Raw genomic sequence first — 56,095 nt, forward strand, 5'->3', positions numbered from 1 at the left:
AGCGCGAGACCTTCGGCCACTCGCTGATCATCGATCCATGGGGCGAGATTCTCGCCGAGGGCGGCGTCGAGCCCGGCGTGATCGTGGCGCGCATCGATCCGTCGCGGGTCGAGAGCGTGCGCCAGACCATTCCTTCGCTGCAGCACGGCCGCCGGTTCGGCATCGCCGATCCCAACGCGGGTCCGGACTATCTGCACCTGGTGCGGGGCTCGGCATGATCCGCTATGCGCTGCGCTGCGAGCGTGACCACACGTTCGAAAGCTGGTTCCAGAGCTCCTCGACCTACGATTCGCAGGTGAAGCGCAAGCTGGTGGAATGCCCGACCTGCGGCTCGACCAAGGTCGAGAAGGCGATCATGGCGCCGCGCATCGTCAGCAAGAAGGGCCGCGAGGCCGTTCCAGTGCCAGTGCCGGCCTCACCGACGCCAGCGCAGGAAGTAATTCCGCCGGGATCGACCGCGCTGATGATGGCGCAGGAGCGCGAGCTGCGCGCCAAGCTCAAGGAGCTGCGCGACCACATCGTCAAGAACGCCGACGATGTCGGCGAGCGTTTCCCGACGGAAGCGCGCAAGATGCATTACGGCGAGACCGAGCACCGGCCGATCTATGGCGAGGCCTCGCTCGACGAGGCCCGCGAACTGATCGAGGAAGGCATCGAGGTCGCCCCGATCCCGGTGCTGCCGGACGATAGGAATTGAGCAATCGAGAAGGCCTTTTCGTCATTGCGAGCGAAGCGAAGCAATCCAGGAGCCGAGGACAGATTCTGGATTGCTTCGCTTCGCTCGCAATGACGGGGGAGAGATCTCGGCCTGCACTCTCTCTTTCGCCGGTGTGACGACATGCCCCCCCTCTCCTCGTCCTGGCAGCTCTGGGCCCTCCTCTCCGCGCTGTTTGCGGCCCTCACCGCCATCTTCGCCAAGGTTGGCGTCGAAGGTCTCAACTCCGATCTTGCCACGCTGATCCGCACCGCGATCGTGCTGATGACGCTGGCGCTGATCCTGTTTGCGACGGGCCAGCTCACCAGCCCGGGACCGATCTCGACCAAGAGCTGGGTGTTCCTGACGCTGTCGGCGCTCGGCACCGGCGCCTCGTGGCTGTGCTACTTCCGCGCCCTGAAGCTCGGCCCCGCGACGCTGGTCGCGCCGATCGACAAGCTCAGCGTCGTGCTGGTCGCCTTGTTCGGCGTCGTGTTTCTCGGCGAACGACCGAGCCTGCAGGGCTGGATCGGCATCGTCCTGATCGCGGCCGGCGCCGTGCTGATCGCGATCAAGGGCTGACTATACTGCGATCAGCAGCGCTACCCCGGCAACGATCAGCACGATGCCACAGACCCCGCGCAGCGAAACCGGCTGCTTGAACGAGTAGTACGACACGCCCTGCGCGAACAGCACCTCGATCAGCGCGAGCGTGCGGACGTTGGCAGCCGCCGTCAGCGCGAAAGCCAGGAACCAGAATTGTGACGCGAAGGCGCCGACGAAGCCGGCCATCATCGACGGCCGCCACAGCGACAGGATTCCGCGCAGGATGTCCGGCGCGCGCGCCAGCAGGTAGACGGTCAGGATCGCGGTTTGCACGAACAGGCCCCAGACCAGCGTGTACGATGCGGCGGTCACGAAGGAGACGCCGTCGACGGTGATGATGGCGCCGCGGAAGCCGACCGCCGACAGGGCGAACGCCGCCGCCGCAACGAGGCCGGTCACGGTCGGCTTCAACTCCGCAAAGCTCTTGTCGCCACCGGGCCGAAGCGCCGTGACGACGACGCCGATGGTGGCGATCAGGATCGCGATTACCTTCGGCACCGAGAGCGGATCGCCGAGGAAGATGAAGCCGAAGATCGCAGTCTGGATCGCTTCGGTCTTCAGATAGGCCGTGGTGACGACGAAGGAGCGGTCGGTCATCGCCAGCAGCATCAGTCCGGTGGCGATGATCTGGCTGAGCGCGCCGAGCAGCAGCCACGGCCAGAACACAGAAGGCGGCCACGGCAGGTGGTCGCCGGTGGCCAGCAGCACCGCGGTCAGGAACACCAGCGAGAACGGGAAGCCGAACAGGAAGCGGATGTTGGTCGCGCCCCAGGTGCCGAGCTTCGCCGTCAGCGACCGCTGCATCGCATTGCGTGCGACCTGACCGGCGGCAGCCACCAGCGTGAAGGGAATCCAGAGCGAGGCGATGGAGAGCATGCGGGCACGGAGCGGCTGTGAAGGCCGGCACGGTGACGAGCGCGGGGCGCCGGGTCAACAGGACAGGCGGCAATTCAGTCGCATGTCAGGATTGCAGATCGCGGCGGGATGACAAACCACTATCTGCAGTTTGTGGTAAGCTCGCGTCACAACGACGGTGTCGTCCCTGCGAACGCAGGGACCCATAACCACCAGCTTCAGCTAGGTTGGACAATCCATCCAAGCGATGGTGCGGCAATGTACTACGTCTATATTCTGGCGAGTAGTCGCCACGGCACGCTGTATATCGGCGTCACCGACTCGATCCACAAAAGGCTTCAGCAGCACCGCGACGGCCAAGGCTCGGTCTTTGTGAAGAAATACGGAGTTTTTCGGCTGGTCTACATCGAGACCTACAATATCGCCGAAGAAGCAATCACCCGCGAAAAGCAACTCAAGCGCTGGAAACGCGACTGGAAGATCGAGCTGATCGAACGCGACAACCTCGAATGGCGCGATCTCAGCAACCTGATCTCCTAGCGTGCCTCAAACCACTCCCTGGGGTTATGGGTCCTTGCGTTCGCAGGGACGACACCTTTGGTGGAGCGGCATCTGGCTGGACCGACGACAACCGAGAATATAGCTGGCGAGGGGGAGCAAAGCTGTCGTCCCGGGCAAGCCCGATGACGCGACGCTTCAGCGGGCGTAGACCCGGGACCCATACCGCGTGATCTGTCTTGGGGCAGGCTGCACGTTGAACCTGTCGCGCCACGGAAAGCCCGCCAGCGACCTGATCTCCTAGCGTGCCCCGAACCACTCCCTGGGGTTATGGGTCCCTGCGTTCGCAGGGACGACACCGGTTGTGGAGCAGCATCCCGGCCGAACCGAAGCGCGACGCCGCGCTACACCATCTGCTCGGCAACCATCATGTAGTTCACGTCCATGTCGGTCGACAGACTCCAGCGGTCGGCGAAGGGGCTGTAGACGACGCCGCTCTGCTCGGTGATGACCAGGCGATTGTCGAGCAGGTATTTCGTCAGCTCGTCCGGCGTGACGAACTTGCTCCACTCATGCGTGCCGCGCGGCAGCCAGCGCAGCACATATTCGGCACCGACGATGGCGAGCGCAAAGCTCTTCCAGTTGCGGTTCAGCGTCGAGACCACCATCATGCCGCCCGGCTTCAGCACGGCGGCACAGCGGCCGAGGAAGGCACCGACATCGGTGACGTGCTCGACGACCTCCATCGCCAGCACGATGTCGAAGCGCTCGCGCGGATCCATCTCCTCGATCGTGGTGCAGCGGTAGTCGATCGACAGATGGCCCTTTTCCGCGTGCAGCCTGGCAGCGGCAATGTTGCTGGCCGAGGGATCGACGCCGACGACCTGCGCGCCCAGCCGCGTGAACGGCTCGCACAGCAATCCCGCGCCGCAGCCGATGTCGAGCATGCGCAGTCCCGAGAGGCAGTTCAGGCTCTTGGCGTTGCGCTCGAATTTCCGGCAGGCGGCATCGCGGATGTAGGTCAGGCGCAGCGGGTTGATCTTGTGCAGGGGCGCCATCTTGCCCTTGGGGTCCCACCAGGTCTCGGACAGTTTCGAGAACTTCGCGATCTCGGCCGGATCGACGGTCGAGCCGGAGGGAACAGAAGTGCTGCGGGAATCCTGAGGCATTGTCATCGCTGAATACTCAATGATCGAAGCTGCGGCGCCGTACCGGGCTAACGCGCCGTGATGGCGTTCCGGAACGCCAGCGGCTCCGCGATGGTCGAAATGGTTTCCTTGCCCTCGCCCACACCCAAGATGGTGACGTCGCCGTAATTGAGAACCCGTCCCATGATGGTCTGGTTGACGTCGACGCTCTCGACCTTGTCGAGGGCCATCTCGAAGGTACGGCGCTTGATGAAACCGGTTTTATGGACGACGCGACGATTGGTAACGTCCGTCTCCGTGGTGAGGCGATGGAACCAGGCCCGGACCGTCCAATACAGGGCGACAATGGCGATGACGGCGGCGGTGGCCAGGCACAGCATGACCAAACTGTCGTTCACGGTCATGCGGGAGAGGACGAGCAATCCAAACACGACGATCCAGGCCCCGATCGCGGGCAGGTAGAACATCCAATGCGCGTTGGTCGAATACAGCACCTTCTCGCCGGGTTGCAGGATTTCGTCGATGTAACGCGCCATTCCAAGCCTCTCACCTGACCCTGTCACCAACCTGACCCTGTCACCACAAGGAACCGTCTTGCCCCCAGCCGCGGCGCTATGTATACGCGCGTTTCGGCTGGCGCGCCTCCGGTTTCGCGCTCAGCCGGTCAACTTATCCTCCTGATGGGAATGAGCGCGTCGTCATGGGTCGCCTCGTGCTGAAATTCGGCGGCACATCCGTCGCCAACATCGACCGCATCCGCAACGTCGCGCGCCACGTCAAGCGCGAGGTCGATGCCGGTCATGAGGTTGCCGTGGTCGTCTCGGCGATGTCGGGCAAGACCAACGAGCTGGTCGCCTGGTGCACCGAGGCGTCGCCGATGCATGATGCGCGCGAATACGACGCCGTGGTGGCCTCGGGCGAGCAGGTCACGTCCGGCCTGCTGGCGATCGTGCTGCAGAGCATGGGCATCCAGGCCCGCTCGTGGCAGGGCTGGCAGATCCCGATCAAGACCAGCGACGCCCATGCCTCGGCGCGCATCGTCGATATCGACGGCACCGAGCTGATCCAGCGCTTCCGCGACCGCAAGGAAGTTGCGGTCATCGCCGGCTTCCAGGGCATCAACGCCGAAACCGGGCGAATCACCACGCTCGGCCGCGGCGGCTCGGACACTTCGGCGGTGGCGATCGCGGCCGCCATCAAGGCCGACCGCTGCGACATCTATACCGACGTCGACGGCGTCTATACCACCGATCCCCGGGTGGTGCCGAAGGCCAAGCGGCTCGACAAGATCGCCTTCGAGGACATGCTGGAGCTGGCGTCGCAGGGCGCCAAGGTGCTGCAGGTCCGTTCGGTGGAACTGGGCATGGTGCACAACATGCCGATCTTCGTCCGCTCCTCATTCGACAAGCCTGAGGATATCGACCCGCACGCCAACCAGCCGCCGGGGACGCTGATCTGCAGCGAGGAACAAATCATGGAAAATCACGTCGTGACCGGCATCGCCTTCTCCAAGGACGAGGCCCAGATCTCGGTGCGCCAGATCGAGGACAAGCCGGGCGTTGCCGCGTCGATCTTCGGACCGCTGGCGGATGCCAACATCAATGTCGACATGATCGTCCAGAACGTCTCCGAAGATGGCAAGACCACCGATCTGACCTTCACGGTGCCGGCGACCGACTACAACCGGGCGCGCGAGACCATCACCGCGGCCAAGGACAAGATCGGCTACCAGCGCTTGGATACCGCAACCGACGTCGCCAAGGTCTCGGTGATCGGCTCGGGCATGCGCAGCCATGCCGGCGTCGCCGCCAAGGGATTTGCCGCGCTCGCCGCCCGCAACATCAACATTCGCGCGATCACGACCTCCGAGATCAAGTTCTCGGTGCTGATCGACGCCGCCTATACCGAGCTCGCCGTCCGCACGCTGCACACGCTCTACGGACTGGACCAGGCCTAGAAAATCCTCCTCCGCGACCACACCTGTCCCGTTATGTGACAGCGGGACGGGCCGGAGATCGTTCGAAAGCCGTTGACGCCGCCCGCGGTGGCAGGCGTTTTGCTTGGCAAAACAAGCCCTAATTCGCTATACGCCATCGCAGGATGGCAGCCGCAAACTGTGCTCCAGTGATGGTTGTTCTGGTTCGGGCCGGCACTCTGAGCGTGCGATAGTGCCGAATCGAGAAAGCTGTTAGATGCCACGAGTTTAGCGCCAGATCCGGCCGCGTGCCGGGCTGGCCCCAGGAAGGGGGATTGTGCCACATGCGAAGCGCGTCGGGAGGCCCCCGCGTCCTGCTCAGACGGCTTCGCGAGACCATGGCGGAGCAGGTCTCGGCACAGGAGCGACTCGACAAGATCGTGGTGCTGATCGCGGCCAACATGGTCGCGGAGGTCTGCTCGGTCTATGTGCTTCGCGTCGACAACACGCTCGAGCTCTACGCCACCGAAGGTCTGAACCGCGACGCCGTTCACATGACCGTGCTGAGCGCGCATGAGGGCCTCGTCGGCCTCGTCGCGAGCGAGGCGACGCCGCTCAATCTGAACGACGCGCAGAGCCACCCCGCCTTCTCGTACCGGCCGGAAACCGGCGAAGAGATCTACCACTCCTTCCTTGGCGTGCCGATCCTGCGCGCCGGCAACACGCTCGGCGTGCTGGTGGTGCAGAACCGCGCCAAGCGCACCTATGTCGAGGAAGAGGTCGAGGCGCTGCAGACCACCGCGATGGTGCTCGCCGAGATGATCGCCTCCGGCGAGCTCGCAGCGCTCGCCCAGCCCGGCGCCGAGCCGGCGGCGCGGCACTCGATCCACAAGACCGGCACCGTGCTGTCCGATGGCATCGCGCTCGGCCACGTCGTGCTGCACGAGCCGCGCGTCGTCATCAACAACTACATCGCCGAGGACCTGCCCAAGGAGATCAAGCGGCTCGACGCCGCGCTGCTCAAGCTGCGGGCCGACCTCGACCGCATGCTGGAGCGCGGTGACGTCGCCGATGGCGGCGAGCACCGCGAGGTGCTCGAAGCCTATCGCATGTTCGCCAACGACCAGGGCTGGTCGCACAAGCTGCACGAGGCGGTCGCGACCGGCCTCACGGCGGAAGCCGCCGTCGAGCGCGTGCAGTCCGACACCCGCGCCCGCATGCTGCGCTCCACCGATCCGTATTTGCGCGAGCGGCTGCACGATCTCGAGGACCTCGGCTACCGGCTGCTGCGCCAACTGGTGGGCCAGGACCACGCGCCCCGGCGCGAGCACCTGCCCGACAATGCCATCCTGATCGCGCGCGCAATGGGCCCGGCGGCGCTGCTCGACTACGACCGCAAGCGGCTGCGCGGCCTCGTGCTCGAGGAAGGCACTGCCAACTCGCATGTCGCGATCGTGGCGCGTGCGCTCGGCATTCCCGCCGTCGGCGAGGTGCCGAACGCGCCGGGCATCGCCGATCCCGGCGACGCCATCATCGTCGATGGCACGTCGGGCTCGATCTACGTTCGGCCGTCGTCCGAGATCGAGTCCGCCTATGCCGAGCGGGTGCGCTTCCGCGCTCGCCGCCAGGCGCAATATGGCGAGCTGCGCAACAAGCCCTGCGTGACCAAGGACGGCCAGCCGATCGAGCTGATGATCAATGCGGGCCTGGTCATCGACCTGCCGCATATCGAGGACACCGGCAGCGCCGGCATCGGCCTGTTCCGCACCGAGCTGCAATTCATGGTGTCCGCCAGCCTGCCGCGCTCGAGCGACCAGCTGGCGCTGTATCGCACGGTTCTCGACGCCGCCGGCCACAAGCCCGTCACGTTCCGCACTTTGGACATCGGCGGCGACAAGGCGCTGCCCTACATGGAGACCGTGATCGAGGAGAATCCGGCGCTCGGCTGGCGCGCGATCCGCCTCGGCCTCGACCGTCCGGGCCTGCTGCGCGGCCAGATCCGGGCGCTGCTGCGCGCCGGCGGCGGCCGCTCGCTGCGCATCATGTTCCCGATGATCTCGGAAGTCGCCGAGTTCGACACGGCCAAGGCGATCGTCGAACGCGAGCTGACTTACTTGCGCCAGCACGGTCACACGCTGCCGGAGCGCGTCGACGTCGGCACCATGCTCGAGGTCCCGGCGCTGCTGTATCAGCTCGACGAGCTGCTTTCGAAGGTCGATTTCATCTCGGTCGGCTCGAACGACCTGTTCCAGTTCCTGTTCGCGGTCGATCGCGGCAATGCCAAGGTCTCCGAGCGCTTCGACACGCTGTCGACGCCGATCCTGCGGGCGTTGCAGCAGATCGTGCACAAGGCCAAGGCGGCCAAGCGGTCGGTGTCACTGTGCGGCGAGATGGCCTCCAAGCCGATCGGCGCGCTGGCGCTGATCTCGCTCGGCTACCGCTCGCTGTCGCTGTCGGCCACCGCGCACGGCCCCGTGAAGGCGATGATCCTCGAACTCGACGCCGGCAAGGCGGCGACGAAGATGGCCGAATGGCTGGCCGCACCGGCCGGCAGCTTCTCGATGCGGCAGAAGCTGACCGAGTTCGCCGAGAGCGAAGGCCTCGCGCTGTAGCGGGCCGTCGCGCCAAGCGTCTTCCGTTCGTATCGTTTGCTCCTAGATCAGATTGCATCATGTCGTCGCTTCCCCAAGCCAAACTGGATGTCCTGCTCGCGCATCACGCCTCGCTCGAGGCGGAGCTGCTCGGCCAGGTCAATTCCGACCGCTACGTGCAGATCACCCGTGAGCTCGCCGAGCTCAATCCGCTGATCGACGCGGTGAAGGCGTATCGCGCCGGCGTCAAGGAGCTCGCCGAGACGGAGGCGCTCATCGCCGATCCCACCACCGACGCCGAGGTGCGCGCGATGGCCGAGGCCGAGCGCGACGAGCTGATCGCGCGCCGCGGCGAGCTGGAGCAGCAGATCCGCGTCGCGCTGCTTCCGAAGGATGCGATGGACGACCGCAACGTCGTGCTTGAAATCCGCGCCGGCACCGGCGGCGACGAGGCCTCATTGTTCGCCGGCGACCTGTTCCGGATGTATGAGCGCTTCGCCGCCCTGCAGGGCTGGAAGGTCGAGGTGATCTCGGCCTCCGAAGGCACCGTCGGCGGCTACAAGGAAATCATCGCCGAGGTGCAGGGCCGCGGCGCCTTCGCCAAGCTGAAATTCGAATCCGGGGTGCACCGCGTGCAGCGCGTGCCCGATACCGAGACCCAGGGGCGCATCCACACCTCGGCCGCCACGGTTGCCGTGCTGCCGGAGGTCGAGGAGGTCGATGTCGACATCAAGCAGGACGACCTGCGCATCGAGACCATGCGCGCCCAAGGCGCCGGCGGCCAGCACGTCAACAAGACGGAATCGGCGATCCGCATCACCCACATCCCGACCGGAATCGTCGTGATGATGCAGGACAGCCGCTCGCAGCACAAGAACCGCGCCTCCGCGATGAACATCCTGCGCTCGCGCATCTACGACGCCGAGCGGCAGAAGGTCGACGCGGCGCGCTCGGCCGAGCGCAAGGAGAAGGTCGGCTCCGGCGACCGCTCCGAGCGCATCCGTACCTATAATTTCCCGCAAGGGCGCGTCACCGACCACCGCATCAACCTGACGCTCTACAAGCTGCCGCAGGTGATCGCGGGCGAAGCGCTGGGCGAACTGATCGACGCGCTGACGACCGAGCACCAGGCAGCCCAGCTCGCCGCGCAAGGTGCGGCGGCGTGATGCGCACCGGCGCATTGCAGGAGGCGATGCGACGCTGCCCCGACACAAACGGTGTCGTCCCGGCGAACGCCGGGACCCATAATCACCGGCCTTCGTGGCTGTCACAGAAGGCAACTCCGACCGCCCGTCCCGCAACGGCACGGCGTATGGATCCCCGCGTTCGCGGGGATGACGCGTGGAGGGAGCTTGCGCGATGACCGGCCTCATCGCCGGCGTGACGATCGATGCCGCCCGCCGTGCCCTGGCCGCGCGCTTTGCTGATGCAGGCCTCGACTCGCCCGAGCTGGATGCGCGGCTGCTGGTCGGCCATGCGCTGCAGCTCGACCTCACCGGGCTCGTGATGCACGGGAGACGACAGCTCTCCCATGACGACGCGCAGCGCCTGGAAACGCTGATGCAGCGCCGGCTGGCCGGGGAACCGGTCGCCCGCCTCCTCGGCACCAAAGAGTTCTGGGGCCTGGACCTGCGATTGTCGGCCGATACGCTGGTGCCGCGACCGGACACCGAGACCGTGGTCGAGCTGGCACTGGAACATCTCGCGGCCGGCGGCGGCCTGAAGCGTCGCTTGCGCATCGCCGATCTCGGCACGGGCTCCGGCGCGATCCTGCTGGCGCTGCTGTCCGAGCTGCCGCGGGCCTTTGGACTGGGCACCGACATCAGCTTGGCCGCGCTGACGACCGCGCGGGACAATGCGCGCGCGCTCGGATTGGCCGACCGCGCCGGCTTCGTCGCCTGCTCCTACGCCGCAGCGCTGGCTGTGGGTTTCGACCTGATCGTGTCGAACCCGCCCTACATCCCGTCGTCCGAGATCGGCGCGCTCGACGCCGAGGTGCGCGCTCATGATCCGCTACGCGCACTGGACGGGGGCAAGGACGGGCTCGACGCCTACCGCGCGCTGATCCCGCAGGCAGCGGCCCTGCTTCAGCCCGGCGGCGCTGTCATCGTGGAGGTCGGGCTTGGCCAGAGTGACGACGTCGCTGCATTGATGGTGAGGGCCGGCCTGACGGCCGATTCCTCGACGATCCGGGCCGATCTGGCCGGTATTCCCCGAACCGTCATGGGCTTAAAAAAGCTCCGGTAAAGGTCGGGGGATAGAGAAAAAGCTCTTGGAATATCCCCCGGGAGCGACTACGTTCCACCCATAGCACCGGCGCAGGCCACGACGAGCGGTATTCACACCGCAGCAGTCAGATGCCAGAGAGCCGCGCCGGGCGATAGGTTCCAGAACGCAGATCTGCTGAGCGCGAGAGCCGGATGGCTGCGCAGCCCGCGACTGCAAAGCGAACGAAAGCCTGACTTTGCACTTGAGGTCTTACGCTAAGCAAACTGGGTCGGTCGTGGCGCATCTCGTCGTGGCTGGCTGAATGACGTGGTTCGCTGGTCCCAGGGGGCTGGCGGGTGGGGAACGCGTTTTGAACGCGCTTTTGTCGAGAGAATCGGCTGTCGATCACATCGGCATGGGTCGAACCGGCATGTCGGAACCGGCATGGGTCGGATGGCCATTTGGACCGCGCACGAGGCGTCCGAGCCCGGCGAAGGTAATTCAATACGCTTTCGGTATTCCGATAACAATCAGTGCTCACTATCAGTGCTCAGCAATCGGTGCTCCTAACGCAGGGTTGGAATAAAGGCAGGACATGAGAAACGGTCAGAACAACAAGCGGATGCGCAACCGGAACAGCGGCGGTAACAACAACAATAACCGGCGCGGCCAGAATCCGCTGACCAGGGTGTTCGAGTCCAATGGACCGGACATCAAGATCCGCGGTACCGCCTCTCATGTCGCCGAGAAATATGTCCAGCTTGCCCGCGACGCCCGCTCCTCGGGTGACCCCGTTGCCGCCGAGAACTACTACCAGCACGCCGAGCACTATTTCCGCCTGATTGCCGCCGCGCAGGAGCAGTTCCGCCAGAACCAGCCGCAGCAGCAACCGCGCAACGCCGATGACCTGACCGTCGACGACCTCGATGATGAAGGCGAGAGCTTCTCGCATTTCGGCCAGGAGCCCGGCTTCGTTCCGGCCCAGCCGCAGCCTCAACCCCAACCCTTCATGCGCGATCGCGAAGGCGGCCAGCGCGAGCGCGGCGACAACCAGCCCTATCAGCGCGAGCAGCAGCCGCGCGAGCATCGCGAAGCGCGTGAGCATCGCGAGCCGCGCGAACACCGCGAGCCGCGGGAGCACCGTGAACCGCGTGAGCATCGTGAGCGGGAGCCGCGCGAGCACCGCGAGCGTCCGCAGCCCGTCCAGTACCAGCCCCAGCCGCAACCCCAGCCCGTCATCGCCGACAGCGGGGTCGATCGGTTGCCGTCCTTCATCACCGGCCCGCAGCCGCAGATCGCCAATGCCCCGGCCGCCTTCGAGGGCGCTGCCGAGCGCTATCCGCGCCGCCGCCGGCGTCCGCATGGTCCGCGCGGTGAAGCAGCCGCTGCTGCGCCGGCGCCGAGCGAGGACCTCAATCCGGGCGAATAGCGATTTCGCTCCGTCATGACGAAACGGGTGGGCCCTGAGCCCACCCGTTTTTCTTTGCGCTGAGAGGCACGCAGGGAGCGACCCGGTGTCATCCGTCGCGCGACGGCAGACCGACCTCGCGGCGGCCGGAGCCACCGGATCCTGGGGCCGACGGTGACGGCGCCAGCACGGGTTCGAGTCGTGGGATCAGCCGGATGCGCTCGCGGCGCGCCGGGATCACCCGGTAGACCTGCTTGGTCGCCTCGACGATGTGGACACCGGCGAACGGCAGCGACAGCGCCGCGCCGACGCGCTCCCAGGCCATCGCCGATTTCAGGAACCAGCCGCCGACCGGGGGCATGAACAGCGCCTCGCCCCAGCCGGTCGGCGTGAACCAGGTCTGCCGCAGCAACTGCGTGATCTGCGAGCGCGAATAGGGCCGGCCATGGCCGAATGGCGTGTTGTCGGTCCGCGTCCAGACGCCGCGCCGGTTCGGGATCACGATGATCATGCGTCCCGCCGGCGCCAGCACCCGCCACATCTCCCGCAGCAGCCCGGCCGGGTCGTCCGACATCTCCAGCGCATGCACGATCAGGATGCGGTCGACCGCCGCATCGGGCAGCGGCAGCGAGAACTCGTCCACCAGCGAGGCCAGGGTCGGCCGCGCCGTCGGCCATTTCAGCACCCCCTGCGCCGCCGGCATAAAGGCGATGCAGCGTTCGGAATCCTCGCGGAACAAGCCGAGATAGGGCGTGGGATAGCCGATGCCGAGCACCCGCTGCCCGGCCGCGTTCGGCCAGCGCGCGCGGATGCCGCGGTTGATCAAGAGCCGCGCGACGATCCCGAGGCGACCCGAATAGAAATTCCGCAGATCGATCACGTCCATGACGTCAATGTATCATGCGGGCGCGCGCTGCCGCGCGCCGAATATTGCGTTGCGCCTCCAGCGTTAACGCCATATCTCTGCCCGGGACATCGGAGGCCGCCCCGCAGCGCTGCGCCCGGGCTCCGCTTCCACGACCTTCTGGCATCGCGAGCGCTACCATCGTGCCTCGCCCGGTCCCGCCGACGGAGACATCATGGCCGCCGACATCCGCGTCTTCACCTGCCTGTCCGACAATTTCGGCTATCTGATCCATGACCCCGCGACCGGCGCGACTGCCTCGATCGACGCCCCCGAGGCCGGACCGATCGTCCGGCAATTGGACGCCGAAGGCTGGACGCTCACCGACATCCTGATCACGCATCATCATCACGACCATGTCGGCGGCGTCGCCGAGCTCAAGCAGAAATATGGCTGCCGGGTGGTCGCGCCGCACGACAAGACGACGGCGATCGCCAACGTCGACCTGCGCGTCGCCCATGGCGATGTCGTGAAGATCGGCGAGCTGCTCGCGCGCGTGCTGGAAACGCCCGGCCATACGCTCGACCACGTCTCCTACGTGTTCGACGCCGACAAGGCGTTGTTTGCGGCCGACACGCTGTTCTCGGTCGGCTGCGGCCGCGTGTTCGAAGGCACCTATCCGATGATGTGGGACTCGCTTCTCAAGCTGCGCGCGCTGCCGGACGACTTCCGGCTCTATTGCGGTCACGAATACACAGCCTCGAACGTCAAATTCGCGCTCACCGTCGACGGAGACAACGAGGCGCTGAAGGCTCGCGCCGAGGAAGTCACGCGGCTCCGTGCCGCCAACCGGCCGACCATTCCGTCGCTGCTCGGCGACGAGAAGACCGCCAACGTGTTCCTGCGCGCCGACGATCCGGCCGTCGCTTTGCGGCTGCGCATGAAGGGCGCCAGCGCCGAGCAGGTGTTCGGCGAGCTGCGCGAGCGCAAGAACAAGTCGTAAGGCTGAGGAAGACGATGACCACGCTCTCGGCTGCCGACATCATCGCGCGCCTTGGTCTGCAGCCGCATCCGGAGGGCGGACATTTTCGCGAGACGTTTCGCGATCCGGCCGTGGACGCCTCCGGCCGCGCCGCATCGACCTTGATCTATTTCCTGCTCGCCCGCGGCGAGCGTTCGCATTGGCACCGGGTCGACGCGGTCGAGACCTGGCACTTCTATGCCGGGGCAGCGCTGACCTTGCGGATCGCCGCCGAAGGCCAGGCGCCGCAAACGACGACGCTGGGGATCGACCTCGCAGCCGGCCAGCAACCGCAGGCGATCGTCCCTGCCCATGCCTGGCAAGCCGCCGAGAGCGCCGGCGATTGGACGCTCGTCGGCTGCACGGTGGCGCCGGGCTTCATGTTCGAAGGATTCGAACTCGCGCCGCCCGGCTGGGAGCCGGAGGTCTGAGTCAGGCGCTCGCGCCCGCGACCTTCGCGGCGGGCTCGGCGAAGCGCTGGCGCTCCTGGGCGAGGAAGCCGGAAATCGCGTCGGCCGGCATCGGCTTCGCGAAGTAGTAGCCTTGGATGTAGTCCGCGCCCAAACGCCGGAGGCTGTCGAGCTGCTCCTTGGTCTCGACACCTTCGACCACACACGAGATTTCCATGTCGGCGCAGAGGCCGGTCAGCGACTTGATGATCTTGTGGCTGATCGGGTTGGCATTGACGTCGCTCACGAAACTGCGGTCAACCTTGAGCTTGTCGAGCGGCAGCCGGTGAACGTGGCTGAGCGACGAGTAGCCGGTGCCGAAATCGTCCAGCGAGATGCCGCAACCGATCGCCTTCAGCGCCGCGATCGACTGCTCGGCGCGGGCGAAATCAAAGGTGACGGCGGTCTCCGTGATCTCGAACTCGATTCGGCGCGGCGGAACGCCGCTGGCATGAATGACCGCCAGCAGCGGAAGAACACCGTCCGGCGAACAGATGTCGTGCGCGGAGAGATTGAACGACACGCGAATGTCGTCCGGCCAGGTCCGCGCCGCCGCGAGCGCCTTGACCAGCAGACAGCGCGTCAGGCTGCGGATGACGCCGATCCGCTCGGCCGCCGGGATGAAGCTTGCGGGCGACACCGTCCCCAGCTTGGGGCTGTGCCAGCGCGCCAGCACCTCGAATCCGGTGGTGCGCGAATTCGTCGCGTCCATGATCGGCTGAAACGCCAGATCCATCTCGGCTTCGAAATCGGCCGTGCGCAACAGGTGCTCGATCACGCTGCGGCTGCGGATCTCCGCCTCGAGCTCGGTCGAGAAGATGATGGCCTGGCCGCGGGCGCGGCGCTTGGCGTGGTAGAGCGCATAGTCGGCGCATTCGTACAGCGCATCCGCGGCCATGGCCGAGCGCGGATATAGCGCAAAGCCGGTCGAGCACGACAGGCCGGTATGCGTCGTGTCGAACTGATAGGGCAGCTTGATCAGCTCGGTGATCTGCCGTCCGAGGTTGAGCAGATCGTCGTCCGTTGGGTTGCCGGCGACCACCAGTCCGAACTCGTCGCCGCCGAGCCGGGCGAGATGGACCTGGTCGCCATGGCCGGCACAGGCGTCGCGGACGCGGCGCGCGGCCTCCATCAGCACGCGGTCGCCGACCGTATGTCCATAGGTGTCATTGATCGGCTTGAAGCCGTCGAGATCGATGATGCCGACGGCGAGCCGCGTGCCGTCCCGCTCGGCCTCGGCGAATGCCTGCGTGAGCTCCGAGAAGAAGCGGCGGCGATTGGGCAGATCGGTCAGCGCGTCCAGATTGGCGAGGCGGAAGTTTTCATCCGACAGCGCTTGCGTCGCGGCCTGCTCCGCGAGCAGCGATTTGCGGCTGGCGACGAGCGCGGCGAAATCCCGATAGTAGATGAACAGCACCGTGACCATGGCGCCGGACACGAGCAACTGATTGACCGCGATCGCACGCAGCGCGTGAACGCCCGTGGACATGAAGAAGATGACGTAGGGGACGATGACCACAAGGGTCACGATCAGCGCCGCGGAGCGCAAATGCATCAGGCAGAAGATGATGCCGATGACCGTGACCGCCATGTAGAACGCGACCTGCCCCTTGGCGAACGGATCGCCATAGGGAAACAACGCGAATGACCAGACGACGAACAGCGCCCCGATCGGGCCGGCGATCCGGTTGGTGACGCGCAGGTTGCGCAGCACCTCGGCGTCGTTGCTGGCGGCCTCGCCCTGCCGCAGCCACCACAGCATGCGCGCGCCGGTAATCGTCGATAGCAGGGCCGGCACCGAAATCGTGAGCCACGTCGGCGCCAGCGGCAGGAACGTGTAGGCGAGCGCCAGGCTGTTGGTGATGAGAATGAAATAGAGCAGCGGCACCTGCTTCGAGAACGCCTGGAACTGCGCGCGCGTCAGCTCGGGATTGTCGGCGGGGACGCGAAACAACTCCCCCGCGCGGGCCATGTAACGTCTCACGTCCGGCATCGCCGCCCCGTTGTCAGCACCATTTCCCGCGAACTATCGCGCGGGACGGGTAAAGGGCGGGTTAGGTGCAGACCGCGCCAAACCGTAATCGGCGGTTGTGAGCTACCGGCCGGCGCGCTGGTTTTGCGCACGGTTAAGTGCGCATCAAGGATAACCGGCGGATTCGGGCCGCCGTACCGAAGTCCGCATGCGAGCGGGCACCGCCTGACTTTCGCTCAACCTGACGCGGTCAGCGCTTGCGCAGAAGGAACATGTCCTTGGCCGCGACCAGACCGCCGCCGGCGATCAGCAGCGCCGCCACGGCGATGGTCGCGCTCGGCCGCGCGTAGCCGGCAACGATCAGGAACGCCGTCGACAGCAGCGGCGTCGCATAGGACGCCGCACCGAGCACCCGAATGTCGCCCCGCTTCATGCCGATGTCCCAGGCGTAGAACGCAGCACCCACCGGGCCGATGCCGAGACCGGCAACAGCGAGCCACTGCGTCGGGCTGTCGGGCCAGACCGTTCGCTCGACCGCAACATGGACCAGGGCCGCCAGCGCGGACGTCGCCAGGCAGAAGCCGGCGACCGCATCGGTCGGCACCGCCTTCAGACGACGCGAGAGCACCGAATAGATCGCCCACACGAACGCCGCGACGAAGGCGGCCGCAAGCCCCGGCAACTGGCTCGCAGCGAAGCTCGCACCGTTGCCGAGCAACAGCAGCGCGGTTCCGACGAGACCGATCGCGGCGCCGACGACGTGATGGACCGCCAGGCGCTCGCCAGGCAGGAAGGCCGAGAACATCACGATCAGCAGCGGCCAGAGATAGTTCAGCAGCCCGGCTTCCGCCGGCGGCGCGAAGCGCAGCGCCAGGAAATACAGCGCGTGATAGCCGAACAGGCCGCCGACGCCCACGGCCCACGCCCTCGCCGGCTGCCGCAACACCTGCAGCCCATCCGGTCGACGCAACACACTGAGCAGGCCGACCGCGCCGCCGACAGCAAAGGTCATTGCCGCAAGCTGGAAGGCGGGGATCGTACCCGTCGCCACCGTCAACAAGGCGAGCAGCGACCACATCAGGATCGCGGTCAGACCGATCAGGGTCGCAGTGCGCTGGGACATCAGGCGGCAGGCTCCGTCACGGCCGGCTCATGCCGGCCACCACGCCTTCGTCCGTGCGGGAAGCGTCCAAGACGTGAATGCCCGCGGCGAGCGCGGGCGTTCGATTTCCTTAACCGCAGAAGGCGGCCGGAGGCAACGCCGCCGGCGCGGATCACACCATGTACTGGCCGCCATTGACCGACAGCGTCGAGCCGGTGATGGCTCCCGCCTCATCCGCCGCGAGGAACACCACGGCGCGCGCGATCTCCTCGGGCTCGCCGAGGCGCCCCACCGGAATCAGCGGCAGAATGGCTTTCTCGAGCACGTCCTTCGGCACCGCCTGCACCATCTCGGTGTTGATGTAGCCCGGGCAGATCACGTTGACGGTAATGCCGGCCTTGGCCGTCTCCAGCGCGAGCGCCTTGGTGAAGCCGATGTCGCCGGCCTTCGCCGCGGAGTAGTTGACTTGGCCAAACTGGCCCTTCTGGCCGTTGATCGAGGAGATGTTGATGATGCGGCCGAACTTGCGCGCGCGCATGCCCTCGATGACCGGGCGGGTCATGTTGAACAGCGAGCCGAGATTGGTGTTGATGACGGCGCTCCACTGCTCGAGCGTCATCTTGTGGAAGGCCGTGTCACGGGTGATGCCGGCATTGTTGATCAGCACGTCGATGGGACCGAGATCGGCTTCGACCTTCTTGATGCCTTCGCCGCAGGCCTCGAACGAGCTGACGTCCCATTTGTAGACGGGGATCTCGGTCTCGCTCTTGAACTTCTCCGCAGCGGCATCGTTGCCGCCGTAATTCGCCGCGACCTTGTATCCCGCCGCCTTCAGCGCCTTGCTGATCGCCGCTCCGATACCGCGCGTCCCCCCGGTCACCAACGCCACACGTGCCATGTCGAATCCTTCCCTCGATGACTGATCGCACAGGACAACCTCTGGCTGCCACCGTGCATACCGTTGTTATTGGATCATGAAACGTCGTGCGACGATCAACTTGCCGCATGACCATCGATGCTCGCTCAACTCCATTTTTTTAGTGGTCGATTATGCGACGTGTTTGACGGACATCAAGAACAAAACGCCCGGCGAGATCGCCGGGCGTTGATCTTTAGTTGAGCTGGACGCGATTGCGAAGATTGAACGGTTCGCAGTCAGTGCCGGCTTTTTAGTCGCGTGCGACGCACAGCGCGATGCCCATGCCACCGCCGATGCACAGCGTCGCGAGGCCCTTCTTGGCGTCGCGCTTCTGCATCTCATGCAGCAGGGTCACGAGCACGCGCGCGCCGGATGCACCGATTGGATGGCCGATCGCGATCGCACCGCCGTTGACGTTGACCTTGGCCGGATCCCAGCCGAGGTCCTTGTTCACGGCACAGGCCTGCGCGGCGAACGCCTCGTTGGCTTCGATCAGGTCGAGGTCGGCGATATTCCAGCCGGCCTTCTTCAGCGCCGTGCGCGACGCCGGGATCGGGCCGGTGCCCATGATCTTCGGGTCGACGCCGGCCTGTCCCCAGGACACGATCCGGGCGAGCGGGGTCTTGCCTTCCTTGGCGGCCTGCTTGGCGGTCATCAACACCACGGCCGCTGCGCCGTCATTGATGCCCGACGCGTTGCCGGCGGTGACCGTGCCGTCCTTCTCGAAGGCCGCACGCAGCTTGGCCATGGCCTCGACCGTCGCGCCATGACGCGGGTATTCGTCGGTGTCGACCACGGTGTCGCCCTTGCGGCTCTTGACCGTCACGGGCGCGATCTCGTCCTTGAACCTGCCGGATTTCTGAGCGGCCTCGGCCTTGTTCTGCGATGCAACGGCGAACTCGTCCTGCTGCGCGCGGGTGATCTGATATTGCTTCGCAACGTTCTCGGCGGTGTTGCCCATGTGATAGCCGTTGAAGGCATCCCACAGACCGTCCTTGATCATCGTGTCGACCAGATCGAGCGAGCCCATCTTCACGCCGGCGCGCAGGTATTGCGCATGCGCCGCCATGCTCATCGACTCCTGGCCGCCGGCAACCACGATGTCGGAGTCGCCATTGACGAGCGCCTGGTAGCCCAGCGCGACGGAGCGCAGCCCCGAGCCGCACAGCTGGTTGATGCCCCAGGCCGGGCTTTCCACCGGAATGCCGGCGGCGATCGAGGCCTGACGGGCCGGGTTCTGGCCCTGAGCTGCGGTCAGGATCTGCCCCAGAATGACTTCGGACACACGGCCCGGCTCGATGCCGGCGCGTTCCAGTGCGGCCTTGATGGCGACAGCGCCCAGCTCATGGGCCGGAACACTGGCAAAGGCACCGTTGAAGCTTCCAACCGGGGTACGGGCGGCACTGACGATGACGACATCGTCTGACATGGGCATCTCCTGGGGTTCTTGATCTTGGACGTGAAAGCGAGGGCTTGAGAACTTGAGGGTATTTGAAATGAAAATGATCTTTTCAGTTCACGGTCGTGCCGGCCGTCCGCAAGCCCCGGATTGGCGAGTGCGAAACCTTCGCGCTTCATCCTGTTAACGTCGTTGCGACATGTCAATTGGCGGCATCAGCAATTCCTGTTGCAGCGCATTCAAATTGGGATGCTTGGCCGTTTCGTGAGCAAGATTTCTGCTGCGGGATTAACCGTTCCGCACAAAACCGTAGCCGAACTCGCCCGAAAGTGATTACGTTATTGCATTGCGTAGCTCTTCGCCCTGCGGCGACGCCGCCGGGTTCCCTGTTCTCGGTTTGCATGTGTGAGCTCATGGCGAAATCTGACCAACCCACCACAATCAAGAAATACGCGAACCGGCGGCTCTACAATACCGGGACGAGTACCTACGTGACCCTCGAAGATCTTGCCTCGATGGTTAAGAACGGGGAGGATTTCCTGGTCTACGACGCCAAGACCGGCGACGACATCACACGCTCCGTACTCGCCCAGATCATCTTTGAACAGGAGAACAAGGCCGGCCAGAACCTGCTGCCGACCACGTTCCTGCGCCAGCTCATCCGCTTCTACGGCGACAGCATGCAGATGGTGGTACCGAAATACCTTGAGCAATCGATCGATACCCTGACCAGAGAGCAGGAAAAGTTCCGCAAACAGATCGCTGACACCTTCAGCGGGACGCCATTCGCGCCGCTCGAGGAGCAGGTGCGCCGCAACATGGAGCTGTTCCAGCAGACCTTCTCGATGTTCAAGCCGTTCGCGCCGCCGGCCCGCGGGGAGGAAAAGGCGGCCGAGCCGACCCCGGCCGCCGACGACAACATCGACGAGCTGCGTCGTCAGATGAAGGAAATGCAGGACCGGCTCGACCGCATGTCCGAGCCGAAGAAGGACGAGCAGCAAGGCTGACGCCGAAGGCCGGCGGCCGATCAGCTCGCCGCCGGCAACTCGACCGTGCCGTTACCGATCCACGGCCGATCGACCGAGGCGAGGCCAATCACCCGGCCCTGGATATAATCGCAGCCCCAGTCGCGCAGCAGCGCGACCGACGCCTCGTCCTGCACCCATTCCGCGACCGTCTTGATCTGCAGCCGTCGCGCCAGCTCGACCAGCGTCTGCACGAAGGCGCGGTCGTCAGCCGAGCGCACGAGATTCTGCACGAAGGCGCCGTCGATCTTGACGATGTCGACGCCGAGCTTGCGCAGATTGCGGAACGAGGTGTGTCCGGCGCCGAAATCATCGATGGCAATTCGGCTGCCGAGATCTTTCAGCCGCGTCACGAAGCCGCGGAGATCGTCGACGTCCTGGATCTCGACCGTCTCGGTGATCTCGACGATCAGCCGTTCGGCGACCCCCGGATGGGCGCGCATCATGGACTCGATCGAGGCCCACCAGTCCGGATCCATGGTGGTCTCAGGCGAGATGTTGAGGCTCAGGGTGACGTCGGGCGTGCTCGCAAGCTCCGCCACCACCAGCTCCAGAATGCGGTGATCGACCAGGCGGATCAGGCCGAGACGTTCGGCGACCGGCACGACGTCCGGCGCCAGGAGGGCCCGACCGTCATCCTGGCGCATCCGCACTAGGCATTCATAGAAGGCGGGCGCAAGCGTGTTGGCATTCACCACCGGCTCGAACGCCGTGACGATGCGCCGCTCATTGAGCGCGGTCACGATCTCATCGGTGACGCGGATGTTGACCTTGCGCTGCGCGTCGCGCTCCACGTTCGGCCGCCAGGTCGAGAACGATCCGATGCGGCGGCGCTTGGCGGCGTCGAGCGTCTCATGGGCGCGGTTGACCGCCTCCTCGACCGAGCGGGCGTGACGGGGAACGCTGACTGCGCCGATCGTCGCGGTGACGGCGACCGGACCAGACTTGGTCGGCACCACCTCGTCGCGCACCGTCGCGAGGAAGCGTTCGGCGGCGGTGTTCATGTCGTCCATCGTACAGTTCTTCAGGATCAACCCGAACTTGTTGCCCGAGAACCGCCCGAGCGTGTCACCGCCGCGGAGCCGGCCCCGGATGCGCTGGGCGATCTCCAGCACGACGCCGTCGGCGACGTCGAAGCCGAAGGCGTCGTTGATGCGCGCGAGATGATCGATGCCGACCAGCATGAAGGCGCAGGAGAAGCGGAAGCGCTGCGACTCCTCGATCACCTCGGCAAGCGTCGCCAACAGGTGCGTCCGGTTCAGCTCGCCGGTCAGCGGATCGTGGCGTGACAGCTTGAGCAGTTGCTCCTCGCGGGCGTGGCGCTCGTTGTTGATCCGCACGATGCCCTGGGCACGCGATGGCCGCCCATCGGGGCCGGCGAACCAGCAGCCGGTCTCCTCGACCCAGATCAGCGGCGCACCCGCGTGGGTGCGCACGCCATATTCGATCCGGTACGGCGTGCCGGCGGCGCCATGCAGCGGCGCCGCCTGGTGCATGATCTCGGAGCGGATGCTGCGGTCCGGCTCGATGAGCTTGCTGAATTCGGCGCCGTTGCAGAGTTGCGGCAGCGGAACGTCGGCAAACACCGCCCCGACGTGATCGCTCCAGACGATCACGTCGCTCGCCAGATCCCAGACGAAGGCAGCTTGGCCCAGGGACGCCAGGATCATCGCGGTCTGTGGCAATTCGGATGTCAAGATCGCCTCGTTTCGGCACAGGCCGGCAAGACCGGCGCTGATTTGGGAACGGCCGACGCGTATCAGCGCGAGCGGCGGCGGCCGACTTCGCGAATCAGACTACGCATCTCTGGTTAACGGAGAGCATGCCGAGGCGACGGGCGCGTGTCCGAGACGCGTCAACCATCTTTGGAACGTACAGCGCCCGACGCGCTTGGAACGGCATTGGCTTTGCGAGTTGGAATGGCGAAAGGCTCCGGCGTCCCATAACGTGACACGCGCGCCGGTAATGGTTGGGCAATGTTAACGATTGATCAGGACGAGGGCCGCCTGGACCGAACGGAGGAGACGTCGCGCTCGGTCGTGCTGCTGCCGGCCGGCACCAGCGACGAGCATCGCGCGGGCATGGTCCGCGCCTCCCGCCCCGACGCCAGCTTCGTCACCCATCTGATCGCGACCGCCGAGCACCTGCCACAGACCCGCACGCTGAGGCGTGCCGCGCCGGCAGACGTGCACAACGCCTATGCGGCGAGGCTTCAACCGGTGACGCGGGCCGTCGGCCGGACCCGGCAAGTGATCTGAGGGCGGCTCGCCTGCGCGTCAGGCCTTTGGCGTGTCGGTTTTTGGCGGCTCTTGGGCCCCCGGGCCGGTCACCTCGGCCTGCAACTCCGGGGCAGCGCCTTTCGGCTCCGCAGCAGCCGGCCGCGGCACCGAGCGATCGAGCAGCACCGATTCGGCGACCGAGGCCGCTGCCGGCACGGCATCGGTGGACTCCTCGTCGGGTGCAGGAGGGACAGCGGCATCCGCCGGCTGAAGCTCTGCCCTGGCCGGTTCTTTGGCCGATTCTTCGATCAGCTCGGGCTCGGGATCAGAGACGGACACGTCGGCAGGAACCGGCGCGGGAGCAGGCGCGGCTACGACGGCGCGGGCGGCGCGCTTGGTGCGCAGCGAGATGCCGCCGAAGAAATCGACCATCGCCAGCAGGGTCAGCAGCAGAAAGGTCGAATTCCCGAACTTCTGCCACATCACGAATTCCGCCGCGGCGCCGCCGAAGACCAGCAGCGACAGCAGATGATCGGTCAGATATTTCCCGTTCGGCTTCGCCGCCTTGATGATTTCGAGCAGCAGCAGCAGCACGCCCAGGGCCAGCAGCATGTCGCCGAGCGAGATCGTCCAGACCTCGCCGGACGGAAGCTGAAGGCGCAGCAGCGTCTCGCTGAAGGCGACCCCCGGCATCAGGAAGACGATCATGTTGTAGATCGCCAGCGGGATCAGCAGCAGCGGGAAACCGACCATGGACATCGGTTGAAGCCTTGGATGGCGCGGGCGGCGGCCCGGCGCAAAATCAATCGGTGCGAAGATGATGACAGCGAGACGGGATCACGCGACACAGATACGCAACGGTCCCGGCGAATCACGTCGCACGGGACCGCTTTCAACCCCATCGATGGCCGAATTCGGGCAGCTTGGAAAGCGGCCCGCGCGGACAATCAGGCGTCTTTCTTCTTCAGAACCTGGCGGCCCTTGTACATGCCGGTCTTCAGGTCCAGGTGGTGCGGACGACGCAGCTCGCCGGAATCCTTGTCCTCGACATAGGTCGGCTTCTTGATGGCGTCAGCCGAGCGGCGCATGCCGCGGCGCGACGGCGAAGTTTTTCTTCTGGGGACGGCCATATCGGTATCCTCTAGGGGTATTTCGGAAGGCATCGTCCGCAAAGGAAGGCTGCAGCCATGAAGCTGGCGAGCCCGGATGCCGATCAAGGCCGCGCTTATAGAGGAAGGGGTGCGGCATGGCTAGGGCTCTCCGAGGCATTTTTGGCCAAAATTGCGCCCGCTCGGGTCTCAACGCCGCTCCCCCCAGCAGGTCTGCAGGCTGGAGGCCTGGGCCCGCACCATGTAGGTCGCCGACAGCCGCCGCACGCCCGGCCCTGGAGCCCGGGCACTGCGCCGGACGGGGTTCGGCAGAATCGAGGCCATCAGGGCCGCCTCGCGCGGGCCGAGCCCCGCGGCGGAGCGGTTGAAGGCGTAATTTGCGCCCGCCTCGACGCCGAACTGGCCGGATGGGCCAAGCTCGGCGATGTTGAGATAGATCTCGAGAATGCGCCGCTTGCTGAGCACGAGGTCGATCCACAGCGCCAGCGGCAGTTCCAGCGCCTTGCGGACATAGCTGCGGCCCTGCCAGAGGAACAGGTTCTTGGCAACCTGCTGGGTGATGGTCGAGCCGCCGCGGCTGACCTCGCCGTCCTCGGCGTCGTCCATGACCTCCCGCAGCGCCCCCCAGTCGATGCCGTGATGGCCGCAGAATTTGGCATCCTCCGCGGCCACCACCGAGCGGGGCAAATACGGCGACATCGCCGAGAGGTCGATCCAGTGCCGCGTTACCGGCTGCCCCGTCACCGACCGCCACAGCATCAGGGTCGAGACGGGGTGACCCACGGCATAGAACGGCGTCAGCGCGTAGGGCACGAGCAGCACCAGCACGACGATCAGGAGGATGGTTCTGACGGTACGCAAGGGCAGGCGTCGCTCGGGTTGGACCGCCGCGGCGGCGGACAATTGGCCGGGATTATCCGACATCTCGATGTGGTTTCCTGCTTTTTTCCGCCGTTGCGGCCGAAAGCCGCCACCGCTCCGGCAATTGACGAAGTCGCCGCCATCAACGATTGTCCGGCGAATTTTGCCCCTGGAGCTCTTGTTAAATGACTGCGACGGCCCTCACCGACTTCACCCAACGCCTGGACAAGACCGCGGAAGAGACCGAAGCCCTGCTCGGCGAGCTCCTCGGCGATGCGCCGCTGGCGGACGAGATCATCAGGCCGAAGCGGCTGATCGAGTCGATGCGCTATTCGAGCCTCAACGGCGGCAAGCGGCTGCGCCCGTTCCTGGTGGTCGAGAGCGCCGCCGTGTTCGGCGTGCCCCGGCGCGGCGCGCTGATGGCGGGCGCGGCGCTCGAATGCATCCACTGCTATTCCCTGATCCATGACGACCTGCCGGCGATGGACAATTCCGACCTGCGCCGGGGACGTCCGACCCTGCACAAGGCCTATGACGACGCCACCGCGATCCTGGCCGGCGACGCGCTGCTGACCATCGCCTTCGACATCATCACCCGCGACGAGATCCATGCCGACGCCGGCGTCCGGCTGGCGCTGACCCGGGCGCTGGCCCGCTGCGCCGGTGTCGGCGGCATGGCCGGCGGCCAGATCCTCGATCTGGCCGGCGAAGGCCGGTTCGGCGACCGCGACCCGGTCGACGTCGCTCGCGTGCAGCAGATGAAGACCGGCGCCCTGCTCCGCTTCGGCTGCATCGCCGGCGCCCTGCTCGGCCAGGCGTCGGCAGCTGAGTACCAGGCGCTCGACGATTACGGCCGCGCGCTCGGCGAAGCCTTCCAGATTGCCGACGACCTGCTCGACGTCGAGGGCGATGCCGCGACGCTCGGCAAGCCGGCCGGCGCCGACGCCGAGCTCGGCAAGACCACTTTCGTCACCCAGCTCGGCGTCGAGGGCGCCAGGCAGCGCGTCCGCGACCTCCTCGCCCGCGGCGATGCCGCGCTGTCGATCTTCGGCGCCAAGGGCGACGTGCTGCGCGCCGCCGCCCACTTCGTCGCCGAGCGCAAGAGCTGAGGCGAGGCGTTGGCCGGAGTCCATCCCGACGATCCGGACCTCGCTCGCTTCGCAAGCATGCCGGCTGCGTTGCGCGTCATCTATGCGCGGCCGCGCACCTTCGTTTCGCTGGGCATCGCGATCATCGCGTTCTTCTTGCTGCCGCAGGCGCTCCGCCTGATCACGCGGCTGCTGCTCGCCTGGGACATCTTCACCGCGCTCTACCTCGTGCTGGTCGCGGCGATGATGCTTCGCAGCGAGCATCATCACATCCGCCGCAAGGCGATCATGCAGGACGACGGCCGTTTCGTGATCCTGCTGGTCACGGCACTCGGCGCCTTTGCCAGCATCGCGGCGATCGTGCTCGAGCTCGGTGCCTCCAAGCGCGACGCCCCGGCGCTGACGCTGGCGCTGCTCACCGTCTCGCTGTCCTGGGCCGCGGTGCATGCGACCTTCGCCCTGCACTACGCTCATGACTACTACCGCGGCGCCAAGCCCGGCGGCCTGCAATTCCCCAGCGGCGACACGGACGAGCACGCCGACTACTGGGACTTCGTCTACTTCTCCTTCGTCATCGGCATGACCGCCCAGGTCTCCGACGTCGGCATCACCGACAAGATCATCCGCCGCACTGCGACCGTGCACGGCATCATCTCGTTCATCTACAACACCGCGCTGGTCGCCCTGATGGTCAACATCGCCGCCAGCGCGATCTCGTCCTGATCAGTTGCACACTTCCACGCTGGCGTTGTTGGCCGGGCCGCCACCGCCGCGGTATTCGAGACGGCAGCCGGGCCGGACGGCGCGGCAGAGATAGGCATCACAATAGATCTGGCCCGACGACTTGGCCGGCCGAGCGGCCTGGGTCTGCGGCCTGGCGTAGCCCGGGGCCGCCCCGACGCCGACGCCGGCATTGGGAAGCGGCAGGCCGGGCTCGGGAGCAGCACGGGCGCGACGGCGCGACGGCATGTCCTCGTCGTCCTGCCCGCGCTTGGCGACCGGCTTCTTCTCGCGCCGCTTCTCACATTCATTGTCGTCGTTGACGAACGAACCCTCGGCGCAAACGATGCGGGTGCAGCGGTCGCCGTCCGGCTTGGTGCCATGCTGGCAGACCAGCGGGCAGACGCGGGCCTGCTTGAGCTTGATCACCTGCAGCGCATCGGCCGAGGCCGCCTGGGTGTCGAGCTTGGTGCCCGCATAGCGGTTGAACTGCGACAGCGAGCGGCGCGAGGCCGAGCCCCAGTCGCCATCGGCGTCCTCGCTGAGGCAGCCGACGCGGCGAAGCTCGAGTTGAACAGATTTGGCGAGATCAGCCGGCTGCGATGGGGGAGTCAGCGAGGCGACCTCCGGCCCCTGCTGCAGGGCTGCGGCCGCCGGCGCGCCCGGCGATGTCGCCGCGCGCGGATTGTCGGCCGCCGCGAGCTGCTGCTCCTGCCGCTTCTTCTCGGCGTCGGCCGCCTGCTGCTGTGCCAGCTGATTGGCCTTCTCGGCAGCAATGCGCGCCTGCTCGGCCGCCTTGGCCTCGGCCTCCGCCTTGGCGAGGGTATCCTTGCGGGCGCCCTCCGCGACGAGTCGCGCGCGCTCGGCCTCGGTGGCGCGGGCCTTCTCGGAAGCGGCGGCGCGATTCTCCTCGGCGGCGAGCTTTTCGAGCTGCAGCTTGGCAAGGCTGGCATAGAAGCCGTCGGGATATTGCGCCAGGAATGCGCTCAGCGCGCCCTTGTTGCCGACCTGCATCGCGAGCTCGTAGTCGCGCCGGATGTCGGCCTGCGGATTTGCGGGCGGCGCGACCGGCATCTGCGTGACGACGCGCGGCACGCCAGGCACCAGCGGCACGTCCTCACCGCCCAGCGAGCCATAGACGAACGGTTCCTGGCGGTTGCCGGTCGATTTCAGCACCTCGTCGCGCACGAAGCCGAACGCCTTGCGGACGTCGAGGCCGGGGGTCGCGATGTGCCGCGACAGCGCCAGTGTAAAGGGGCTGTTCTTGCCGTCGCCGTCCTGCGCCGTGGAGCCGGCCTTGGCGGAGTAGGCGATCAGCGTGTTGGGGCTGGTCGGCTCGACCTTGGCGAGGCCGCGGCCGAGGCTGCGGGTCGCCACCGTCCGCTGCATGTTGCGGGTGAACGGATTGTCGCGGCAGGCATCGAGAATGACCAGCCGCAGCTTCTTGGCCGGCTCGACGGCAACCAGGATGCGGTCGAGCGACAGCGTCTCGTCATAGACGTCGGTATCACGCTCGAGCCGGGCATCGATCGGGATCAGGTAGTTGGCCCCTTCGACTTCCATGCCGTGGCCCGCATAGTAGACCACGGCGATGTCGGCATCGCGCGCGGCGTCGGCAAAATCGCGCAGCGCCCGCCGGGTCTCACGGGCGGTGAGATCGCGCCTGTAATCGACGACGTCGAAGCCGGCGCTCTTGAAGGTCGCGGTCATCACCGCGCCGTCATTGGCGGGGTTCGTGAGCTGCGGCACGTTCTGATAGGCGGAGTTGCCTATGACGAGCGCCACCCGCTTCTCGGCGAGCGCGGGGTGGCCGATCAGCAGCAGCGCTGCCGTCAGGATGTAACCGCCCAATCGAAGTGACCAAGACATCGTACCCACCCCATACCGCTGGGAGACCTGCTGGGACCTGCCTATCAGAGTGCAGCCCATTCGGCTTGTGACCGGGATCACGCAGATTTATTCCCGATCGACCTGGCCCCGGCCATTATAGTCTGTCGCTGGCGCAATGACGCCAGTTCATGCCTTGCCAAGCGCCGCTTTGCATCGAAAATGCGATCCTTGTTTGTCCAGGTTCCCAGGGAGTTGGCCGTGAGCACAGACCGTTCCACCGTCGAGGCCGTCGTTCAGGGCTATTTCGATGCGCTCTACGAGGGCGACGCCGACAAGCTCGGTGCCGTGTTCCACCCCACCGCTGACCTGCGCTGGGTCGAGAATGGCGAGCTCAAGATCCTGACCGTGCCGGATTGGCTGGCCTGGGTGCGCAAGCGCCCGTCGGCGAAGGGCGAGGGCAAGCCGCGCGAGGACTTCATCGTCACCATCGATCGTTCGGACGACAAGACGGCCTTCATCAAGGTGCGCTGCCAGCTGCCGCCGCGCTATTTCACCGATTATCTCGTGGCGATGAAACTGAAGGACGGCTGGCAGATCGTGTCGAAGTCCTACCGCTACGACCTCCGGGATTGAGGCCGGCGCAACGACGCCAAGCCCCCAGCCATGGAAGCTCACTTTCAGATATTCCTGATCCTGCTGGCCGTGTTGGCGGGAACCGCCCTGATCGCGCGACGCGCCAATCTCGCGCCGGCGATCCTCTTGATGCTCGCCGGCATCGCGCTCGCATTCGTGCCGACCATGCCGGCCTTCGCGCTGCCGCCCGAGCTGGTGCTGCTGGTGGTGCTGCCGCCGCTGATCTATTCGTCGAGCGTCGCGATGAGCTGGCGCGAGTTCAAGCGCAATCTGCGGCCGATCGTGCTGCTCGCGGTCGGCTGCGTGATCTTTACGGCGTCCGCTGTGGCGACGGCGACCCACTATCTTCTCGGCCTGCCCTGGAGCATCGGCTTCCTGCTCGGCGCCATCGTCGCGCCGCCCGACGTCGTGGCGCCGCTCGCCATCGCCCGCCGGCTGCATTTGCCGCGCCGGGTCATGGTGATCCTCGAAGGCGAGGGCCTCGCCAATGACGCGACAGCGCTGATCCTCTATCGCTTCGCGGTCGCCGCCATCACCACCGGCGCCTTCTCCTTTCCGGTCGCGGCCGGCGAGTTCGGCCTGATCGTGGTCGGCGAGATCGCGTTCGGCATCGGCGTCGGCTGGCTGATGCTGCGCGCCCGTCACTACGCGCGCGACCCGCAGGTCGAGATCACGTTGTCGGTGCTGACGCCGTATCTGGCGTTCTGGATCCCCGAGCATGTCGGCGGCTCCGGCGTGATCGCGACGGTGGCCTGCGGCCTCTACATGAGCTGGAACGGACCGCTGTGGATCTCCTCGGCGACCCGCCTGCAGGGCATCTTCTTCTGGGACCTGATGATCTACCTCATCGAGGGCATGCTATTCCTGCTGACCGGCTTCCAGATGCGGCTGATCTACGAGAAGTCGAAGGTCTTTCCGCTCGACGACATCATGATCGCGACCGCGCTGGTGCTCGCCATCGTCGTGATCGCACGCTTCGCCTGGACCTTCCCGGCGACCATCCTGCCGCGCCTGCTGAGCTCTTCGCTCCGGGCCCGCGATCCGCTGCCGCCGTGGCGGCAGACCTTCATCATCGGCTTCACCGGCGTGCGCGGCACGGTCTCGCTCGCCACCGCGCTTGCGCTGCCGCTGACGCTCTCGACCGGCGATGCGTTTCCCTATCGCGACCAGATCCTGTTCATCGCCTTCGGCGTGATCTTCTTCACCCTGATCGGTCTCGGCCTGACCCTGCCGGCCGTCGTGCGCTGGCTCGGGGTCGGCAACCAGGGTCGCGCCGAGCATCAGCGCGAGCATGAGCAGGAGATCGCGGCCCGGCGCGAGGCGCTCGACAGCGCCCTGCGGTCGCTGGAGACGATGACCAGCGATCGCGAGCTGTCGGACGAGGTGGTGCGGCTGCTGCGAGCGCGCCACGAGGTACGGACCAACCAGCTCCCGGAAGGTCTGAAGCCCGAGGACAACGACGCCTCCGCGCTCGGCATCGAGCTGACCCGCGAGCTGATCACGGCAGAACGCAAATTCATCCACGTCATGCTGCGCGACGGCAAGATCACCGACGAAACCCGCCGCCGCATCGAGCGCGATCTCGATCTGGAAGAGGCGAGCCTCGCCAATCGCGAATATGGGCACGTGCCGCTGTAGGAGCTGAGGGCTGGTGGCGGGGTTGCAGGACGCGATGTTGCGGCAAACGCCGTCATTGCGAGCGCAGCGGCGCAGCGAAGCAATCCAGAAATCCCTGCGCGGCCCTGGATTGCTTCGCTTACACTCGCAATGACGTGGATAGAGCCGCGCACATCTCTCCCCGCTATCGAGGGGAGCCTCACCCTCACCGCTCGATCATCCAGCGCGTCACCGCCTGGTGGTAGTTCATCGGGCCGGGCACGGTCTTGTAGGTCTTCAAGTAGCGGAATCCGACCTTCTGCAGGGCGCGGTTGGGGGCGGTGTTGTAGGCGTGCGGCTCGCAGAACAACTGCTTGAGCTGCAGCCGCTCAAAATAGAAATCGATACTGCGGCGGACGCATGCGGTGCCGAGGCCGCGGCCGCGCAGCTCCGGCTCGGTGACGTGCAGATGCATGTGGGCGCGGTTGCCGAACACGATGCGGTCGCAACTGGAGAAGCCGATCGGGCGGCCGTCGAGCCGCCAGATCACCAGCAGCGCCGCGCGCTCGGCCAAGGGCGTGTCGTAGAGCGTCTGGAACAGTCCGGTCCACACCTGCCTGGTCGGCATCCGCGTCGGATCGATTCCCATCACGTCGAGCTGCTCGATGCTCGACGAATAGAAGTAGTCGATGACCATCGAGGTCTCGGCGAGTTCCATTTCGCGGATGTCGAGATTCATCGAGGCGTCCTCTTGAGCAGGCCTCAAGGTGCTGATCATGCGGGCGGCAGTGGGGCGGCGCGAGGCGGATCGTGTCGTCACGGCAACGGCGCGTGTCGCAGCAGCCGGGCGCTGCGGAAAATTTCAGAATGAGTAGCTGGAGACCAGCAGCCGCCGGTTGCAATTGCAGCACGGTCGGCGCGGCGAAGTCTGGCCTCATGGTTCTCAAAGCGGTGCGAGAGCATCGCCTGAACGCGCCGCAAGCGGCGCTCCTCACCATGAGGGTCCGATAGTTCGTTCGCCGAGACGTCGGTCCTCGTCCTGGGGAGACCGCTGCAGGCGGTCGTCTCGAAGGAACGGCCAAGAGGGTTCTGCCTAACGGGCCCTCCGAGCCTACGCGGGATGGCCGGAGCGGAGCCTATTACTCCGCCGCGGTCACGCTCTCCGGCGCCTTTTCAAGCGCCTTGGCACCCTGGCCGTAGCGCTGGTCGATGTAGTCGATGACGAGCGCCTTGAAGTCGGCCGCGATGGTGGGCCCGCGCAGGGTGCGGAACTTCTTGCCGTCGACGAAGACGGGCGCGGCCGGGGCCTCGCCGGTGCCAGGCAGCGAGATGCCGATATTGGCGTGCTTGGATTCGCCGGGGCCGTTGACGATGCAGCCCATGACGGCGACGTTGAGCGCTTCCACGCCGGGATATTGCGTCTTCCAGGACGGCATCTCCTCGCGGATGAAATCCTGGATCGAGCGCGCCAGCTCCTGGAACGTGGTCGAGGTGGTGCGGCCGCAGCCCGGGCACGCCGCAACCAGCGGCACGAAGGTGCGGAAGCCCATGGTCTGCAGCAGCTCCTGCGCGACCTGCACTTCGAGGGTGCGGTCGCCGCCGGGCTCCGGGGTCAGCGAGATGCGGATGGTGTCGCCGATGCCCTGCTGCAGCAGGATGCCGAGCGCCGCCGAGGAGGCGACGATGCCCTTCGAGCCCATGCCGGCCTCGGTGAGGCCGAGATGGATGGCGTAGTCGGAGCGTGCGGCGAGGTCCTGATAGACCGCGATCAGGTCCTGCACGGCCGAGACCTTGGCCGACAGGATGACGCGGTCCTTCGGCATGCCGAGCTCCTGGGCCCGGGCGGCCGACAGCAATGCCGACTGCACCATGGCTTCGCGCATCACCGCGCGCGCATCGCGCGGGTTCGCGGAGGCGGCGTTCTCGTCCATCAGCTTGCTGAGCAGCTCCTGATCGAGCGAGCCCCAATTGGCGCCGATGCGCACCGGCTTGCCGTATTTGTTGGCGAGCTCGATGATGGTCGAGAACTGCGTGTCCCGCTTGTCCTTGAAGCCGACATTGCCGGGATTGATGCGGTATTTCGCCAGCGCCTCGGCGCAGGCCGGATAGTCGGTCAGCAGCTTGTGGCCGATATAGTGGAAGTCGCCGATCAGGGGCGTGGTGATGCCGCGCTTGTCGAGCTGCTCGCGGATCTGCGGGACGGCCGCGGCGGCCTCCTCGCGGTCGACCGTGATGCGGACCATCTCGGACCCGGCGCGCGCCAGCGCTGCAACCTGGGCCACCGTCTGGTCGACGTCGGCGGTGTCGGTGTTGGTCATCGACTGCACCACGATCGGGGCGCCGCCGCCGACGGCGACGTTGCCGACCATGACGCGGGTGGTCTGATGCCGGGGAGCGGGTCCGGCGACATCGGACGCTGAGGTGTTCTCGGTCAGGATCTCGGGCTTGTTCATGGGCGCTCGGATATCAGGTTTTGGTGACATTCAGCAATGGATCAGTCGCGGCCAGGACCACGCGGTTCGGGCGGTTTACGAGAAAAAGCCCAACGATCACAAGCACGGCAGCCAGGCCAAAGGCCAGCGTCAGGGCGTCATGCAGGATGAAATAGCTGGCCACCACCCCGAATAAGGGGGTGATGAAGGTAAATGCCGACAATTTGCTGGCCGAGTAGGCCTTGATCAGCGCAAACCAGATCGTGAACGTGGTGCCGACCACCCAGATCGACTGGTAGGCCATCAGGCCGATCACGAACGGGCTTGGAAGCTGGGTCAGCCGTTCGCCGGCAATCAGCGCCGCCGCGGCCATGATCGGGACGGAGACCGCCACCTGATACCCCAATGCCCGCTCGGGCGCGATGAAGCGCAGCCGGGTGCCTTTGACGAACACCGTGGTCACACCCCAGAGCAGGCCGCCGCCGACCACCAGGAGATCGCCGAGCAGAACCTTGCTGTCGACATTGGCCTGGGGAATGCCGATCGCCAGCGCCACACCGGTGAAGCTGAGCGCCAGCCCGCCCCATTGCGCCGGCCCCATCCGCTCGCCGAGGAAGCGGAACGAGCCGAGTGCGACGAAGAACGGCGCGGTATACAGGAACACGATGGCACGCGACGCCGAGGTCAGCAGCAGGCCCTGATAGATCAGCACGAATTCGAAGCCGAACAGCAGGCCCGCCACCAGGCCGAGCCCCAGCGTGCCGTCGCGCTCGAACATCTTCACGCCGCGCACCTGCGCGAACACCAGCAGCACCGGCAGCGCACCGAGCGAACGGAAGGTGGCCTGCAGCAGCGGCGGAATGTCCGGCAGCGCGAGCTTCACCGCGATCTGATTGAACGCCCAGGACAGGCACAGCACGAGGATGACGGCGATCGCACCCAGGCCGAGCGGCCGGGTCGCGGCGGATGGAGCGGGGCTGGTGGACACGAGGACGTTGGCTCCCGAAACTGCTTTTTTGTCGGATCGCACGGGCGTGCGACCGGCTCGGTGTCTTTCCGCCGAAGATCAGCCGCGGCGATAGGCACCTCTCCCCGCAAGCCGGGCGAGGGAGCGCACCGTCACGGTGGCGAAAGCTCGAATACGATGATCAGTCACACGTGTACAGCTTCCGCCGCAGTGACGGACCTCACGCCGCCCTCTGGCAATGTGCGCACAACCCGGTGATCTCGACGACTGAAAGCTTCGGCGTGAAGCCCGTTGCCGCGGCAGCCAGCTTCAGGCTTTCCGCGATCGGCGCGGCCGGAACCTCGCCGACGGCGCCGCAGCTCTCGCAGATCAGGAACGCCACCAGCGCGGTCTGTTCGTGGTCATGGGCGCAGGCGAGGAAGGCATTGCGGCTCTCGATGCGGTGCACCAGGCCGTTCGCCATGAGGAACTCGAGCGCGCGATAGACTGTGATCGGCGCCGGCCGCGCGGCGACCTTGGCAAGTTCCTCGATGATCTCGTAGGCCCCGAGCGGCCGGTGGCTCGACAGCAGCGCCTCCAACACCTGGCGGCGCTGCGGCGTGAACTTCTGGCCGCGCTGGGCGCAGATGCGCTCGGCATGGTCCAGGGCATCGGCCGCGCAGCGGCCATGGTCGTGGTCCGGCGCCGGGAAGGTGGGCTTTGCGAGGGTCATTGCCGACAATCTAGCATCTCGGGCCGGTCTCGCCAAAGGCCGCGGCCGAGCCATGCATCTTCGGCGGGGCGGGTGCGCTCGGCAGGGCCATCAAATATTCATGAGCTTGCTTATCATATCCGAGGCTCATTACAGCCAAAGCTTAGTTCTCCCTCTTGGAATCGAGATCAGCCATGACCCGCACGTCGGTGGACGTGAACTTCCTGTTTACGCTCGGCGAGTTGCAGCGCCTGGTGCGCGCCTATGCCGACAAGGAGGCCGCGCGCTTCGGCATGACCCGCGCGCAATGGGCCGTGCTGGCCAAGGTCGAGCGCTACGAGGGGATGAAACAGTCCGAGCTCGCCGAGCAGATGGAGATGCAGCCGATCACGCTGACTCGGCTGATCGACAAGCTCGCCGAGGCCGGGCTGATCGAGCGGCGCGGCGACGACACCGACCGCCGCGTCAACCGGCTCTATCTGAAGAAGGCCGCGCGCCCGCTGCTCGCGAAGCTCGCGGTGCTCCGCGGCGATCTGACCGACACCGCCCTTCGGGGCATCAGCGCCGGTGACGCCGAGCGGCTGATGACCCATCTCGAGGCTATCAAAGAAAACGTAAGAAACGCGCTGCAGTCGTTCTGTGACGAGCAGCGAAAGGAGCAGCGCTATGGCTGAGCCCGCCCTGAAAATCGCTCCCGAACAGAAAGCCAGCCCGGATGCGGCGCCCCCGGCGGCCGCCGCTGAAAAGCCGGCGCGCCCCGGATTGCTGCGCCGCTACCGTCGCACGCTGCTGCTGGTCGTGCTGCCGCTCGTGGCCGCCATCGGCGGCCTCGTGCTGTATCTCAATGGCGGCCGCTACGTGACGACCGACGACGCCTATGTCGGCGCCCAGAAGGTGCTCATCACCCCCGACATCTCCGGCAAGATCGTCAAGGTCGTCGTCAAGGAAGGCCAGCAGGTGCAGAAGGGCGACGAGCTGTTCGAGATCGATCCCGTGCCCTACCGCCTCGCGGTCGACCAGACCAAGGCGGCGCTGGAGCAGGCGCGGACCACCTACGACAACCTCACCGCCAACATCAAGATCTACAGCCAGATGCTCGACCTGGCCCAGCAGGGCATCGAGCTGAAGCAGAAGGACGTCGAGCGCAAGCAGACGCTCGCCAAGAACAATTTCGGCTCGCAGCTCGACCTCGACAACGCCGCCAATGCGCTGGTGACGGCGAGCGCGCAGGCGCAGTACATCAAGCAGCAGCTCTCGAACGCGAAGACGCAGCTGCTCGGCAATCCCGACCTGCCGCTGGAGCAGTTCCCGCCCTACGTCCAGGCCAGAGCCAAGCTCGAAGACGCCCAGCGCGATCTCGACCACACCACCTTGCGCGCGCCGATGCCCGGCATCGCCACGCAGGTCGACCAGATCCAGCTCGGTCGCTTCGTCACCGCGGGCACGCCGGTGTTCTCGGTGATCGACGTCAGCAATCCCTGGGTCGACGCCAATCCGAAGGAGAGCGACTTCACCTATGTCGCGGTCGGCCAGCCGGTCGAACTCGACGTCGACGCCTTCCCGAACCACCGCTTCAAGGGCACGGTCGGCTCGCTGTCGCCGGGCACCGGCGCGCAGTTCGCGATCCTGCCGCCGCAGAACGCGACCGGAAACTTCGTCAAGGTCGTGCAGCGCGTGCCTGTGCGGATCTATTTCGACAAGACCGACAAGTTCGTCGCCAGGCTGACGGCCGGCATGAGCGTCAACGTATCGATCGACACCGGACATGAGCGCACGCTGGCCGGGCTGTTCGGCGCGGCGCATGCTGCGGACAAGGAGGAGTAGCGCGCCATGACTGCGCCCGCGGCCTCATCATCGGCGGTTCCGGGCTTCCGCCGCAACATGGTGACGATATGCGCCATGACGGCGACGATCATGCAGGCACTCGACACCACCATCGCCAACGTCGCGCTGCCCTACATGCAGGGCACGCTGTCGGCCTCGCAGGACCAGATCAACTGGGTGCTGACGTCCTACATCGTCGCCGCCGCGATCATGACCGCGCCGGTGGGATGGATCGCCAACCGCTTCGGCCGCAAGCGCACCTTCATCGTCTGCTCGGCCGGCTTCACCATCGCTTCCGTCATGTGCGGGCTCGCCCAGGACATCGCCCAGATGGTGCTGTTCCGCCTGCTGCAGGGCGTGTTCGGCGCCTCGCTGGTGCCGCTGTCGCAGGCCGTCATGCTCGACTCCTACGCGCTGCATGAGCGCGCCAAGGCGATGGCGATCTGGGGCATGGGCGTGATGCTCGGTCCGATCATGGGGCCGTCGCTGGGCGCCTGGCTAACCGAGACCTATTCCTGGCACTGGGTGTTCTTCGTCAACCTGCCGTTCGGCGCCGTGACCGTGCTCGGACTGATGGCGTTCATGGAGGAGACCAAGCCGAACGCGGAACTGACCTTCGACTGGTTCGGCTTCGCTGCGCTCGCCGTCGGCATCGGTTCGCTGCAGATCGCGCTCGACCGCGGCGAGGATCAGGGCTGGCTGGAGAGCAACGAGATCATCATCGAGTTCATCGTCGCCGCCGTCGGCTTCTATTATTTCCTGGCGCATTCGCTGACGACGGAGCGCCCGTTCATCCAGTTCGCGCTGTTCAAGGACCGCAACTTCGTCGGCGGCTGCGTGTTCATGACGGTGATGGGCCTGGTGCTGTTCTCGACCATGGCGCTGTCCTCGCCCTACCTGCAGAACGTCATCGGCTATCCCATCATCACCGCCGGCGTGCTGCTGGCGACGCGCGGCTGCGGCACCTTCGTCGCGATGATGTTGGTCGGGCGCCTGCTCCGCACCATCGAGGCGCGGACCCTGATCGTCGTCGGGCTGGCGCTGACGGCGCTGTCGCTGTTCCAGATGACCGCCTGGACCGACCAGACCGGCGTGCCGGAGATCATCACCATCAGCATCATGCAGGGGTTCGGCTTCGGCCTCGTCTTCGTGCCGCTGTCGACCGTGGCATTCCTGACCTTGCCGGGTGAGTTGCGGACTGATGGAACCTCGATGCTGACCCTGGTGCGCAATGTCGCAAGCTCGATCGGCATCTCCATCGCGATCGCGCAGCTCACCGAGGGAGTGCGCCGGAACCACGCCATCCTGGTCGAGCACATCAACCCGTTCAATCACGCGCTGCAGATGCCTAATGTTGCCCGCCTCCTGAACCTGTCCACGGATGCCGGGCGCGCGATGGCCGATGCGTTGGTGACCGTACAGGCGCAGATCCTGGCGTTCTCGCACGACTACCAGTTGGTCATGACGTTCATCCTGGTCTCGATCCCTCTCGCGTTCATGATCGGCTCGACCCGGACGGCACTGCGCGCGCAGGCGGCACCGGCCGATCACGCGGTGATGGAATGACCGTTCCCCGCGACGGAAAAAAGCGTGCGCTGTTGAGACGCAGCGGGACCGGGATAGCAAAAAGGTGACCACGACGTGATGGATTTGTAACTTCAATCCGGCGCGTTTCCGGCTATCTTCTGCTCACCCCACTCGGTTCTCTGCGTATGAGTTGCGCGCAGGGACTGCACTTCATGAGCGCCCCACTCGTGATGTGCCGGGCGGGGGCGGTGGCTCCTCCAGCGCCGCCCCCAGCCCCGGGGGAATTGGTCGCTCGCGTCGCGGGCTGACGGTATCAAGAATCCCAAACCGAGAACCTCCGCTGTCGTCCCGGGCAAGCCCGATGACGCAAAGCGTCAGCGGGCGCCGACCCGGGACCCATACCGCGTGGTCTCGCTTGGGGCAGGCTCCATGTTGAGCCTGTCGCGCAACACACATCGGCCGGTGGCTATGGATCCCCGCGTTCGCGGGAATGACAGCGGAGTTTGACGCGGCGCCACGGGCAGCATCGTGATTGCTTACTCAAGGGGGCTGGTAGCGACGCCGGTAAATGCACCGCAGTGACGTGTAGCGACAAAGACCTCGCCGCGCGCGTGCGTGCGGGCGGCCCTGTCTCGAGGGAGGCGCCGTCAGTCCAGCAATTCGCGGCAGCCGAGATCGTCGAACGCAAGGAAGATGCGCTCGAGATTATTCCACCAGATCACCGGCGGGAGCTGGATCGCCCATTGCCAGACCGGCTGGGCGATGTGCCAGAGCACGGCGAGACGATAGTCCTGATCCAGCGACGCCCTGTCGTAGCCGGTCACACCACCTGCGACCAATGTCTGATGATAGCTGTCGAGCAACGGCCGCTCGATCCGCGCCCGACGGTCGGGATAGATCTGCAGCGCGATCATGTAGGCGAGATCGTTCGCGGGCACGCCGATCCGCCACTGGTCGAAATCAAACGCGCGCACGTCGTCGCTGTCGGCGGCCTTCGGCACCAGAAAATTCCAGACATGCGCGTCGCCATGCGCAATGCTGAGGTTTCGCCGCGACAGATAGCGTTCCGAGAGCCGCGGCGTCGCCGCCATCAGGCGTTCGTAGACCGCGCGCCGGTCCGCGCTCAGGCGGTCTCCCAACTGATCGGCGAAGCGCTGATAGTGGCCGGCAAAGGTCCTGCCGCGCTCGGCGCGCTCGTCCGCGGTCGCGAAGCTGCCGATGGACACGCCAAGCCGCGGATCGTCCCACCACGCCGCATGCAGCCGCGCCAGCGCCCGCACGATCCCCTCGGCCTGGGGCAGCGCGGGCGGCAGCGGCCATGGCGTCGCCGTCTGGTGCGTGTCGGTGAGATCCTCGAGCAACAAGTGCCAGGTGAGCGCGGCTTCGTCCCACGCGCCGCCGTAAGAGCCGGGCACCAGGCCCGTCGGCATGAGCCGCGCCAGTCCGCGATAAAAGTTGACCTCGTGGCGCCCGCCCCGCCACAGCGTCTTGGCGAAGGCCGGCATCGGGATTTTCAGGATCAGCGCCTTCGGCGCGTCCGGAGCCGCGCCGCTATAAGACAAACCAAGGCGGATGATGCGCGACAACAGCATCGGCCGGTCGCTGATCACGGCGACGTCCGAGACCGCGCCGGACTCGAGCACACCCGCCTCACGCATCGTCGCCGTCAACGCGGCTGGCTTGGCAACGGACGGCAAGTCGGTGGAGGACATATAGGCGCCGTCCCTTCAGGGTTGCAGCTTGCCCACACTAGCATGGATATTCCGAAGCGCTACTTGATCGGCGCGCGCGGCAGCACGGTGTCGCCGATCTCCATCCGGTAGACGTGATCGAGCGAATACCAGGGCGCGGTGACGTCGGGCTCGGTCGGGTGCGGCGTGTCGTGGCGAATGAAGTTGCCGAGCAGCGCCTTGGTGACGCCGAACTGGACGTCGCTGTCGATGTGCGGGTCGTTGGGGTCGTAGACCTGCGAGATCAGGACCTTGAATCCCGGCTTGACGATCAGCGCATGCAGATGCGCCGGCCGATAGGGATGGCGGCCCTGCGCCTTCAGAAGCCGGCCGACGACCCCGTCGGTCGGGATGGGATAGCCGACCATCATCACCGAGCGAAACCAGAAGCGGCCATCGGCATCGGTCGTGAGCTTGCCGCGCAGGTTCATGTCGGCCTGCTCCGGGTCCTGGTTCTCGTAGGTGCCGACCGGGGAGGCGTGCCAGACGTCGACCTCGGCGCCGGCGACCGGCGCACCTTTCGGATCGACCACCCGCCCCTGCACGAACAACGCCGGCCCTGGTGTCGCCGAGCGCACGATCGAGCCGCCGTTCGCGGTAACAGGCGAGTTCAGCCGCCAGAACGGACCGAGCAGCGACTGCGCGGTTTCGGTGTTGCCGCCATCGCCATTGTTGAGCAGGCAGACCAGCGGCGAGACGCCGAGCGAGCCGGCCATGAGCACCACTTCATTATGGGTGTCGTTGGTGCGCTGGCCCAGCTCGGCGATGATCGCCGCGGCCTCGCGGAATTCGGCTTCGGTGAGACGGACATCGCGGACGAAGCCGTGCAGGTGCTTGACGAGCGAGACCATGATCTCGCGCAGCCGCGGATTGGTGGTCTGCTCCATCACCGCCAGCACCGCCGGCGTGACGTCCTGTTCGCGGGAGATGATCATGGTCAATTCTCCGTCATTCCGGGGCGATGCGAAAGCATCGAACCCGGAATCTCGAAATTGTTGGGACTCATCTCCAGATTCTGGGTTCAGCCCTGCGGGCTGCCCCGGAATGACGAAGCGCTTAGCGCTTCGTCATTTGATCGTCTCGACCGCCAGCGCGACGCCCTGGCCGACGCCGACGCACATCGTGGCGAGCGCACGCTTGCCGCCGCGGACCTCGAGGCCGTGCACCGCGGTCATCGCGATGCGCGCGCCGCTCATGCCGAGCGGATGTCCCAACGCGATGGCGCCGCCATGCGGGTTGACGAAATCGGCATCGTCGGCGACGCCGAGCTGGCGCAGGCAGGCGATGCCCTGGCTGGCAAACGCCTCGTTCAACTCGATCAGGTCGAAATCGGTGATCTTCAGGCCGAGCCGCTCCATCAGCTTGCGCACGGCCGGCACCGGGCCGATGCCCATGATGCGCGGCGGCACACCGGCGGAGGCAAGGCCGAGCACACGCGCGCGCGGAGTCAGGCCGTGCTTCTTCACGGCGGCCTCCGACGCGAGAATCATCGCGGCCGCGCCGTCATTGACACCCGAGGCATTGCCGGCGGTGACGGTGCCCGGATTGCGCACGATCGGCTTCAGCTTGGCGAGGCCTTCGAGCGTGGTCTCGGGGCGCGGATGCTCGTCCTTGTCGACGGTCACGGGCCCTGCCTTGCCGCCGGGCACCGACACCGGCGTGATCTCGGCGGCGAAATAACCCGAGGCGATCGCCTGGCCGGCGCGCTGCTGGGAGCGGATCGCGAACGCGTCCTGGTCGGCGCGCGACACCTGGAATTCCTCGGCGACGTTCTCGCCGGTCTCCGGCATCGAATCGACGCCATACTGCTGCTTCATCAAGGGATTGATGAAGCGCCAACCGATCGTGGTGTCGAAGATCTCGGCCGAGCGCGAGAACGCTTCGGTCGCCTTGCCCTGCACGAACGGCGCCCGCGTCATCGATTCGACGCCGCCGGCGATCGCGAGATCGACCTCGCCGGCGCGGATCGCGCGGCCCGCGGCGCCGACCGCGTCGAGACCGGAGGCGCAGAGGCGGTTGAGCGTCTGGCCAGGAATCGAGTCGGGCAGGCCCGCCAGCAGCAGCGCCATACGCGCGACGTTGCGGTTGTCCTCGCCGGCCTGGTTGGCGCAGCCGAAGAACACCTCGTCGACCGCCGCCCAGTCGAGATTTGGATGCTTGGCCTTGAGCGCCTTCAGCGGTGTCGCCGCGAGATCGTCGGTGCGCACTTTCGCCAGCGCGCCGCCGAAGCGGCCGATCGGGGTCCGCACCGCATCACAAATGAACACGTCTCGCATCGCTCTCTCCCGAACTTTCGTGTTTCTGGTCAGAATTGACGGCGGTTTTAGGAGTGCGATGGGAGCAGGTCAAATGACGGGAGCGCGGGGTGGCATGCGCTCAAGCTGCTGGATGCGACGCTCTCGCCTCACGAACGGTGGGCGCCCTCTCCCGCTTGCGGGGGAGGGCTGGGGTGGGGGCAGCTCCAAGCGAGAATCCCCGTGAGGAGAGACTTCCCCCACCCGCATCGCATCTTCGATGCGATACGACCTCCCCCGCAAGCGGGGGAGGTGCAACAGCAGGCACCGCCCATCGTGGAAAACCGGGACATCGCCGCCAAAGCGGTAGGACCGTCCGGGCAAATTGGCTAGTTTCCGCGCCATGACGATCCAGCAGCCCATCTCCGTCTCCGTTCCGCCCGACGCCGCGCCCGCCGAGGCGCCGGCCAAGCTCACGCCGATGATGGAGCAGTATCTCGAGATCAAGGCGGCGCATCCGGGCCTGATGCTGTTCTACCGGATGGGCGACTTCTACGAGCTGTTCTTCGAGGACGCCGAGGTCGCATCGAAGGCACTCGGCATCGTGCTGACCAAGCGCGGCAAGCACCAGGGCCAGGACATCCCGATGTGCGGCGTGCCGGTCGAGCGCTCCGAGGACTATCTGCACCGGCTGATCGCACAGGGCATCCGCGTCGCGGTCTGCGAGCAGATGGAGGATCCGGCGGCGGCGCGGGCGCGCGGCAACAAGAGCGTGGTCAAGCGCGGCGTGGTGCGCGTGGTGACGCCGGGCACGCTGACGGAAGACAACCTGCTCGATGCGCGCGCCAACAACTATCTGTTGTCGATCGTGCGCAGCCGCGGCTCGTCCGGCGGCGATCGGCTCGGGCTCGCCTGGATCGACATCTCGACCTCGGACTTCATCGTCACCGAATGCGCGTTCGCGGAATTGACCGCGACCCTGGCGCGCATCAATCCGAACGAGGTGATCGTCTCCGACGCGCTGTACTCGGACACGGCATTCGAGCCGGTGCTGCGCGAGCTCGCCGCGGTGACGCCGCTGACGCGCGACGTGTTCGACGGCGCCACCGCCGAGCGGCGGCTGTGCGATTATTTCGCGGTGGCCACCATGGACGGCCTCGCAGTGCTGTCGCGGCTGGAGGCGACGGCCGCCGCGGCCTGCGTCACCTATGTCGAGCGCACGCAGGTCGGCCAGCGCCCGCCGCTCGCCCCGCCCGCGCGCGAGGCGACCGGCAGCACCATGGCGATCGATCCGGCCACCCGCGCCAATCTCGAGCTGACGCGCACGCTCGCCGGCGAGCGCCGCGGCTCGCTGCTGGACGCGATCGACTGCACGGTCACATCCGCCGGCTCGCGCCTTCTGGCGCAGCGGCTCGCCGCGCCGCTGACCGAGGCTCCACAGATCGGGCGGCGCCTGGATGCCGTCGCCACGTTCGTCGCCGATGGCGCCGCGCGCGAGGACATTCGCTCGATCCTGCGCGGCGCACCCGACATGACGCGCGCCATGGCGCGGCTGTCGGTCGGCCGCGGCGGTCCGCGCGATCTCGCGGCGCTCCGTGACGGCATCCTCGCCGCCGACCAGGCGCTGGCGCGGCTGTCCGCGCTCGACCAGCCGCCGCAGGAGGTCGCGTTTGTGATGGCCGCGCTGGCGCGGCCTGCGCGGGCGCTGGCCGAGGAGTTCGCGCGTGCGCTCGACGAGCAGTTGCCGCTGATCAAGCGCGACGGCGGCTTCGTCCGCGCCGGCTACGATGCGACGCTCGACGAGACGCGCAGTCTGCGCGACGCCTCGCGGCTTGTCGTCGCCTCGATGCAGGCGCGCTACGCCGACCAGACCAGCGTCAAGGCCCTCAAGATTCGGCACAACAACGTGCTCGGCTATTTCGTCGAGGTCACCGCGCAGCATGGCGACAAGCTGATGTCGGCGCCGCTGAACGCGACCTTCATCCACCGCCAGACCCTCGCCGGCCAGGTGCGTTTCACCACGTCGGAGCTCGGCGAGATCGAGGCCAAGATCGCCAATGCCGGCGAGCGCGCGCTCAATCTCGAGCTCGAGATCTTCGACCGGCTGTGCGCGTCGGCGATGGCGATCGGCGACGATCTGCGCGCCGCCGCGCACGGCTTTGCGATGCTCGATGTCGCCACTGCGCTGGCCAAGCTCGCGGTCGACGACAACTATGTGCGCCCCGAGGTCGATGGCTCGCTCGGCTTCGCCATCGAGGGCGGCCGCCATCCCGTGGTGGAGCAGGCACTCAAGCGCGAAGGCCAGCCGTTCATCGCCAATTCCTGCGACCTGTCGCCGACGCCGGGACACAAGAGCGGCCAGCTCTGGCTGCTCACCGGTCCGAACATGGCCGGTAAGTCCACCTTCCTGCGCCAGAACGCGCTGATTGCTTTGTTGGCCCAAATTGGATCGTTCGTGCCGGCGAGCCGGGCCCGCATCGGCATCGTCGACCGGCTATTCTCGCGCGTCGGCGCCGCCGACGATCTCGCACGCGGGCGCTCGACCTTCATGGTCGAGATGGTCGAGACCGCGGCGATCCTCAACCAGGCCGGCGAGCGCGCGCTGGTGATCCTCGACGAGATCGGGCGCGGCACCGCGACCTTCGACGGCCTGTCGATCGCCTGGGCCGCGATCGAGCATCTGCACGAGAGCAACCGCTGCCGCACACTGTTCGCGACGCATTATCACGAGCTGACGGCGCTCGCCGCCAAGCTGCCGCGGCTGTTCAACGCCACCGTGCGCGTCAAGGAATGGCAGGGCGACGTGGTGTTCCTGCACGAGGTGCTGCCCGGCTCCGCCGACCGCTCCTACGGCATCCAGGTCGCGAAGCTCGCCGGCCTGCCGCCGGCCGTGATCAGCCGCGCCAAAGCGGTGCTGGCGAAGCTGGAAGCCCAGGACCGCGGCCAGAGCGCGCGCGTTTTGGTCGACGACCTGCCGCTGTTCGCGGTGCCCTCGCGCGCGGCTGCGGAGCCCGCGATGTCGAAGGAGGCAGAGGAACTGATCGCCGCCGTGAAGGCGCTGCATCCGGACGAGATGACCCCGCGCGAGGCGATGGACGCGCTGTATCAACTGAAATCGAAACTGCCGAACAAGTAGTTGCCGTCATTCCGGGGCGCGCGCAGCGCGAACCTGGAATCCATCCTTCGTCAGCGCATGCAGCCAGATGGATTCCGGGCTCGCCGCCTGCGGCGTCGCCCCGGAATGACAGAGAGATGCCGTAGGGTGGGCAAAGACGCGAGGCGTCGTGCCCACCATTTGCAGCGTGACATGCAACTCGGTGGGCACGCTTCGCTTTGCCCACCCTACGCAAGCTGACGAGCTGCCTTCCGTCGCCCCAGCCACCACAGGCCGAGATTCCAGCCGACGCAGGTCGCCAGCGCGCCGCTGAGGCCGACCGCCGCGCCGAGATGCAGGCTGCCGAGGTGCAGCACGACGACGGCGAGCGAGAAGCCGATCAGGCCCCAGGCGCCGTTGGCCAGCACGGCCGCCGTCGCGGGCCCGCCGATGCGCGGCTGCAGGATCAGCATCATCGAGCTGAAGACGATCGGAAACAGGGCCAGGATGCCGGAGACGCTGGGGCCGGCCCAGCCGGAGACCGAGGTGACGGTGGCGACGAGCGTTGCCACCAGCGAAGCGCGCAGCGGCACGTCGTACCAGCGCCGCGTGATCAGCGGCATCTTGGCATGGCGATAGCGCTGCAGCAGCGGCAGGCAGATGGCGAAAGTGATGATGTTGGCGACGATGCCCATCAAGAGCGTCCATTGCACGCTCTTGATCAGCGCGGCGAGACCGAGCCACACCGCCACCGCCGTGGCACTTGCCACCAGCACGCTGCGGCGCTGCGCCAGCACGGCATAGGCAAAGCTGAGGAAGATCGTCGCGGCGTTGATCGGCAGGCTGGTCAGCGCGCCCTGCGCGATGAACGCGGCATCGTGGTCCAGCGCCAGGAAAACGTAGGTCGGCCCCGCCGAGATCGGCAGGGTCGCGACCAGCGCGCCGATGACAGGCCCGGTGCGCTCGGCGATCATCGACGCCGACACCACGAACGACGCCGCGATCGCCATGCGCAAGGTCAGCAGCAGCAGAAAGGGGGGATCGAGGGACATCAGCTCATGCTGCGCGGACAGTGATCTCCCTCCCCCGCCTGCGGGGGAGGGCCGGGGTGGGGGCGCGGCTCGGGTGGTGATAATGGGTGTGCCGTGCGGAGAGAATTCCCCCACCCGCCGCGCATCTGCGATGCACGGCGACCTCCCCCGCACGCGGGGGAGGCGCAGACCGAGCGAGCCTCAACAGCTTGTCTCCTCAGCGGCAGCGCCGCCGTGCAACTACACCCGCTTCAGGCTGACCGACACTTTCGGGCCGTTCTTGATGGTCTGATACACCACGCAATAGCGCTCGGTGAGCTTGAGCAAGAGGTCGAGCTTGTCCTGCGGCGCGTCGGTGTCGACCTCGAAGCGCAGGCGGATTTCCTGGAAGCCGACGGGGGCCTCCTTGTCGACGCCGAGCGTGCCGCGGAAATCGAGATCGCCTTCGGCCAGCACCAGCCCGCTCTTGAGCGGGACCTCGACGGCAGTCGCAACGGATTTCAGGGTGACGCCGGCGCAGGCGACCAGCGCTTCCAAGAGCATGTCGCCGGAGCACAGCTCGAGCCCCGAGCCGCCGGTCCCCGGATGCAGGCCGGCCACAGCCATTGCGCGCCCGGTCTCGAGCTTGCAGGTCAGGCCCTCACCGCCGACCTCGCCCTTGGCCTTCAGCGTGATGACGGCGGCGGACGGATCGGCCTTGTAGCGTTCCTTGATCGGCGCCTGCATGGCGCGCAGCTCGGCAGCATCCATTGTCGTTCTCTCCCGGAGTCATTTCGGACGAGATGTACCGGGCCGGGCCGCCAAAGTCACCACCACAGGCCGCCGCCGGGCTCACGCCTGCCCTGCGTGTCCGGCATCGTCCGGTCGACCGAGCGGTCCAGCGCGGTCAAGACATGCCGCTTGAACTGCTCGAACAAGGGCGCGTTGCGGTCGCGCGGCCGCGACAGATTGATGGTGATCTCCTCGAACAGCCGGCCGGGATGCGGCCGCATCACCAGCACGCGGTCGGCCAGCACCACGGCTTCCTCGACGTCGTGCGTGACCAGCACCAGGGTCGGGCGCGTATCGGCCCAGAGGTCGAGCAGGTGGTCCTGCAGGTCCTTGCGCGTGAAGGCATCGAGCGCAGAGAACGGCTCGTCGAGCAGGAGCACCTCCGGCCGCGCCACCAATGCGCGGGCGATCGCGACGCGTTGCGCCTGGCCGCCGGACAATTCGCGCGGCCAGACCTTGGCTTTGTCGGCGAGGCCGACACGTTCGAGCGCGCGCGCGACGCGATCGCGGCGCTCGGCCGCCGGCAGCTCGGACAGGCCGAAGCCGATGTTGTCGGCGACCGTGAGCCACGGCAGCAGCCGCGGCTCCTGGAAGATGATGCCGACCTTGGGATGCGGCGCCGTGATCGCCTCGCCGTCGAGCGTCACGGCGCCGGCGCTGGCGCGGTCGAGCCCGGCGACGGCGCGCAGCAAGGTCGACTTGCCGCAGCCGGAGCCGCCGATGATGGCGATGATCTCGCCGAGCTGGATCTCGGCCGAGAACCGCTCCAGCGCGTGGACGCCGTTGGGATAGACCTTGGTGACGGCTTGCAACGACAGCATCAGGCGGCCCCGCTCTGGCGTGCGAAGCTGTCCTGCCAGCGCAACAGCGGCGCGGTGGCGATCTCCAGGAGCCAGTCGGTCGCCTTGCCGATGATGGCGAAGATCACGATGGCCGCCACGATCTGCGCCGGCTTGCCGAGCTGCTGGCCGTCGATCAGGAGGTAGCCGAGCCCTTCCGACGCCCCCATGAACTCGGCGGCGACGACGAACATCCACCCCAAGCCGAGGCCGACGCGCAGCGACACGACGTACGCCGGCAGCACCGCGGGCAGCAGGATGCGGCGGATCATCGCCGGCCCGGAGAGACGGAAGATGCGGCCGACCTCGACGATCTTGCGGTCGACCGAGAGGATCGCGCCGGTCAGGCCGAGATAGACCGGGAAGAATACGCCGACCGCGATCAGCGCCACCTTGGAGGTCTCGAAGATGCCGAGCCACAGGATGAACAACGGCACCCAGGCGATCGAGGGAATCGCGCGCAACGCCTGGATGGTGGGATCGACCAGCCGCCGGGCGAGGCCCCAATAGCCGCAGATGCCGCCGAGGACAGTTCCGGCAATGACGCCGAGGCCAAAACCGACGCCGACGCGGGTCAAGGTCATCGTGATGTGGCGGGAGAGTTCGCCGGAGCGGGCGAGCTCGGCGATGGTGGTGAAGACCTTCGAGGGCGGCGGCACCAGCCGGCCGTTGGACCAGCCGGCCCGGACGGCAAGCTCCCAGGCGAGTGCGAGCGACAGCGGCAGCAGCAAGCCGAGCAGCGGGCGCGTCAGCCGCGTGAGCCATGGCTGGCGAGCAGTCTGCGGTGTGGCCGCCGCGGCGGGGGCCTGGAGTTCGACGGTCATGGTCATAGTGAGAACAGCGCTCGGGTGTGAATGCAAGGCGTGGCGGCGGATGGCGATGGTGGCCAAGGACGGCGCCCCAAACTCGCTGTCGTCCCGGCCTTGCGCCGGGACCCATACTCCGCGGCGGTCGTTGTGGAGCGAGATGCCGCTCCAGCGTGGTCAACAACAGGCGTCACGGAGTATGGGTCCCGGATCTGCGCCCGCCAACGCTATCGCGTTGGCGGGCTTGTCCGGGACGACACCGGTTTTTGATCGCCGGCTCTTGGCACAGGCGATTTGGCGCAGCGGCCTATTGCCCGAGCCGTGCAAGCCCTAGTTCGTCGGCAGCGGGACCTGGTCGTCGATCAGGGCATCCAGCGTCGCCTTCACATCCACCTTGGCATCGACGACACCGGCCTGCTGCAAAGCGAGGCCAGCGGCCAAAATCGACTCGCGCTGCGGCGCGCCGATGCGGCTGTGGGTCAGCTCGGTGCGCTCCTTGAGCTGCTTGTCGACGACGGTCTCCGGCAGCTTGGTCACGGCGATGAAGGTCTTCTTGAGGTCGTCGTAATTCGCCAGCGCATCCTTGCGCGCGACTTCGTAGGTGGCGAGCACGCGGCGGACCATGTCGGGATTGTCCTTCAGGAACTGCTCACGGACGTTGAGGATGCCCCAGGTGTTGGCGTCGGCCTTGCGGTAGAACAGCCTGGCGCCCTCCTCGACCTCCGCCTGCGCCATCATCGGATCGAGCCCGGCCCAGGCGTCGACGTCGCCGCGGATCAGCGCCGCCTTGCCGTCGGCGTGCTGCAGCAATACCGGCGTGATGTCCTTGTCGCTGAGGCCAGCTGACAGCAGCGCGCGCACCAGGAAGATGTGCGGATCGGTGCCACGGGTCACCGCGACCCGCTTGCCCTTGAGGTCAGCCACGGAGGCAATCTTGGAATCCTTGGCCGTGACCAGCGCCGTCCATTCGGGCCGCGAATAGACGTAGACCGACTTGATCGGGTTGCCGTTGATCCGGGCGACCAACGCGGCGGAGCCGGCGGTCGAGCCGAAATCGAGCGAGCCGGCGTTGAGGAATTCGAGCGCCTTGTTGGAGCCGGCCGACTGCACCCAGACGATGCTGATGCCGTCCTTCGCGAACTCCTTCTCCAGAAGTCCTTTCTGCTTCAGCACCAGCGACACCGGATTGTAGGTCGCCCAATCGATGCGGATCTCCTTCACCGGCTCGGCCGCGCGTGCAGCGCCGCATCCCAGGAGAACCACGGCCGCAACCGCAGCAAATCCGCGCCTCGACAATCCACCCATCGTCACCCCTCCAAGCCTCAAGAAACATTGCTGTGGTTTCAATGAGTTATGCCAGGGGCGCGCGAGAATTGCTTTTCCTTTCGACGGCACCATTCAGAACGATCATCATCCCGTGACCACCGATGACAGCATGGATCGATTGTTGCATTGGAAGTTTCGTGACAGCACAGGCCTTGTTCGATATCCGGTTGCATCCATGGACAGCGTCGCCCCCCATTCCCACCCTGATAGCCTTTCCGATTTCGACAGCGCCGGCATCGCGGTTGCGGTCGACGCGCTGGCCGCGCAGCATTCGGGACGCGAGGACATGTTCCGCGCCGCCGTAGTGCAATTCCTCAAGGCCGAGCTGGTCAAGGCGCGCGCGGCCGCCCAGGCGCAACTGTTGAAGGACCGCCATGGCCGGCGCTGCGCCGAGCAGCTCTGCTTCGTGCAGGACGAGATCATTCGCATCCTCTACGCCGCCGCCACCGAGCACCTCTACCGCTCGCAGGTGCCGAGCGGCGCCGAGCGCATGGCGGTGGTCGCCACCGGCGGCTATGGCCGCGGCCTGATGGCGCCGGAGTCCGACATCGATCTCCTGTTCATCCTGCCCTACAAGCAGACCGCCTGGGGCGAGCAGGTCGCCGAAGCCATCCTGTATTCGCTGTGGGACATGGGGCTGAAGGTCGGCCATGCGACCCGCTCGGTCGACGAGTCGATCCGCCAGGCGCGCGGCGACATGACCATTCGCACGGCCATCCTGGAGACGCGCTATCTCGCCGGCGACCGGCCGCTCTATGACGAGCTGGTCGCGCGCTTCGACACCGAGGTGGTACAGGGCACCGCCGCCGAGTTCGTCGCCGCCAAGCTGGCCGAGCGCGAGGAGCGGCACCGCCGCGGCGGCCAGTCGCGCTATCTCGTCGAGCCCAACGTCAAGGACGGCAAGGGCGGCCTGCGCGACCTGCATACGCTGTTCTGGATCGCCAAATATGTCTATCGCGTGCGTGAGACCGCTGAATTGGTCGAGCGCGGCGTGTTCGACGCGCATGAATACCGCACCTTCCGGCGCTGCGCCGATTTCCTGTGGTCGGTGCGCTGCAACCTGCACTTCGTCAGCGGCCGGCCCGAGGAGCGGCTGTCATTCGACCTGCAGCGCGAGATCGCGGTGCGGCTCGGCTACACCAGCCATCCCGGCATGCAGGATGTCGAGCGCTTCATGAAGCACTACTTCCTGGTCGCCAAGGAGGTCGGCAATCTTACCGCCATCCTGTGCGCCAAGCTCGAGGACCAACAGGCCAAGCCGGCGCCGGTGCTGAGCCGGATGATCTCGCGCCTGACCACCGGCTCGACCTGGCGGCGCGTGCCGGAGAGTGACGACTTCATCGTCGACAACAACCGCATCAACCTCGCCGCGCCCGACGTCTTCAAGCACGATCCGGTCAATCTGATCCGCATCTTCCGGCTGGCGCAGAAGAACAACCTCGCCTTCCATCCCGACGCGATGCGCGCGGTCACGCGCTCCTTGAACCTGATCAACACCGAGCTGCGCGACGATCCCGAGGCCAACCGGCTGTTCATGGAGATCCTGACCTCCAACGATGCCGAGGTCGTGCTGCGGCGGATGAACGAGACCGGCGTGCTCGGCCACTTCATCCGCGCCTTCGGCCGCATCGTGTCGATGATGCAGTTCAACATGTATCATCACTACACGGTCGACGAGCACCTGATCCGCTGCATCGGCTTTCTGCAGGAGATCGAGCGCGGCGGCATCGACGAGTTCACCCTGGCCTCCGACCTGATGCGCAAGATCCGGCCCGAGCACCGCGCCGTCATCTACATCACCGTGCTGCTGCACGACGTCGCCAAGGGACGGCCCGAGGACCATTCCATCGCCGGCGCCAAGATCGCGCGCCGGCTGTGCCCGCGGCTGGGCTTCAACAATGCCGACACGGAGCTGGTCGCCTGGCTGATCGAGGAGCATCTGACGATGTCGACGGTGGCGCAGTCGCGCGACCTGTCGGACCGCAAGACGATCGAGAATTTCGCCGCCGTGGTGCAGTCCGTCGAGCAGATGAAGCTGCTGACGATCCTGACCACCGCCGACATCCGCGGCGTCGGCCCCGGCGTCTGGAACGGCTGGAAGGCGCAACTGCTGCGCACGCTCTACTACGAGACCGAGCCGGTGCTGACCGGCGGCTTCTCCGAGGTCAACCGCGCCAAGCGCATCACCGCGGCGCAGGCTGAATTCCGCAACGCCTTCACCGATTGGCCCGAGGACGAGCTCAACACCTATATCGGCCGGCATTATCCGGCCTACTGGCTCAAGGTCGAGCTGCCGCGCAAGATCCGCCATGCCCGCTTCGTGCGATCGAGCGAGGATGCCGGCCACAAGCTCGCGATCAATGTCGGCTTCGATCCGGCGCGCGGCGTGACCGAGCTGACGATCTTCGCGATGGACCATCCGTGGCTGCTGTCGATCATCGCCGGCGCCTGCGCCTCCGCCGGGGCGAACATCGTCGATGCCCAGATCTATACCACGACCGACGGCCGCGCGCTCGATACCATCGCGATCTCCCGCGAATATGAGCGCGATGAGGACGAGGGCCGGCGTGCGACCCGGATCGGCGAGACCATCGAGCAGGTGCTGGAGGGCAAGCTGCGGCTGCCGGACGCCGTGGCGCGGCGGACGACGCGCGGCAAGCAGCACAAGGCGTTCTCGGTCGAGCCGGAAGTGACCATCAACAATCAATGGTCGGAGCTCTACACCGTCATCGAGGTCTCCGGCCTCGACCGCCCCGGCCTGCTGTACGAGCTGACGACGGCGATCTCGAAGCTGAATCTCAACATCGCGTCGGCCCATGTCGCCACCTTCGGCGAACGCGCCCGCGACGTGTTCTACGTCACCGACCTCCTGGGCGCGCAGATCAACGCGCCGACCCGGCAGGCGGCGATCAAGAGCGCGCTGCTGCATTTGTTGGCGAACGACGACGCGGCCGCCCAACCGGCGGCATGAGAGACCATTGCGCGGCATTGAGCCGCTCGGAGCCGATTTGAACGAGGGGACCGGCACCGGCGCCGGTCCCGGCAGGCTTGGGGGAGCCGAACCATGGCATTGATTGCAGACATCGTCGTCGGACTGATCGGCCTGCTTCACGTCTACATTCTCGTGCTCGAGATGTTTCTCTGGACCAAGCCGGCCGGCTTGAGGGCGTTCAACAACACGCCGGAGCGCGCGGAGCAGACCAAGGTGCTCGGCGCCAACCAGGGCCTCTACAACGGCTTCCTCGCCGCCGGCCTGTTCTGGGGCCTCGCGCATCCGGCGCCGGTGTTCGCTTTTCAGATCAAGGTGTTCTTTCTGCTCTGCGTGCTCGTCGCGGGCCTCTATGGCGCCGCCACGGCGAGCCGCAAGATCCTGTTCATCCAGAGCGTGCCGGCAGCAGTCGGCCTGATGCTCGTCTGGCTGGCGGCTTGATCAGCACCGAGTCCGCGGCCGTCTTTCGAGACGCCTGCGGACGATGTCGGTGCCCATGAGGACATCATTCCGGGACATTCGCGCGCAAAATGGCGAAGCCGTTTTGAAGCAGCGACCACAGATGTCGTCCCGGGCAAGCACGGCGGCGCAACGCGCCGGCGTGCGCCGACCCGGGACCCATACTCCCGGGCGACGTTCGAGGCAGGATCGCAACTCCGAGTCTTCGCCACAGGGCGGCCTGTGGTTATGGATCCCGGCTCTGCGCCCTGACGTCGCTGCGCGACGCCAGGGCTTGGCCGGGACGACACTGAATGTCAGGGGGCAGCTTGGCTCCCAATGGTGCGAAGTCGCGATCATCGAGCTTGCATCCTAAGCCCTCGCCCCTCGGAACCGCCGCGGTCCCGGTGGCGGCTCGCCTTGCGTCCGCCAAGCCGTTCCTCCACACTGCCTGTAGCGATGGCGCCCGTCCGGGCAGACCAGCCGCACAACAACATTCAGGAGGAATGCAGACCCCATGCGACAGGGATATTTCCGTCTTGCAGGCGCGGCCGCTTTGGCCGTCACCCTCTCCGTCACGTCAGCCTCGGCCCAGAAGAAGTATGATCCCGGCGCCTCCGATACCGAGATCAAGGTCGGTCAGACCGTGCCGTTCTCGGGCCCCGCCTCGGCCTATGCCTCGATCGGCAAGACCCAGGCTGCCTATTTCAACATGATCAACGAGCAGGGCGGCATCAATGGCCGCAAGATCAAGCTGATCCAGTATGACGACGCCTATTCGCCGCCCAAGGCGGTCGAGCAGGTCCGCAAGCTGGTCGAGGACGACGAGGTGCTGCTGACCTTCCAGATCATCGGCACGCCGTCCAACGCCGCGGTCCAGAAATACCTCAACGCGAAGAAGGTGCCGCAGCTGTTCGCCGCCACCGGCGCCACCAAGTTCACCGACCCCAAGAACTTCCCCTGGACCATGGGGTACAATCCCAACTACTTCACCGAGGGCCGCATCTACGGCCAGTACATTCTGAAGGAGCATCCCAACGCCAAGATCGGCGTGCTCTATCAGAACGATGATCTCGGCAAGGACTATCTGAACGGGATCAAGGCCGGCCTGGGTGACAAGGCATCGACCATGATCGTCGCCGATGCCTCCTACGAGGTGTCCGATCCGACCATCGACTCGCAGATCCTCAAGATCAAGGCGGCCGGCGCCGACCTGCTGTTCTCCGCCGCGACGCCGAAGCAGGCCGCTCAGGCCATCAAGAAGCTGCATGAGCTCGACTGGCACCCCGTCCACATCGTCGATATCAATGCCACCTCTGTCGGCGCAGTGATGCAACCGGCCGGCCTCGAAGCCTCCAAGGGCGTAATCTCGGTCAATTACGGCAAGGACCCGCTCGATCCGACCTGGAAGGACGATCCGGGCATGAAGCGCTATCTGGATTTCATGGCCAAGTATTATCCGGAGGGCGACAAGAACTCCAATTTCAACGTCTATGGCTACGGGAACGCACAGCTCCTGGTCACGGTGCTGCAGATGTGCGGCGACAACCTGACGCGCGAGAACGTCATGAAGCAGGCGGCGTCGCTGAAGGACGTCGTCGGCGACCTGTCGCTGCCGGGCATGAAGATCAACACCTCGCCGACCGACTATCGCGTCAACAAGCAGCTACAGATGATGAAGTTCAACGGCGAGCGCTGGGAGCTGTTCGGCCCGATCCTGGAGGACAAGGGCGCGGCGGGCTAGCTGCACTCGACGTCGTTCCAGGGCGTCGCGACAGCGACGAGCCCGGACCCTCGAGATTCCGGATTCGATGCTGCGCATCGCCCCGGAATGACGCGGTCAACATCGATGGGACGGGGCTGCGGGATAGCGCGGCCCCGTTCTGCATTGCGGCACGGGTTGCGCCCGTTCGCCGCTGCGTGCGCTCGCCGACGGCCATTCGACCGCATCGCGGGTGACAACGGCTGTTGCGGTAGGATCCGCCGTCGCGTCGAGGAAGTGTCAGTCGTTGATGACCTCACCCTGGTCTCGTTGCTTGACGACCCGGTCGATCAAGCCCCACTGTAAGGCTTCGTCCGCGGTCATGAAGTGATCGCGATCCAGGGTGCGCTCGACGTCTTCATACGTACGTCCGCAATGCTCGGCGTAGAGCCTGATCATGCGGCGCTTGGTCTGCTCCATCTCCTTGGCGTGAATCAGGATGTCGGACGCCTGGCCCTGAAAACCACCGAGCGGCTGATGGACGTGAAGACTTGCATTGGGCAGCGCCGTCCGCTCGCCGGGCTCTCCCGCCATCAGAAGAAACGAGCCCATCGATCGCGCCGTTCCCATGCAGAGCGTGTGTACCGGTGCTTTGACGAATTGCATCGTGTCATACATCGCGAGGCCGCTGGTGATCACGCCGCCGGGTGAATTGATGTAGAGATGGATCGGCCGCTTTGGGTTTTCCGCCTCGAGAAACAGCAGTTGCGCGCAGACCAGGGCGGACACCGTGTCGTTGACCTCGCCGTTCAGGAAGACGATCCGCTCACGGAGCAGCCGCGAATAGATGTCGAAGGATCGTTCGCCCCGACTGGACTGCTCGATGACCATAGGGACGAGTTGCATCGTGTCGCGCATGCGCGAGCTCCCGGTTTCAGTGGGTTGTTAGTGAACTAGAGCGTCAAGCCGCGCGCATCAGGCTGC

The 56,095-nt window shown here is 66.3% G+C and carries 51 protein-coding genes (2 of these 51 only partly in view); 24 read left to right on the top strand and 27 right to left on the bottom strand.

Going from position 1 to position 56,095, the window contains the following annotated elements; translation table 11 throughout:
- The 3 genes from QW868_RS07490 to QW868_RS07500 all read left to right on the top strand — a co-directional run.
- Nucleotides 1-218: the final stretch of a carbon-nitrogen hydrolase family protein gene (locus QW868_RS07490; RefSeq protein ID WP_315735240.1), read on the top strand. 661 nt of this gene lie to the left of the window's left edge; 218 of the gene's 879 nt are visible here — the last part of the coding sequence; its start codon lies off the left edge, out of view; it ends in the stop codon at nt 216-218.
- A complete protein-coding gene (locus tag QW868_RS07495) occupies nt 215-697 on the top strand; it encodes a DUF1178 family protein (RefSeq protein ID WP_315735242.1) in 483 nt (160 codons plus the stop codon). Before QW868_RS07490 ends, QW868_RS07495 begins: the two co-directional genes overlap by 4 nt.
- Nucleotides 698-838: 141 nt before the next feature.
- Entirely contained in the window at nt 839-1,276 is a 438-nt protein-coding gene (locus QW868_RS07500) for an EamA family transporter (RefSeq protein ID WP_315797277.1), read from the top strand.
- On the opposite strand, the gene QW868_RS07505 is transcribed toward QW868_RS07500, so the two are convergent.
- A complete protein-coding gene (locus tag QW868_RS07505; protein ID WP_316230264.1) occupies nt 1,277-2,176 on the bottom strand; it encodes an EamA family transporter in 900 nt (299 codons plus the stop codon).
- Nucleotides 2,177-2,413: 237 nt separating this feature from the next.
- On the opposite strand from QW868_RS07505, the gene QW868_RS07510 reads away from it, so the two are divergent.
- The gene (locus QW868_RS07510; RefSeq protein WP_316230265.1) at nt 2,414-2,695 is read left to right on the top strand and encodes a GIY-YIG nuclease family protein; all 282 of its coding nucleotides are present in this window, start codon (nt 2,414-2,416) and stop codon (nt 2,693-2,695) included.
- Nucleotides 2,696-3,057: 362 nt separating this feature from the next.
- Here QW868_RS07510 and ubiG read toward each other — a convergent pair whose 3' ends face one another.
- Complete coding sequence (gene ubiG / locus QW868_RS07515; RefSeq protein ID WP_409997692.1) at nt 3,058-3,822, bottom strand: bifunctional 2-polyprenyl-6-hydroxyphenol methylase/3-demethylubiquinol 3-O-methyltransferase UbiG; 765 nt, start codon at nt 3,820-3,822, stop codon at nt 3,058-3,060.
- 47 nt (nt 3,823-3,869) lie between these two features.
- A complete protein-coding gene (locus tag QW868_RS07520; protein WP_315735252.1) occupies nt 3,870-4,337 on the bottom strand; it encodes a PH domain-containing protein in 468 nt (155 codons plus the stop codon).
- A 164-nt stretch (nt 4,338-4,501) separates the two neighbouring features.
- Between QW868_RS07520 and QW868_RS07525 the strand changes: the two genes are divergently transcribed.
- The 5 genes from QW868_RS07525 to QW868_RS07545 all read left to right on the top strand — a co-directional run bounded on the left by QW868_RS07525 (nt 4,502) and on the right by QW868_RS07545 (nt 11,944).
- Nucleotides 4,502-5,758, top strand: a complete 1,257-nt coding sequence (locus QW868_RS07525; protein WP_316230266.1) for an aspartate kinase — start codon at nt 4,502-4,504, stop codon at nt 5,756-5,758.
- Nucleotides 5,759-6,060: 302 nt separating this feature from the next.
- Nucleotides 6,061-8,328 carry a phosphoenolpyruvate--protein phosphotransferase gene (gene ptsP, locus QW868_RS07530; RefSeq protein WP_315735256.1) on the top strand — a complete coding sequence of 756 codons (2,268 nt, stop codon included), beginning with the start codon at nt 6,061-6,063 and terminating at the stop codon, nt 8,326-8,328.
- A 59-nt stretch (nt 8,329-8,387) separates the two neighbouring features.
- Nucleotides 8,388-9,473: a peptide chain release factor 1 gene (prfA, locus tag QW868_RS07535; protein WP_316230267.1), complete on the top strand. Its 1,086-nt coding sequence runs from the start codon at nt 8,388-8,390 to the stop codon at nt 9,471-9,473.
- A gap of 193 nt (nt 9,474-9,666) precedes the next feature.
- Nucleotides 9,667-10,554, top strand: a complete 888-nt coding sequence (prmC, locus tag QW868_RS07540; protein ID WP_316177631.1) for a peptide chain release factor N(5)-glutamine methyltransferase — start codon at nt 9,667-9,669, stop codon at nt 10,552-10,554.
- 556 nt (nt 10,555-11,110) lie between these two features.
- Nucleotides 11,111-11,944, top strand: a complete 834-nt coding sequence (locus tag QW868_RS07545) for a DUF4167 domain-containing protein (RefSeq protein WP_315775709.1) — start codon at nt 11,111-11,113, stop codon at nt 11,942-11,944.
- Nucleotides 11,945-12,032: 88 nt separating this feature from the next.
- Here QW868_RS07545 and QW868_RS07550 read toward each other — a convergent pair whose 3' ends face one another.
- Nucleotides 12,033-12,809: a class I SAM-dependent methyltransferase gene (locus QW868_RS07550; RefSeq protein WP_315735264.1), complete on the bottom strand. Its 777-nt coding sequence runs from the start codon at nt 12,807-12,809 to the stop codon at nt 12,033-12,035.
- Between the two features lie 193 nt (nt 12,810-13,002).
- On the opposite strand from QW868_RS07550, the gene gloB reads away from it, so the two are divergent.
- Nucleotides 13,003-13,770, top strand: coding sequence for a hydroxyacylglutathione hydrolase (gene gloB, locus QW868_RS07555; RefSeq protein ID WP_315756882.1), 768 nt, complete (start codon nt 13,003-13,005; stop codon nt 13,768-13,770).
- 14 nt (nt 13,771-13,784) lie between these two features.
- Nucleotides 13,785-14,219, top strand: a complete 435-nt coding sequence (locus QW868_RS07560; protein ID WP_316230268.1) for a cupin domain-containing protein — start codon at nt 13,785-13,787, stop codon at nt 14,217-14,219.
- Nucleotide 14,220: 1 nt separating this feature from the next.
- On the opposite strand, the gene QW868_RS07565 is transcribed toward QW868_RS07560, so the two are convergent.
- The 4 genes from QW868_RS07565 to QW868_RS07580 all read right to left on the bottom strand — a co-directional run bounded on the left by QW868_RS07565 (nt 14,221) and on the right by QW868_RS07580 (nt 19,659).
- Nucleotides 14,221-16,230 carry a putative bifunctional diguanylate cyclase/phosphodiesterase gene (locus QW868_RS07565; protein ID WP_315783355.1) on the bottom strand — a complete coding sequence of 670 codons (2,010 nt, stop codon included), beginning with the start codon at nt 16,228-16,230 and terminating at the stop codon, nt 14,221-14,223.
- Between the two features lie 229 nt (nt 16,231-16,459).
- Complete coding sequence (locus QW868_RS07570; RefSeq protein WP_316230269.1) at nt 16,460-17,332, bottom strand: DMT family transporter; 873 nt, start codon at nt 17,330-17,332, stop codon at nt 16,460-16,462.
- A gap of 151 nt (nt 17,333-17,483) precedes the next feature.
- Nucleotides 17,484-18,209, bottom strand: coding sequence for a beta-ketoacyl-ACP reductase (locus QW868_RS07575; RefSeq protein ID WP_315715178.1), 726 nt, complete (start codon nt 18,207-18,209; stop codon nt 17,484-17,486).
- 271 nt (nt 18,210-18,480) lie between these two features.
- The gene (locus tag QW868_RS07580) at nt 18,481-19,659 is read right to left on the bottom strand and encodes an acetyl-CoA C-acetyltransferase (protein ID WP_315775712.1); all 1,179 of its coding nucleotides are present in this window, start codon (nt 19,657-19,659) and stop codon (nt 18,481-18,483) included.
- A 383-nt stretch (nt 19,660-20,042) separates the two neighbouring features.
- Here QW868_RS07580 and phaR point away from each other — a divergent pair, with 383 nt between their 5' ends.
- Nucleotides 20,043-20,636, top strand: a complete 594-nt coding sequence (gene phaR, locus QW868_RS07585; RefSeq protein ID WP_315735740.1) for a polyhydroxyalkanoate synthesis repressor PhaR — start codon at nt 20,043-20,045, stop codon at nt 20,634-20,636.
- 20 nt (nt 20,637-20,656) lie between these two features.
- On the opposite strand, the gene QW868_RS07590 is transcribed toward phaR, so the two are convergent.
- Entirely contained in the window at nt 20,657-22,324 is a 1,668-nt protein-coding gene (locus QW868_RS07590) for a bifunctional diguanylate cyclase/phosphodiesterase (RefSeq protein ID WP_315735742.1), read from the bottom strand.
- Between the two features lie 306 nt (nt 22,325-22,630).
- Here QW868_RS07590 and QW868_RS07595 point away from each other — a divergent pair, with 306 nt between their 5' ends.
- Nucleotides 22,631-22,912, top strand: coding sequence for a hypothetical protein (locus QW868_RS07595; protein ID WP_315783359.1), 282 nt, complete (start codon nt 22,631-22,633; stop codon nt 22,910-22,912).
- Between the two features lie 18 nt (nt 22,913-22,930).
- Here QW868_RS07595 and QW868_RS07600 read toward each other — a convergent pair whose 3' ends face one another.
- From QW868_RS07600 to QW868_RS07610, 3 genes are all read right to left on the bottom strand, one after another.
- Nucleotides 22,931-23,632, bottom strand: coding sequence for a hypothetical protein (locus QW868_RS07600; RefSeq protein ID WP_316230270.1), 702 nt, complete (start codon nt 23,630-23,632; stop codon nt 22,931-22,933).
- Nucleotides 23,633-23,820: 188 nt separating this feature from the next.
- Entirely contained in the window at nt 23,821-24,003 is a 183-nt protein-coding gene (rpmF, locus tag QW868_RS07605; protein ID WP_006610266.1) for a 50S ribosomal protein L32, read from the bottom strand.
- A gap of 168 nt (nt 24,004-24,171) precedes the next feature.
- Nucleotides 24,172-24,843 (bottom strand): biosynthetic peptidoglycan transglycosylase, encoded by a 672-nt coding sequence (locus tag QW868_RS07610; RefSeq protein WP_315735744.1) that lies wholly within the window; start codon nt 24,841-24,843, stop codon nt 24,172-24,174.
- Nucleotides 24,844-25,028: 185 nt separating this feature from the next.
- Between QW868_RS07610 and QW868_RS07615 the strand changes: the two genes are divergently transcribed.
- Together QW868_RS07615 and QW868_RS07620 are read left to right on the top strand one after the other, a co-directional pair.
- Complete coding sequence (locus QW868_RS07615) at nt 25,029-25,952, top strand: farnesyl diphosphate synthase (RefSeq protein ID WP_315756873.1); 924 nt, start codon at nt 25,029-25,031, stop codon at nt 25,950-25,952.
- Nucleotides 25,953-25,961: 9 nt separating this feature from the next.
- A complete protein-coding gene (locus QW868_RS07620) occupies nt 25,962-26,654 on the top strand; it encodes a DUF1345 domain-containing protein (protein ID WP_316230271.1) in 693 nt (230 codons plus the stop codon).
- On the opposite strand, the gene QW868_RS07625 is transcribed toward QW868_RS07620, so the two are convergent.
- On the bottom strand, nt 26,655-28,520 hold the full coding sequence (locus QW868_RS07625; RefSeq protein ID WP_316230272.1) for a caspase domain-containing protein: 1,866 nt from the start codon (nt 28,518-28,520) through the stop codon (nt 26,655-26,657).
- A gap of 219 nt (nt 28,521-28,739) precedes the next feature.
- On the opposite strand from QW868_RS07625, the gene QW868_RS07630 reads away from it, so the two are divergent.
- Together QW868_RS07630 and QW868_RS07635 are read left to right on the top strand one after the other, a co-directional pair.
- Entirely contained in the window at nt 28,740-29,114 is a 375-nt protein-coding gene (locus QW868_RS07630; protein ID WP_315775717.1) for a nuclear transport factor 2 family protein, read from the top strand.
- A 30-nt stretch (nt 29,115-29,144) separates the two neighbouring features.
- The gene (locus QW868_RS07635; RefSeq protein ID WP_316230273.1) at nt 29,145-30,752 is read left to right on the top strand and encodes a Na+/H+ antiporter; all 1,608 of its coding nucleotides are present in this window, start codon (nt 29,145-29,147) and stop codon (nt 30,750-30,752) included.
- 184 nt (nt 30,753-30,936) lie between these two features.
- Here QW868_RS07635 and QW868_RS07640 read toward each other — a convergent pair whose 3' ends face one another.
- From QW868_RS07640 to QW868_RS07655, 4 genes are all read right to left on the bottom strand, one after another.
- Entirely contained in the window at nt 30,937-31,449 is a 513-nt protein-coding gene (locus tag QW868_RS07640; RefSeq protein ID WP_316230274.1) for a GNAT family protein, read from the bottom strand.
- A gap of 400 nt (nt 31,450-31,849) precedes the next feature.
- The gene (gene ispG / locus QW868_RS07645) at nt 31,850-33,163 is read right to left on the bottom strand and encodes a flavodoxin-dependent (E)-4-hydroxy-3-methylbut-2-enyl-diphosphate synthase (protein WP_316230275.1); all 1,314 of its coding nucleotides are present in this window, start codon (nt 33,161-33,163) and stop codon (nt 31,850-31,852) included.
- Between the two features lie 13 nt (nt 33,164-33,176).
- The gene (locus tag QW868_RS07650) at nt 33,177-34,130 is read right to left on the bottom strand and encodes a DMT family transporter (protein WP_316230276.1); all 954 of its coding nucleotides are present in this window, start codon (nt 34,128-34,130) and stop codon (nt 33,177-33,179) included.
- 199 nt (nt 34,131-34,329) lie between these two features.
- A complete protein-coding gene (locus QW868_RS07655) occupies nt 34,330-34,821 on the bottom strand; it encodes a Fur family transcriptional regulator (RefSeq protein ID WP_316230277.1) in 492 nt (163 codons plus the stop codon).
- A 173-nt stretch (nt 34,822-34,994) separates the two neighbouring features.
- Between QW868_RS07655 and QW868_RS07660 the strand changes: the two genes are divergently transcribed.
- The 3 genes from QW868_RS07660 to QW868_RS07670 are packed head-to-tail and all read left to right on the top strand — an operon-like array spanning nt 34,995 to nt 38,190.
- Nucleotides 34,995-35,474: a MarR family transcriptional regulator gene (locus QW868_RS07660; protein WP_316230278.1), complete on the top strand. Its 480-nt coding sequence runs from the start codon at nt 34,995-34,997 to the stop codon at nt 35,472-35,474.
- Nucleotides 35,467-36,624: an HlyD family secretion protein gene (locus QW868_RS07665; protein ID WP_316230279.1), complete on the top strand. Its 1,158-nt coding sequence runs from the start codon at nt 35,467-35,469 to the stop codon at nt 36,622-36,624. Before QW868_RS07660 ends, QW868_RS07665 begins: the two co-directional genes overlap by 8 nt.
- A gap of 6 nt (nt 36,625-36,630) precedes the next feature.
- A complete protein-coding gene (locus tag QW868_RS07670; protein ID WP_316230280.1) occupies nt 36,631-38,190 on the top strand; it encodes a DHA2 family efflux MFS transporter permease subunit in 1,560 nt (519 codons plus the stop codon).
- A 608-nt stretch (nt 38,191-38,798) separates the two neighbouring features.
- On the opposite strand, the gene QW868_RS07675 is transcribed toward QW868_RS07670, so the two are convergent.
- The 3 genes from QW868_RS07675 to pcaF all read right to left on the bottom strand — a co-directional run bounded on the left by QW868_RS07675 (nt 38,799) and on the right by pcaF (nt 42,157).
- Complete coding sequence (locus QW868_RS07675; RefSeq protein ID WP_315812097.1) at nt 38,799-39,863, bottom strand: phosphotransferase; 1,065 nt, start codon at nt 39,861-39,863, stop codon at nt 38,799-38,801.
- Nucleotides 39,864-39,922: 59 nt separating this feature from the next.
- Nucleotides 39,923-40,816 carry a dioxygenase gene (locus tag QW868_RS07680; RefSeq protein WP_316230281.1) on the bottom strand — a complete coding sequence of 298 codons (894 nt, stop codon included), beginning with the start codon at nt 40,814-40,816 and terminating at the stop codon, nt 39,923-39,925.
- Nucleotides 40,817-40,948: 132 nt separating this feature from the next.
- Entirely contained in the window at nt 40,949-42,157 is a 1,209-nt protein-coding gene (gene pcaF, locus QW868_RS07685; protein WP_316230282.1) for a 3-oxoadipyl-CoA thiolase, read from the bottom strand.
- Nucleotides 42,158-42,518: 361 nt separating this feature from the next.
- Between pcaF and mutS the strand changes: the two genes are divergently transcribed.
- On the top strand, nt 42,519-45,251 hold the full coding sequence (gene mutS / locus QW868_RS07690; protein ID WP_316230283.1) for a DNA mismatch repair protein MutS: 2,733 nt from the start codon (nt 42,519-42,521) through the stop codon (nt 45,249-45,251).
- Between the two features lie 206 nt (nt 45,252-45,457).
- Here mutS and QW868_RS07695 read toward each other — a convergent pair whose 3' ends face one another.
- From QW868_RS07695 to QW868_RS07715, 5 genes are all read right to left on the bottom strand, one after another.
- Nucleotides 45,458-46,261, bottom strand: a complete 804-nt coding sequence (locus QW868_RS07695; RefSeq protein ID WP_316230284.1) for a hypothetical protein — start codon at nt 46,259-46,261, stop codon at nt 45,458-45,460.
- Nucleotides 46,262-46,480: 219 nt separating this feature from the next.
- Nucleotides 46,481-46,990, bottom strand: coding sequence for an OsmC family protein (locus QW868_RS07700; RefSeq protein WP_315756858.1), 510 nt, complete (start codon nt 46,988-46,990; stop codon nt 46,481-46,483).
- 56 nt (nt 46,991-47,046) lie between these two features.
- Nucleotides 47,047-47,832, bottom strand: coding sequence for an ABC transporter ATP-binding protein (locus tag QW868_RS07705; RefSeq protein ID WP_316230285.1), 786 nt, complete (start codon nt 47,830-47,832; stop codon nt 47,047-47,049).
- Nucleotides 47,832-48,680 (bottom strand): ABC transporter permease, encoded by an 849-nt coding sequence (locus QW868_RS07710; protein WP_316230286.1) that lies wholly within the window; start codon nt 48,678-48,680, stop codon nt 47,832-47,834. The genes QW868_RS07705 and QW868_RS07710 overlap by 1 nt, the downstream gene beginning before the upstream one ends.
- Before the next feature lie 306 nt (nt 48,681-48,986).
- Nucleotides 48,987-49,961: an aliphatic sulfonate ABC transporter substrate-binding protein gene (locus QW868_RS07715; RefSeq protein WP_316230287.1), complete on the bottom strand. Its 975-nt coding sequence runs from the start codon at nt 49,959-49,961 to the stop codon at nt 48,987-48,989.
- Nucleotides 49,962-50,157: 196 nt separating this feature from the next.
- Here QW868_RS07715 and QW868_RS07720 point away from each other — a divergent pair, with 196 nt between their 5' ends.
- From QW868_RS07720 to QW868_RS07730, 3 genes are all read left to right on the top strand, one after another.
- Nucleotides 50,158-52,953 (top strand): [protein-PII] uridylyltransferase, encoded by a 2,796-nt coding sequence (locus QW868_RS07720; RefSeq protein ID WP_316230288.1) that lies wholly within the window; start codon nt 50,158-50,160, stop codon nt 52,951-52,953.
- A gap of 93 nt (nt 52,954-53,046) precedes the next feature.
- The gene (locus QW868_RS07725) at nt 53,047-53,412 is read left to right on the top strand and encodes a DUF1304 domain-containing protein (RefSeq protein ID WP_315783397.1); all 366 of its coding nucleotides are present in this window, start codon (nt 53,047-53,049) and stop codon (nt 53,410-53,412) included.
- Between the two features lie 514 nt (nt 53,413-53,926).
- A complete protein-coding gene (locus QW868_RS07730; protein WP_315812104.1) occupies nt 53,927-55,153 on the top strand; it encodes an ABC transporter substrate-binding protein in 1,227 nt (408 codons plus the stop codon).
- Nucleotides 55,154-55,411: 258 nt separating this feature from the next.
- Here QW868_RS07730 and QW868_RS07735 read toward each other — a convergent pair whose 3' ends face one another.
- Nucleotides 55,412-56,029, bottom strand: a complete 618-nt coding sequence (locus tag QW868_RS07735; protein WP_315783399.1) for an ATP-dependent Clp protease proteolytic subunit — start codon at nt 56,027-56,029, stop codon at nt 55,412-55,414.
- A 43-nt stretch (nt 56,030-56,072) separates the two neighbouring features.
- Nucleotides 56,073-56,095, bottom strand: partial view of an SRPBCC domain-containing protein gene (locus QW868_RS07740; RefSeq protein WP_315773169.1) — the final stretch only. 337 nt of this gene lie beyond the right edge of the window; 23 of the gene's 360 nt are visible here — the last part of the coding sequence; its start codon lies off the right edge, out of view — the gene reads right to left on this strand; the stop codon is at nt 56,073-56,075.

The organism is Bradyrhizobium sp. SZCCHNR1051, assembly GCF_032489615.1.
In the GTDB taxonomy this organism is placed as follows: Bacteria; Pseudomonadota; Alphaproteobacteria; order Rhizobiales; family Xanthobacteraceae; genus Bradyrhizobium.

What these genes read in the sequence shown, in the direction of transcription:
- QW868_RS07495 (WP_315735242.1), top strand. Translation starts at nt 215, where the DNA reads ATGATCCGCTATGCGCTGCGCTGCGAGCGTGACCACACGTTCGAAAGC.
- QW868_RS07500 (WP_315797277.1), top strand. Translation starts at nt 839, where the DNA reads ATGCCCCCCCTCTCCTCGTCCTGGCAGCTCTGGGCCCTCCTCTCCGCG.
- QW868_RS07505 (WP_316230264.1), bottom strand. Translation starts at nt 2,176, where the DNA reads ATGCTCTCCATCGCCTCGCTCTGGATTCCCTTCACGCTGGTGGCTGCC.
- QW868_RS07510 (WP_316230265.1), top strand. Translation starts at nt 2,414, where the DNA reads ATGTACTACGTCTATATTCTGGCGAGTAGTCGCCACGGCACGCTGTAT.
- ubiG (WP_409997692.1), bottom strand. Translation starts at nt 3,822, where the DNA reads ATGCCTCAGGATTCCCGCAGCACTTCTGTTCCCTCCGGCTCGACCGTC.
- QW868_RS07520 (WP_315735252.1), bottom strand. Translation starts at nt 4,337, where the DNA reads ATGGCGCGTTACATCGACGAAATCCTGCAACCCGGCGAGAAGGTGCTG.
- QW868_RS07525 (WP_316230266.1), top strand. Translation starts at nt 4,502, where the DNA reads ATGGGTCGCCTCGTGCTGAAATTCGGCGGCACATCCGTCGCCAACATC.
- ptsP (WP_315735256.1), top strand. Translation starts at nt 6,061, where the DNA reads ATGCGAAGCGCGTCGGGAGGCCCCCGCGTCCTGCTCAGACGGCTTCGC.
- prfA (WP_316230267.1), top strand. Translation starts at nt 8,388, where the DNA reads ATGTCGTCGCTTCCCCAAGCCAAACTGGATGTCCTGCTCGCGCATCAC.
- prmC (WP_316177631.1), top strand. Translation starts at nt 9,667, where the DNA reads ATGACCGGCCTCATCGCCGGCGTGACGATCGATGCCGCCCGCCGTGCC.
- QW868_RS07545 (WP_315775709.1), top strand. Translation starts at nt 11,111, where the DNA reads ATGAGAAACGGTCAGAACAACAAGCGGATGCGCAACCGGAACAGCGGC.
- QW868_RS07550 (WP_315735264.1), bottom strand. Translation starts at nt 12,809, where the DNA reads ATGGACGTGATCGATCTGCGGAATTTCTATTCGGGTCGCCTCGGGATC.
- gloB (WP_315756882.1), top strand. Translation starts at nt 13,003, where the DNA reads ATGGCCGCCGACATCCGCGTCTTCACCTGCCTGTCCGACAATTTCGGC.
- QW868_RS07560 (WP_316230268.1), top strand. Translation starts at nt 13,785, where the DNA reads ATGACCACGCTCTCGGCTGCCGACATCATCGCGCGCCTTGGTCTGCAG.
- QW868_RS07565 (WP_315783355.1), bottom strand. Translation starts at nt 16,230, where the DNA reads ATGCCGGACGTGAGACGTTACATGGCCCGCGCGGGGGAGTTGTTTCGC.
- QW868_RS07570 (WP_316230269.1), bottom strand. Translation starts at nt 17,332, where the DNA reads ATGTCCCAGCGCACTGCGACCCTGATCGGTCTGACCGCGATCCTGATG.
- QW868_RS07575 (WP_315715178.1), bottom strand. Translation starts at nt 18,209, where the DNA reads ATGGCACGTGTGGCGTTGGTGACCGGGGGGACGCGCGGTATCGGAGCG.
- QW868_RS07580 (WP_315775712.1), bottom strand. Translation starts at nt 19,659, where the DNA reads ATGTCAGACGATGTCGTCATCGTCAGTGCCGCCCGTACCCCGGTTGGA.
- phaR (WP_315735740.1), top strand. Translation starts at nt 20,043, where the DNA reads ATGGCGAAATCTGACCAACCCACCACAATCAAGAAATACGCGAACCGG.
- QW868_RS07590 (WP_315735742.1), bottom strand. Translation starts at nt 22,324, where the DNA reads ATGATCCTGGCGTCCCTGGGCCAAGCTGCCTTCGTCTGGGATCTGGCG.
- QW868_RS07595 (WP_315783359.1), top strand. Translation starts at nt 22,631, where the DNA reads ATGTTAACGATTGATCAGGACGAGGGCCGCCTGGACCGAACGGAGGAG.
- QW868_RS07600 (WP_316230270.1), bottom strand. Translation starts at nt 23,632, where the DNA reads ATGTCCATGGTCGGTTTCCCGCTGCTGCTGATCCCGCTGGCGATCTAC.
- rpmF (WP_006610266.1), bottom strand. Translation starts at nt 24,003, where the DNA reads ATGGCCGTCCCCAGAAGAAAAACTTCGCCGTCGCGCCGCGGCATGCGC.
- QW868_RS07615 (WP_315756873.1), top strand. Translation starts at nt 25,029, where the DNA reads ATGACTGCGACGGCCCTCACCGACTTCACCCAACGCCTGGACAAGACC.
- QW868_RS07625 (WP_316230272.1), bottom strand. Translation starts at nt 28,520, where the DNA reads ATGTCTTGGTCACTTCGATTGGGCGGTTACATCCTGACGGCAGCGCTG.
- QW868_RS07635 (WP_316230273.1), top strand. Translation starts at nt 29,145, where the DNA reads ATGGAAGCTCACTTTCAGATATTCCTGATCCTGCTGGCCGTGTTGGCG.
- QW868_RS07640 (WP_316230274.1), bottom strand. Translation starts at nt 31,449, where the DNA reads ATGAATCTCGACATCCGCGAAATGGAACTCGCCGAGACCTCGATGGTC.
- ispG (WP_316230275.1), bottom strand. Translation starts at nt 33,163, where the DNA reads ATGAACAAGCCCGAGATCCTGACCGAGAACACCTCAGCGTCCGATGTC.
- QW868_RS07655 (WP_316230277.1), bottom strand. Translation starts at nt 34,821, where the DNA reads ATGACCCTCGCAAAGCCCACCTTCCCGGCGCCGGACCACGACCATGGC.
- QW868_RS07660 (WP_316230278.1), top strand. Translation starts at nt 34,995, where the DNA reads ATGACCCGCACGTCGGTGGACGTGAACTTCCTGTTTACGCTCGGCGAG.
- QW868_RS07665 (WP_316230279.1), top strand. Translation starts at nt 35,467, where the DNA reads ATGGCTGAGCCCGCCCTGAAAATCGCTCCCGAACAGAAAGCCAGCCCG.
- QW868_RS07670 (WP_316230280.1), top strand. Translation starts at nt 36,631, where the DNA reads ATGACTGCGCCCGCGGCCTCATCATCGGCGGTTCCGGGCTTCCGCCGC.
- QW868_RS07675 (WP_315812097.1), bottom strand. Translation starts at nt 39,863, where the DNA reads ATGTCCTCCACCGACTTGCCGTCCGTTGCCAAGCCAGCCGCGTTGACG.
- QW868_RS07680 (WP_316230281.1), bottom strand. Translation starts at nt 40,816, where the DNA reads ATGATCATCTCCCGCGAACAGGACGTCACGCCGGCGGTGCTGGCGGTG.
- pcaF (WP_316230282.1), bottom strand. Translation starts at nt 42,157, where the DNA reads ATGCGAGACGTGTTCATTTGTGATGCGGTGCGGACCCCGATCGGCCGC.
- mutS (WP_316230283.1), top strand. Translation starts at nt 42,519, where the DNA reads ATGACGATCCAGCAGCCCATCTCCGTCTCCGTTCCGCCCGACGCCGCG.
- QW868_RS07695 (WP_316230284.1), bottom strand. Translation starts at nt 46,261, where the DNA reads ATGTCCCTCGATCCCCCCTTTCTGCTGCTGCTGACCTTGCGCATGGCG.
- QW868_RS07700 (WP_315756858.1), bottom strand. Translation starts at nt 46,990, where the DNA reads ATGGATGCTGCCGAGCTGCGCGCCATGCAGGCGCCGATCAAGGAACGC.
- QW868_RS07705 (WP_316230285.1), bottom strand. Translation starts at nt 47,832, where the DNA reads ATGCTGTCGTTGCAAGCCGTCACCAAGGTCTATCCCAACGGCGTCCAC.
- QW868_RS07710 (WP_316230286.1), bottom strand. Translation starts at nt 48,680, where the DNA reads ATGACCATGACCGTCGAACTCCAGGCCCCCGCCGCGGCGGCCACACCG.
- QW868_RS07715 (WP_316230287.1), bottom strand. Translation starts at nt 49,961, where the DNA reads ATGGGTGGATTGTCGAGGCGCGGATTTGCTGCGGTTGCGGCCGTGGTT.
- QW868_RS07720 (WP_316230288.1), top strand. Translation starts at nt 50,158, where the DNA reads ATGGACAGCGTCGCCCCCCATTCCCACCCTGATAGCCTTTCCGATTTC.
- QW868_RS07725 (WP_315783397.1), top strand. Translation starts at nt 53,047, where the DNA reads ATGGCATTGATTGCAGACATCGTCGTCGGACTGATCGGCCTGCTTCAC.
- QW868_RS07730 (WP_315812104.1), top strand. Translation starts at nt 53,927, where the DNA reads ATGCGACAGGGATATTTCCGTCTTGCAGGCGCGGCCGCTTTGGCCGTC.
- QW868_RS07735 (WP_315783399.1), bottom strand. Translation starts at nt 56,029, where the DNA reads ATGCGCGACACGATGCAACTCGTCCCTATGGTCATCGAGCAGTCCAGT.